This is a genomic window from Bradyrhizobium macuxiense, from assembly GCF_007993935.1.
GTDB classification, from domain to species: domain Bacteria; phylum Pseudomonadota; class Alphaproteobacteria; order Rhizobiales; family Xanthobacteraceae; genus Bradyrhizobium; species Bradyrhizobium macuxiense_A.
Genome location: NZ_VITY01000003.1, coordinates 55,799 through 112,319 on the forward strand (window position 1 = coordinate 55,799; position 56,521 = coordinate 112,319).

General features: G+C 63.9%; 49 protein-coding genes, 2 tRNA genes and 2 pseudogenes (2 of these 53 cut by a window edge). 27 read left to right on the forward strand and 26 right to left on the reverse strand.

Going from position 1 to position 56,521, the window contains the following annotated elements:
• The 3 genes and pseudogenes from FBZ93_RS08145 to ligD all read right to left on the reverse strand — a co-directional run.
• A protein-coding gene (locus FBZ93_RS08145; RefSeq protein ID WP_246667407.1) for a hypothetical protein crosses the window boundary here: on the reverse strand, positions 1–1,347 show its 5' portion. It extends 180 nt beyond the left edge of the window; the window shows 1,347 of its 1,527 coding nt (coding positions 1–1,347); its start codon is at positions 1,345–1,347; its stop codon lies beyond the left edge, outside the window.
• Positions 1,348–1,470: 123 nt separating this feature from the next.
• Positions 1,471–1,626: pseudogene (locus FBZ93_RS41900) on the reverse strand (DUF4236 domain-containing protein); the annotation flags it as partial.
• Between the two features lie 525 nt (positions 1,627–2,151).
• Positions 2,152–3,027 carry a non-homologous end-joining DNA ligase gene (gene ligD / locus FBZ93_RS08155; RefSeq protein WP_246667408.1) on the reverse strand — a complete coding sequence of 292 codons (876 nt, stop codon included), beginning with the start codon at positions 3,025–3,027 and terminating at the stop codon, positions 2,152–2,154.
• A gap of 94 nt (positions 3,028–3,121) precedes the next feature.
• Between ligD and FBZ93_RS08160 the strand changes: the two genes are divergently transcribed.
• From FBZ93_RS08160 to FBZ93_RS41905, 3 genes are all read left to right on the forward strand, one after another.
• Positions 3,122–3,307, forward strand: a complete 186-nt coding sequence (locus tag FBZ93_RS08160; protein WP_146985436.1) for a hypothetical protein — start codon at positions 3,122–3,124, stop codon at positions 3,305–3,307.
• Between the two features lie 132 nt (positions 3,308–3,439).
• Entirely contained in the window at positions 3,440–3,631 is a 192-nt protein-coding gene (locus tag FBZ93_RS08165) for a hypothetical protein (protein WP_246667409.1), read from the forward strand.
• Positions 3,625–3,855 carry a hypothetical protein gene (locus FBZ93_RS41905; RefSeq protein WP_146985438.1) on the forward strand — a complete coding sequence of 77 codons (231 nt, stop codon included), beginning with the start codon at positions 3,625–3,627 and terminating at the stop codon, positions 3,853–3,855. The genes FBZ93_RS08165 and FBZ93_RS41905 overlap by 7 nt, the downstream gene beginning before the upstream one ends.
• 18 nt (positions 3,856–3,873) lie before the next feature.
• Here the strand turns inward: FBZ93_RS41905 and FBZ93_RS08175 are convergent, their stop codons facing one another.
• Together FBZ93_RS08175 and FBZ93_RS08185 are read right to left on the reverse strand one after the other, a co-directional pair.
• Entirely contained in the window at positions 3,874–4,611 is a 738-nt protein-coding gene (locus FBZ93_RS08175) for a hypothetical protein (protein ID WP_146985439.1), read from the reverse strand.
• 970 nt (positions 4,612–5,581) lie between these two features.
• On the reverse strand, positions 5,582–7,012 hold the full coding sequence (locus tag FBZ93_RS08185; RefSeq protein WP_146985441.1) for a hypothetical protein: 1,431 nt from the start codon (positions 7,010–7,012) through the stop codon (positions 5,582–5,584).
• 206 nt (positions 7,013–7,218) lie between these two features.
• Between FBZ93_RS08185 and FBZ93_RS08190 the strand changes: the two genes are divergently transcribed.
• Complete coding sequence (locus FBZ93_RS08190) at positions 7,219–8,436, forward strand: restriction endonuclease (RefSeq protein ID WP_146985442.1); 1,218 nt, start codon at positions 7,219–7,221, stop codon at positions 8,434–8,436.
• A gap of 9 nt (positions 8,437–8,445) precedes the next feature.
• On the opposite strand, the gene FBZ93_RS08195 is transcribed toward FBZ93_RS08190, so the two are convergent.
• The 3 genes from FBZ93_RS08195 to FBZ93_RS08205 form a co-directional block, all read right to left on the reverse strand.
• Positions 8,446–9,684, reverse strand: coding sequence for a tyrosine-type recombinase/integrase (locus FBZ93_RS08195; RefSeq protein WP_146985443.1), 1,239 nt, complete (start codon positions 9,682–9,684; stop codon positions 8,446–8,448).
• A 243-nt stretch (positions 9,685–9,927) separates the two neighbouring features.
• Positions 9,928–10,004, reverse strand: a tRNA-Arg gene (locus FBZ93_RS08200).
• Positions 10,005–10,094: 90 nt separating this feature from the next.
• A complete protein-coding gene (locus tag FBZ93_RS08205; protein WP_146985444.1) occupies positions 10,095–10,370 on the reverse strand; it encodes a hypothetical protein in 276 nt (91 codons plus the stop codon).
• A 222-nt stretch (positions 10,371–10,592) separates the two neighbouring features.
• On the opposite strand from FBZ93_RS08205, the gene FBZ93_RS08210 reads away from it, so the two are divergent.
• Positions 10,593–11,039, forward strand: a complete 447-nt coding sequence (locus tag FBZ93_RS08210; RefSeq protein ID WP_050420490.1) for a hypothetical protein — start codon at positions 10,593–10,595, stop codon at positions 11,037–11,039.
• 31 nt (positions 11,040–11,070) lie between these two features.
• Here FBZ93_RS08210 and FBZ93_RS08215 read toward each other — a convergent pair whose 3' ends face one another.
• The gene (locus FBZ93_RS08215) at positions 11,071–13,347 is read right to left on the reverse strand and encodes a cation:proton antiporter domain-containing protein (RefSeq protein WP_146985445.1); all 2,277 of its coding nucleotides are present in this window, start codon (positions 13,345–13,347) and stop codon (positions 11,071–11,073) included.
• A 234-nt stretch (positions 13,348–13,581) separates the two neighbouring features.
• On the opposite strand from FBZ93_RS08215, the gene FBZ93_RS41715 reads away from it, so the two are divergent.
• Positions 13,582–13,704, forward strand: a complete 123-nt coding sequence (locus FBZ93_RS41715) for a hypothetical protein (protein ID WP_274613371.1) — start codon at positions 13,582–13,584, stop codon at positions 13,702–13,704.
• Positions 13,705–14,040: 336 nt separating this feature from the next.
• On the opposite strand, the gene FBZ93_RS08220 is transcribed toward FBZ93_RS41715, so the two are convergent.
• Positions 14,041–14,256 carry a hypothetical protein gene (locus FBZ93_RS08220; RefSeq protein WP_146985446.1) on the reverse strand — a complete coding sequence of 72 codons (216 nt, stop codon included), beginning with the start codon at positions 14,254–14,256 and terminating at the stop codon, positions 14,041–14,043.
• Between the two features lie 154 nt (positions 14,257–14,410).
• Between FBZ93_RS08220 and FBZ93_RS08225 the strand changes: the two genes are divergently transcribed.
• Complete coding sequence (locus tag FBZ93_RS08225; protein WP_246667410.1) at positions 14,411–14,890, forward strand: hypothetical protein; 480 nt, start codon at positions 14,411–14,413, stop codon at positions 14,888–14,890.
• Positions 14,891–14,931: 41 nt separating this feature from the next.
• Here the strand turns inward: FBZ93_RS08225 and FBZ93_RS08230 are convergent, their stop codons facing one another.
• Positions 14,932–17,070, reverse strand: coding sequence for a GNAT family N-acetyltransferase (locus tag FBZ93_RS08230; RefSeq protein WP_146985447.1), 2,139 nt, complete (start codon positions 17,068–17,070; stop codon positions 14,932–14,934).
• A 102-nt stretch (positions 17,071–17,172) separates the two neighbouring features.
• Here FBZ93_RS08230 and FBZ93_RS08235 point away from each other — a divergent pair, with 102 nt between their 5' ends.
• Together FBZ93_RS08235 and FBZ93_RS08240 are read left to right on the forward strand one after the other, a co-directional pair.
• Positions 17,173–18,738, forward strand: coding sequence for a winged helix-turn-helix domain-containing tetratricopeptide repeat protein (locus FBZ93_RS08235; protein WP_146985448.1), 1,566 nt, complete (start codon positions 17,173–17,175; stop codon positions 18,736–18,738).
• 161 nt (positions 18,739–18,899) lie between these two features.
• A complete protein-coding gene (locus tag FBZ93_RS08240; protein WP_146985449.1) occupies positions 18,900–19,772 on the forward strand; it encodes a DMT family transporter in 873 nt (290 codons plus the stop codon).
• On the opposite strand, the gene FBZ93_RS41260 is transcribed toward FBZ93_RS08240, so the two are convergent.
• Positions 19,769–20,041: a deoxyribodipyrimidine photo-lyase gene (locus tag FBZ93_RS41260; RefSeq protein ID WP_433995390.1), complete on the reverse strand. Its 273-nt coding sequence runs from the start codon at positions 20,039–20,041 to the stop codon at positions 19,769–19,771. The genes FBZ93_RS08240 and FBZ93_RS41260 overlap by 4 nt on opposite strands.
• Positions 20,042–20,062: 21 nt before the next feature.
• Positions 20,063–20,722 (reverse strand): peroxiredoxin, encoded by a 660-nt coding sequence (locus tag FBZ93_RS08250; RefSeq protein ID WP_074128706.1) that lies wholly within the window; start codon positions 20,720–20,722, stop codon positions 20,063–20,065.
• Positions 20,723–21,110: 388 nt separating this feature from the next.
• Between FBZ93_RS08250 and FBZ93_RS08255 the strand changes: the two genes are divergently transcribed.
• Positions 21,111–21,692 carry a hypothetical protein gene (locus FBZ93_RS08255; protein WP_074128707.1) on the forward strand — a complete coding sequence of 194 codons (582 nt, stop codon included), beginning with the start codon at positions 21,111–21,113 and terminating at the stop codon, positions 21,690–21,692.
• A gap of 82 nt (positions 21,693–21,774) precedes the next feature.
• On the opposite strand, the gene FBZ93_RS08260 is transcribed toward FBZ93_RS08255, so the two are convergent.
• The 5 genes and pseudogenes from FBZ93_RS08260 to FBZ93_RS08280 form a co-directional block, all read right to left on the reverse strand.
• Positions 21,775–23,616: an alkaline phosphatase family protein gene (locus FBZ93_RS08260; RefSeq protein ID WP_146985450.1), complete on the reverse strand. Its 1,842-nt coding sequence runs from the start codon at positions 23,614–23,616 to the stop codon at positions 21,775–21,777.
• A 139-nt stretch (positions 23,617–23,755) separates the two neighbouring features.
• The gene (locus FBZ93_RS08265) at positions 23,756–26,980 is read right to left on the reverse strand and encodes an efflux RND transporter permease subunit (RefSeq protein ID WP_146985451.1); all 3,225 of its coding nucleotides are present in this window, start codon (positions 26,978–26,980) and stop codon (positions 23,756–23,758) included.
• A complete protein-coding gene (locus FBZ93_RS08270) occupies positions 26,973–28,196 on the reverse strand; it encodes an efflux RND transporter periplasmic adaptor subunit (protein ID WP_146985452.1) in 1,224 nt (407 codons plus the stop codon). The genes FBZ93_RS08265 and FBZ93_RS08270 overlap by 8 nt, the downstream gene beginning before the upstream one ends.
• A gap of 113 nt (positions 28,197–28,309) precedes the next feature.
• The gene (locus tag FBZ93_RS08275) at positions 28,310–28,660 is read right to left on the reverse strand and encodes a hypothetical protein (protein ID WP_146985453.1); all 351 of its coding nucleotides are present in this window, start codon (positions 28,658–28,660) and stop codon (positions 28,310–28,312) included.
• Between the two features lie 92 nt (positions 28,661–28,752).
• Positions 28,753–28,976: pseudogene (locus FBZ93_RS08280) on the reverse strand (hypothetical protein).
• A gap of 94 nt (positions 28,977–29,070) precedes the next feature.
• Here FBZ93_RS08280 and FBZ93_RS08285 point away from each other — a divergent pair.
• The 4 genes from FBZ93_RS08285 (at position 29,071) to FBZ93_RS08300 (ending at position 33,597) form a co-directional block, all read left to right on the forward strand.
• Positions 29,071–29,565 carry an ArsI/CadI family heavy metal resistance metalloenzyme gene (locus tag FBZ93_RS08285; RefSeq protein WP_146985454.1) on the forward strand — a complete coding sequence of 165 codons (495 nt, stop codon included), beginning with the start codon at positions 29,071–29,073 and terminating at the stop codon, positions 29,563–29,565.
• Between the two features lie 251 nt (positions 29,566–29,816).
• Complete coding sequence (locus tag FBZ93_RS08290; RefSeq protein ID WP_146985455.1) at positions 29,817–30,326, forward strand: hypothetical protein; 510 nt, start codon at positions 29,817–29,819, stop codon at positions 30,324–30,326.
• A gap of 140 nt (positions 30,327–30,466) precedes the next feature.
• Complete coding sequence (locus FBZ93_RS08295) at positions 30,467–33,178, forward strand: bifunctional diguanylate cyclase/phosphodiesterase (protein ID WP_146985456.1); 2,712 nt, start codon at positions 30,467–30,469, stop codon at positions 33,176–33,178.
• 122 nt (positions 33,179–33,300) lie between these two features.
• Complete coding sequence (locus FBZ93_RS08300) at positions 33,301–33,597, forward strand: septal ring lytic transglycosylase RlpA family protein (RefSeq protein WP_246667411.1); 297 nt, start codon at positions 33,301–33,303, stop codon at positions 33,595–33,597.
• An 18-nt stretch (positions 33,598–33,615) separates the two neighbouring features.
• Here FBZ93_RS08300 and FBZ93_RS08305 read toward each other — a convergent pair whose 3' ends face one another.
• Complete coding sequence (locus FBZ93_RS08305; RefSeq protein WP_246667412.1) at positions 33,616–36,084, reverse strand: PAS domain-containing hybrid sensor histidine kinase/response regulator; 2,469 nt, start codon at positions 36,082–36,084, stop codon at positions 33,616–33,618.
• Positions 36,085–36,186: 102 nt separating this feature from the next.
• Positions 36,187–36,966, reverse strand: a complete 780-nt coding sequence (locus tag FBZ93_RS08310) for a thermonuclease family protein (protein WP_146985458.1) — start codon at positions 36,964–36,966, stop codon at positions 36,187–36,189.
• A 158-nt stretch (positions 36,967–37,124) separates the two neighbouring features.
• Between FBZ93_RS08310 and FBZ93_RS41720 the strand changes: the two genes are divergently transcribed.
• The 5 genes from FBZ93_RS41720 to FBZ93_RS08330 all read left to right on the forward strand — a co-directional run bounded on the left by FBZ93_RS41720 (position 37,125) and on the right by FBZ93_RS08330 (position 40,963).
• Positions 37,125–37,253, forward strand: coding sequence for a hypothetical protein (locus tag FBZ93_RS41720; RefSeq protein ID WP_283810815.1), 129 nt, complete (start codon positions 37,125–37,127; stop codon positions 37,251–37,253).
• Between the two features lie 53 nt (positions 37,254–37,306).
• Complete coding sequence (locus tag FBZ93_RS08315) at positions 37,307–37,513, forward strand: hypothetical protein (RefSeq protein WP_016840474.1); 207 nt, start codon at positions 37,307–37,309, stop codon at positions 37,511–37,513.
• A gap of 171 nt (positions 37,514–37,684) precedes the next feature.
• Positions 37,685–39,700, forward strand: coding sequence for an acetyl-CoA carboxylase biotin carboxylase subunit (locus FBZ93_RS08320; protein ID WP_146985459.1), 2,016 nt, complete (start codon positions 37,685–37,687; stop codon positions 39,698–39,700).
• A 100-nt stretch (positions 39,701–39,800) separates the two neighbouring features.
• Positions 39,801–40,667 carry an isocitrate lyase/PEP mutase family protein gene (locus FBZ93_RS08325; protein WP_146985460.1) on the forward strand — a complete coding sequence of 289 codons (867 nt, stop codon included), beginning with the start codon at positions 39,801–39,803 and terminating at the stop codon, positions 40,665–40,667.
• Positions 40,664–40,963 carry an acylphosphatase gene (locus tag FBZ93_RS08330; RefSeq protein ID WP_146985461.1) on the forward strand — a complete coding sequence of 100 codons (300 nt, stop codon included), beginning with the start codon at positions 40,664–40,666 and terminating at the stop codon, positions 40,961–40,963. The genes FBZ93_RS08325 and FBZ93_RS08330 overlap by 4 nt, the downstream gene beginning before the upstream one ends.
• On the opposite strand, the gene FBZ93_RS08335 is transcribed toward FBZ93_RS08330, so the two are convergent.
• Positions 40,960–41,772 carry a class I SAM-dependent methyltransferase gene (locus tag FBZ93_RS08335; RefSeq protein WP_146985462.1) on the reverse strand — a complete coding sequence of 271 codons (813 nt, stop codon included), beginning with the start codon at positions 41,770–41,772 and terminating at the stop codon, positions 40,960–40,962. The two genes, FBZ93_RS08330 and FBZ93_RS08335, sit on opposite strands and share 4 nt — an antisense overlap.
• A gap of 176 nt (positions 41,773–41,948) precedes the next feature.
• Here FBZ93_RS08335 and FBZ93_RS08340 point away from each other — a divergent pair, with 176 nt between their 5' ends.
• The 4 genes from FBZ93_RS08340 (at position 41,949) to FBZ93_RS08355 (ending at position 45,068) form a co-directional block, all read left to right on the forward strand.
• Positions 41,949–42,506: a GbsR/MarR family transcriptional regulator gene (locus FBZ93_RS08340; protein WP_146985463.1), complete on the forward strand. Its 558-nt coding sequence runs from the start codon at positions 41,949–41,951 to the stop codon at positions 42,504–42,506.
• A 26-nt stretch (positions 42,507–42,532) separates the two neighbouring features.
• On the forward strand, positions 42,533–43,198 hold the full coding sequence (locus FBZ93_RS08345; protein WP_146985464.1) for a DUF4166 domain-containing protein: 666 nt from the start codon (positions 42,533–42,535) through the stop codon (positions 43,196–43,198).
• Positions 43,195–44,631 (forward strand): TIGR01777 family oxidoreductase, encoded by a 1,437-nt coding sequence (locus FBZ93_RS08350; protein ID WP_146985465.1) that lies wholly within the window; start codon positions 43,195–43,197, stop codon positions 44,629–44,631. The genes FBZ93_RS08345 and FBZ93_RS08350 overlap by 4 nt, the downstream gene beginning before the upstream one ends.
• Before the next feature lie 104 nt (positions 44,632–44,735).
• Positions 44,736–45,068, forward strand: coding sequence for a hypothetical protein (locus FBZ93_RS08355; protein ID WP_146985466.1), 333 nt, complete (start codon positions 44,736–44,738; stop codon positions 45,066–45,068).
• Here the strand turns inward: FBZ93_RS08355 and FBZ93_RS08360 are convergent.
• Entirely contained in the window at positions 45,065–45,922 is an 858-nt protein-coding gene (locus tag FBZ93_RS08360) for a LysR family transcriptional regulator (protein WP_146985467.1), read from the reverse strand. The genes FBZ93_RS08355 and FBZ93_RS08360 overlap by 4 nt on opposite strands.
• A gap of 109 nt (positions 45,923–46,031) precedes the next feature.
• Between FBZ93_RS08360 and FBZ93_RS08365 the strand changes: the two genes are divergently transcribed.
• Positions 46,032–46,457 carry a tautomerase family protein gene (locus tag FBZ93_RS08365; protein WP_146985468.1) on the forward strand — a complete coding sequence of 142 codons (426 nt, stop codon included), beginning with the start codon at positions 46,032–46,034 and terminating at the stop codon, positions 46,455–46,457.
• 3 nt (positions 46,458–46,460) lie between these two features.
• Here the strand turns inward: FBZ93_RS08365 and lipB are convergent, their stop codons facing one another.
• On the reverse strand, positions 46,461–47,189 hold the full coding sequence (gene lipB, locus FBZ93_RS08370) for a lipoyl(octanoyl) transferase LipB (protein ID WP_146985469.1): 729 nt from the start codon (positions 47,187–47,189) through the stop codon (positions 46,461–46,463).
• A gap of 60 nt (positions 47,190–47,249) precedes the next feature.
• Here lipB and FBZ93_RS08375 point away from each other — a divergent pair, with 60 nt between their 5' ends.
• The 3 genes from FBZ93_RS08375 to FBZ93_RS08385 all read left to right on the forward strand — a co-directional run bounded on the left by FBZ93_RS08375 (position 47,250) and on the right by FBZ93_RS08385 (position 49,879).
• Positions 47,250–47,495 carry a FliM/FliN family flagellar motor switch protein gene (locus FBZ93_RS08375; RefSeq protein WP_021080574.1) on the forward strand — a complete coding sequence of 82 codons (246 nt, stop codon included), beginning with the start codon at positions 47,250–47,252 and terminating at the stop codon, positions 47,493–47,495.
• A 92-nt stretch (positions 47,496–47,587) separates the two neighbouring features.
• Positions 47,588–47,672 (forward strand) — tRNA-Leu (locus FBZ93_RS08380).
• A 770-nt stretch (positions 47,673–48,442) separates the two neighbouring features.
• Positions 48,443–49,879 (forward strand): glycoside hydrolase family 16 protein, encoded by a 1,437-nt coding sequence (locus FBZ93_RS08385; protein ID WP_208763979.1) that lies wholly within the window; start codon positions 48,443–48,445, stop codon positions 49,877–49,879.
• 36 nt (positions 49,880–49,915) lie between these two features.
• Here FBZ93_RS08385 and FBZ93_RS08390 read toward each other — a convergent pair whose 3' ends face one another.
• The 3 genes from FBZ93_RS08390 to FBZ93_RS08400 all read right to left on the reverse strand — a co-directional run.
• Positions 49,916–51,736 (reverse strand): reverse transcriptase family protein, encoded by a 1,821-nt coding sequence (locus tag FBZ93_RS08390; RefSeq protein WP_146985471.1) that lies wholly within the window; start codon positions 51,734–51,736, stop codon positions 49,916–49,918.
• Between the two features lie 352 nt (positions 51,737–52,088).
• Positions 52,089–53,759: an SWIM zinc finger family protein gene (locus tag FBZ93_RS08395; protein WP_146985472.1), complete on the reverse strand. Its 1,671-nt coding sequence runs from the start codon at positions 53,757–53,759 to the stop codon at positions 52,089–52,091.
• Positions 53,756–56,521 carry the 3' portion of a hypothetical protein gene (locus FBZ93_RS08400; protein ID WP_146985473.1) on the reverse strand. The gene runs 393 nt beyond the window's last position, so the window shows 2,766 of its 3,159 coding nt (coding positions 394–3,159); the start codon falls outside the window, past its right edge; its stop codon occupies positions 53,756–53,758. The genes FBZ93_RS08395 and FBZ93_RS08400 overlap by 4 nt, the downstream gene beginning before the upstream one ends.

Genomic DNA, 56,521 nt, shown 5'->3' on the forward strand with positions numbered 1-56,521 from the left:
GCCGCGAAACGAACTCTTCAGTTCGTAGAAGGCCAAAGGCACTTCGGCCGCGCATAGATTTGTTTCGAATTCCAAAAATCGACGACAATTGTGGAACAGCAAGTTCACTACGCTAAGTATCGCCATTGCATTCCCCGGCATTCCAGGCTCACCGAGCGCATTCATCAAGTCCTTGTCGATACATGCTTTGATACCGACCATCGCAGAAGAGAGTTCACTGCACTCGCTGCCAACCCAGCGGAAGAACTCGCGGCCTGTGAAGAGTTTCCTCGGAACAATGTCCGCCAACTTGTCGCACTCGATCTCTAAGGGCTGTAGTTTCGATCTAAGCAACTCGTCCACGAGCAAGAATTCCCACAGCTTTTCCTGGTTCATCGCAAGAGCACGAGCGGCCTCCGTCTCGTGTGAATATGCTTCCCCAACCTCTGCGGTGGTGGCGCTGCGATCTTGCATCGGTGCGAACGTTAGAGGGGGCGTGTAAGAATTATCTGGCGTCACCGAAGCGGCGGGGTTGTCAGCGCGCATCGCGACGATGGCCGATGCAAATCCTTCTGACACATCGGCGCGCGAGCAAAGTATGCGCTCGTTCAATCCGCTGGCCGACTTGAGATCGAATTCGCCAAATAGGCAGACTGGGAGCTTGCGGTTGTTGTTAAACCTGCGATCTGGTCCGCCATTTCGATTTACGAAACGCCAGGTTTCGGCAACCACAAGAGCGTCACTCGGCGCGGCATCATCCTCGACGAAGCGGACCGCCCTCGAGACCAATTCAACGTCATTGTAACGGAATGCAGCCACTCTTACCCCAGCAACGACAAGGATGGCGTCTGGGGTGAAATATAGCGTCTTATTCCCGAGGGGTAGTTGCAGAAACTCGACGTTACATTTGACGAGGGACGGGTTGGCTCTCCCTAGTGAAATCAATGTTCGCTGCACAGCCTTCGAGGTGCCGGCATTTCTCTTCCAATCCGCTTCATGCCTTTCCAGCGGAATTCTCCAAATGCGGCTGCACGCAGACAAGGCGCCGAATGCTTGTCCTAAAGCCTCGAAGCGCTCCGCTGCATCACCAGAAAGATCGTAATCGAGCGAAATGGTGTTTGAGAGCAGGCCGTGGACAGCTATTGCGCCCAGAATGATGACGGCCCCTGCGGCGACGAGGAACACGGCTACTGGCGAGGCTGCTGGCGTTGAGCTGACGATCGAGAATGCGCCGATTGCGAATAGCGCCACCAGCGCGCCGAGGAATGTCTTATATAATTGCCACCTCGATCTGCTTGCGTTCAATGCTTCCGCAATGTCGAGAGTGGAGCTGGCTACCAATTGCTCAATTGGCGAGCTAGTAATCACTGTCGCGCTTGGGACCAGGCTGGTGTCTTCGTTTGTTACCGGGTCACTCGCGTTAGGCAATCCACGATTTGGAAGTGAAGAGCGCTTGCCGGATGAGTAGGCTTGATAGGCCGTCCACGAAATTCCTGATCCGGGCAAGCCGACCGTTGTTCTCGTGCCATGTGGGCCAATGGTGAAATGGGCACCTCTAGGCCCAAGTGAGACGCTGGCTCCGCTGCCGCTCAAGTTTAAGCGAACACCAGGGATGATCTTGAAGCTCTGGCGAAACCGAAATCCCATGTGCCACCAATAAATAGATCAAGCAAAAATGTATGTTGGGTCAGAGCAAGCTATCTAAAAATATCCTTCGACCTCAGCCCCCGGATGAGCTTGGCGCCGCTGAATGATTGCATTGTTTCGCAACCTCTGCGCGTGGGTCAAGGGATAGCCGAAGAGTAAACGGACCGTAGAAGTACGGAAGCTGAGATGGCCGATGGCCGCACCATTTGAGGGAAGCGGCGGGCGGCCTCGCTTCAATCGCTTGCCGCCCCATTCTTGCTTGGGTGCCCTTGGCTCGCCAGTTATGCCCAACGCCAGCGTAGTTTTGCAAATGCATCTCGCCGGAACGCCTTACCTCATTCCGGATGATCGATGACCTTCCTCACATCAGGTTCATCGATCCCGTCCGCCTGATTGCATTCGCAAGGCATACCCGCGCCGCATTGACAGCCACGTGCTTCAGCCGTCCAAGGCAAGTGGGGATGGTTCTCACAGACCCAGCCAAGGCCGAAGCAGATTGGACAGTTGGGCTTTGTCATTCTTCTCCTATCGCTTTGACAGACCCTTAAACGAACTAGCTCGTAGAAGTCCTTCCGACGAGATGTCCCGGTACTCGACATCTGCGTAGAACTTCGGCTCAACCCAGGTTGCCTTCGGCTTCCTGATCGGCTTGGTCAACTTTGACTTCGGACTAACGACCGTATCGAGTTGCTTGCGAATTTGGCTGGAAGCGGTGCGGGACCAGCCGGTGCCGACTTTACCCATATAGATCAGTTCCCGGCCTTCTCGCTTGCCGAGATAAAGCGCGGCGACCCCCGTGGGGTCCTTCACGAACCCAACCACCGGGAATTGCTCTCGCTGAACTGTCTTGATCTTTAGCCAGCCGTCATTGCGATCCGAGCGGTAAGGCGCGTCGGCTTTCTTCGATACGATGCCTTCGTACTTCAGCTTGCTCGCGTGTACGAACAACTCGTGTCCGTCGCCTTCAAGATGCTCGCTGTATAAAAGCGGCGGCGAAAGTTCGTACGCGTCGAACAAACCCCGCAACATCGACTTGCGTTCGATCTGCGGCAGTTTTCGCAGGTCCTGCCCGTCGAGCCAAAGCAGATCGAACGCGTAGTACAGCAGTCGATCCTGACGGCCCCTCGCCAGTTCGGCTTGCAGTTCGCTGAAGTTGGTTCGGCCTTCATGGACGACGACGATTTCACCGTCGATGATAGCCTGACCGGGAATGCCGAAGGCCTTGGCGATTGCCGAAAACCGCTTCGTCCAATCGAGCCCGTTGCGTGTATACGCCTTGGCTCGGCCCTGGTTCAGGTGGATCTGAACCCGATAGCCATCGTACTTGATCTCGTGGAGATAGCCGGTCTCGGGAGCTTTGCTTCTGAGCGTGGCGAGCTGTGGCTTGATGAAGCCTGGCATCTCGATGCCTCGGGGACGCTTAACCATACGTAAACTCAAAATTAACTTGGGACAATGACGCACCAGTATAATGCCGCTTTACTGGTGATCCATGTTGGACGATGAATTCAACAAGCAGCGGGCTATTTTGATCCGCGACATTGCTGGCCGCGCGGATGATCCTTTCATCAAGCAGCGCCTTTTTGCGCTTGCCGCGCGGTACGAGGGGCCTCTCATCGCCAAGACCGTGACGCCCATTCTCATCGGCAAGCACCGCATTTCTGAAAACGAGCGTGGCTGATCAACTGAGCCAATCTACGGTCCCCCATGATCCACTTGACTTGCAGTTCGCGCTTTGTTCTTATGGCGGCTCATCGCCAGTTCAGAGCAAGTTATGCCCACACTCGAATTCGTCCGTTCGGAGATCGAGCGCATGCGCGTGCAAGTCAGCCGCCAACGCAAGGAAATCCTTCAGCTCCGGAGAGCCGGTATCTCGACCAACTCGGCCGACGCGCTGTTGCAGCGGATGCTCGACAAAATCGACGGGCTCTGTGCTGACCGAGATCGGATGAAGGCCGCGCTGCCGAAGCCGAAGGGCAAGGTTCTTGGAGGCCGGAAATGGTGAGGGAGCGTCCGCAGTGGTTCGATGATTGCGAAAATCCGCCAGCATTCATCAGAGCGCTAAACGAAGTACGGCAACTGTCTGCTCGTGAAGGCTGGTGCTATCACCATGTTCAAGCGATCCAGGTTGCTATCGATCAATACGCGGAGGCCGCGCTCGGCAATCGCGAGTTCTTTCTGAACCGGCCTTACAGTATTGGACCGGCTAGGAAGGGAGATGTTCCCTAACCATGAGGACCTCGCGCATCAGACGCCTGCCGGTCCTTGCGCAATATCAATCACGTGCCGGTCAGCGCCAACTGTGATTACAATCGTGTACGTCTTTGCACCGCCAGCCTGATCGGTCGGTGGCGCAAGGTGCAGTTGCCCGCCGTACCATTCACCTGACATGAGCGTATTGTCCTTGATCACGGATTGCTCAAGCGCTGCCATGTTGCGCTGTCCGGTTTCGACCGTAGCAGCGATCATCGCTTCGTTCTGTGCCGTAGCATTGCCTTGCGCAATCGCGGCGGCGGTCGGGCTGTAGAACGTGCCCGTGCGTCCGCTTGGGGTCGTGTAGCTGCCATACCCTGCTTGCGACGCGCTGTAGGCATTGCCTGCTGCGGCGAGACCCGTAAAAATCGCCCTTGCAACCTGGCGGTTCTTTTCTTCCTGCACCAGCATTTCATACGTCACGACCTGCATCGAATGATCAGTTCCGCCGACGTGTTGGATTGCTTCGACTTGCGCTACCCGGAAATCTACGGGGGCTTTGCCAAGATTGTTGATGCCCACGACAAACACCGGGCGGCCATTGGCTTGAAACTGCCGAGAAGCGGGCCGCACCAGGACAAGTGAGTTCTTCTGCCGGGAGACAAGGGCTGGCTGCCCATCCCGCATGAGCGACTGCTGCTGCGGGTTGGACGCCTTGAACTGAACCGTCTCACTGTTCGTTACACAACCGCCCAACGTGGCGCAAAGCACCACAACGCCCAGCTCACGCATTATGATTTCCCCAGACCCGAAAGCGAGATAGAACCGCAACCGGAGCGGGATATCAATATTCAGCTTCAACCCACAGCATAGACCTTAGTTGTGTGTACGCGAATAAGCCGCATCCGGTAATTGCACGAGCTGCTTGATCAAGAGTGACCGTCGCCAAGACGGTCCGTATTTAGGGAGGTTCGCTTTGAAGAAGATGACGATACTTGCGGTGGCGCTGCTTTGCTCAACCACATTTGCCGAAGCGCGCGGCGGCGGACATGGCGGCGGCCGAGTTTCCTACGGGGGAGGTCATCACACGTCCAGTCACGGTGGATCATACACTGGCGGGGTGGGATCGTCTCACAGAGGCGGCACCTATTCGAACCCGAGCACCGGAAATCGGTACGGCACGCACAGGTAGGTCATCCCAGGTCCCGGCATCTATCAGCGATGTCGGGATGTGCATCCTGTTTTTAACCCGCACCTCAAACATCATCGTTCAGACGACTTGTTGGAATTCAACCTTTAGCAAGTTGCCGGTTGGCGGTTCAACGCGTTTCCATTATCGTTAGCGCGCGTTGCGTCGGGGGTTTTGGAGCTGAGGGGGCGGTTGTGCGTTTGACATTGGCATGCCTGATTGCCTTCGCGCTTGGCGCCTGCACATCACAAGCTGAAAAGGACCGACGCGAAACAGCGCGTTCGGCGACTTCCGAATGTATGGCGCGGGAAACCGTTGTCGCCGCTGCGAAGCCAGTTGACTTGGACACTGCTGCTCGCGCCGTTTTGGCAAATTGCGATTTCCCCGGCGTAATTGAGCGACCATTGATCGCAGACCATCCTGGGTACCGTGATTATGTTCATGAACAGGTGCAGCGGAGATATGGTGAAATGCTGGATACAGTACGGGGGCAGATCGCTGTACTTCGGACCCGCTAGAGTAGGATCGCATGCCTGCGCTCAATGATCTTTTGAGTGTCGGATGGAATATCTTTTAGCGCTTGCTGGCTGACGGCCTTTTGGTTGCGTCGACGATCACGATGTCGGCAGCGCGGTGCCCAGCCTTGCGCTGGGCCTTCTGGGTAGCCAAAATCTTGAGCCCTTTCTTGCCGAGCTTTCCGACATTTATAACAAGAAATAGCCCCTCATTGGTTACCGCTGCTGTCTTATAGACGCCGAGCTGGGTCCTGTAACCATGTTCTACGGTGCCAGTGGAAAGCTTTATCTCGACCAGGAGGCGGCCTGCGTAACCAGAGGAGAATTTGAAGTCGACGGGTCCGCCGCCCGCATTTACCTCCGGCGAGATATCTATGTTATTCGCCTTGCAGTAGCTATCCGCCACGCCAAAGAACACGAGCTGTGACGACTTTTCGCTTCGAGGTTTGCTACCGTCCCAGAGCAGCCGCGAGAGATCATTATGCTCCACCAAGTGCTTGAACTGGGCAACGATCATATCGACCACGCGCTTCAACTCGGCGGCATTTTTTGTAGTCGGCGCCTCAATCTTCAGCGGGAATTTGCTCGAAGTCTCAGTAATTGCTTGCCGCAATGCTTCGATTGCGCGCTTGTCCTTCGAAAAGTCGTAACTCTTGAAATGCTCGCCGAGCATATCGTCGAAGAAGCGTTTGAAGCCCTTTGCGGACGATAACGCGGCCTGTTTCAGTGCTCGCTTTTTGTCCGTGACGGTAGCCTTCGTGATGTCGCCGAGCATCTTGTTGACTGCGTCGCGCAATACTGCGTTGTGCGAAACGACCCGATCGATATCGGACCAATCAGCAGCTACAGGCAGTTCACGTAGAATGTCTTTAGGCACCAATGCAAAAGCGTGCTCAGGATCGAGCGGATTTTGGGGGAGGTTGTATGTTGCTCGCTCGATGACAAAGTTTTTGGTGGGAACGCCGTGGGTTTTGCAGAACCCCTGCGTAATCTCTTCCAAGATCGGCATGATAGAGTTCGTCGTGAGGTCGCTTATCGTGTCGGGGCCAACTTTTTCCTCAAGAATGCCCATCAATCCAATAATCTCGGGGTTCTTCATGCCGAGGTTTACAATATCTCTGGCTGTTGTGAGGATTTTCGTCTTGAGGCTCACCGGTCTGCTGCTGCCAGAAGTTCCTTGTCCGCCATAGCCCAGACAGGTCTCCCGTCGCTCGTGAAGATCGAGGAGCCTAAGCGCCGCAGTCCATGCCGGTCCGCTGTTGGTCGGAGTTGCGAGCAACAGATCGATAATGTCCTTCATTCGCTTGCGGAATGTCGCGAGCCCCTTGCCACTGATCAACGGATTGCTGCTATGCCGGAGCAGGAGCGGATCGATGAAGAGCTTGGTGTCTGCGTTGAGAAATGGGTCGAGCAGGCCCGCTTTTTGAAGTGCAGAAGGATCAATGCGGAATTGCTGACTGAATAGTCTTGGCCTAAAAAGCTTTGCCACAACGATACGCCTTCGTGCACCGCTAAAAATGGCGCATGCTATGCAAACAACTAGCAGTTGACAACATACGTGGTGGTGGCGCTGTACTAGACCTTAGTTGTGTGCATGCAAATGAGCTGTGTCGCATATTTTTGACTGACCGAAGCATCCATTGCTCGTGACGCTGTTGAGCAAATCAATGTTGTGTTGTCAGAAGCGGAATTCTCGTGCGGATCATTCCTTCAAACGTGTTGTCATCATCGGACCTGGTCGTCGATGCCATCTATGAGGGCGGAAGACAGGGAAACGCAGCCGACGATCCAATCTCTAAAATCCTTGAGGGGGTTGGAAACCAAGGCGGATTTCGCGCCGCCGGGCGCGGGCCGGATAAGAAGTACGTCGTGCTCTACACCAGCGGGGAAGACAAAGACTGGCCCGATACATTGGACTTGAGCACAGGACAATTCATCTACTTTGGTGACAACAAGACACCTGGACACGAACTGCACGAGACGACACGTGGTGGCAATGAACTCTTGCGGCGTGCATTCGAATTCCTGCACGCGTCGCCGCCGATGCGGACAAAGGTGCCGCCGTTCTTCATTTTCAAGAGATATCCAACTCCCGCCAGCGGCCGGTCTGTGCAGTTCAAAGGGTTGGCGGTCCCTGGGTTTCCTGGGTTGCCGTCGACCGCCGACCTCGTCGCGGTTTGGAAGACGACCGAAGGGCAGCGCTTTCAGAATTATCGCTCGATCTTTACAGTCTTGGACGCTCCTGTAATCACGCGCGCGTGGCTGCAAGAACTAGCCGCCGGACCTGGTGCAAGTACTGCCGTTTCAGCCCCCGCGGCTTGGCTGGATTGGGTACGGTCTGGCCGAGCAAAGGCGCTGGCTTCGGAAAGCACTACGATCATTAGGAGTGTCGAAGAGCAGCGACCCGATACTGCGACTAAGTCCGACATCTTGCGCGTCGTCTTTGAATATTTCGAGCAAGCACCGATTGCATTTGAGGCGTTCGCCGCGCGTATTTTTCAGATGCATGATCCGCGTGTGATTATCGACATCATCACGCGGGGTAGCGTCGATGGTGGCCGCGACGCCATTGGTCGCTATCTCCTCGGCCTTTCCGGCGATCCGGTGTACGCGGAATTCTCTCTCGAAGCGAAATGCTATCAGCCGGGCTTCGACGAGACTTCGGCGAATACTGTCGGAGTTCGTGAAGTGTCGCGTTTGATCTCTCGAATTCGCCATCGGCAGTTCGGAGTTCTGGTGACCACCTCAGTGGTCGCGCGGCAAGCTTATGAAGAGGTTCGCGAAGACCGCCATCCGATCATCTTCTTCAGCGGAGGGGACATAGCCGACATTCTTGTCAACAACGGTTTCAATACGCCAGAATTGGTAACAGCTCTTTTGCGTGCCGAGTTTGCACTGGCAGAAACTGCCTGAACTTATCGCCTAGGCCGCCCGACCCAACGTGATCACCTTCCCAGCCGACTTCAGAGCGTAGTCTGCCCACGCCTGCAAGACTTCACGCCGCTTCCGTAATGCGGCGCCGTGCTTGTATGCCTTCTCTGCGGCGTCACCCGTAATGTGATGCATGCAGTGCTCCACGATCTCGACTTCAAAATTGGTTTCCTCCTGCGCCCAGGTCCGGAACGTGCCGCGCAGACCATGAACCGTCAGTGCCTGGTCACCGGAAAGCTCCTTGAGCCGCTTGAGCATGGTGTTATTGGACATGGGACCAGCGAGGTCGCGGCCAGGGAACACGTAATCGCCGACCCTGCTATCGTGCATTTCACGCAGGATTGCGACGGCCTGGCGTGGGAGCGGCGTAAGCTTGTCAATGTCGTTCTTCGTACCTTCGCCGCCGTCGGTATCCTCGGGAATGTCGCCCGCCTTGATCCCCCATCGCCCGGTATCGAGATCGAGTTGCGACCAACGCATATGCATGATCTCAGCCGTCCGCGCGACGGTCAGGGTGAGGACTTCAATGGCGCGGGCGCTCTGATCTGGGCTTTCGGCGAGCTTTGCCATGAAGCCCGGCAAGCTCTGGTGCGAGATGCCTTTATGATGACCTCGTATACGGCCACGCTTGGGCGCCTTGCCCATCTTGGGGCGCAGCCTGGTGTCGTAGTCCGCTGGATTATCCTTCCGGAGACCGTCTGCGATGGCCGCATCAAAGATCAGCTTGAGGCGCTGTCGAACGTCGCGCGCGTTCTCGACCTGATGCCGGATCGGGTCGAGGACGAGCTTGATCAAGTGATCGGTGACGATTTCATCCATCCGCATCTTGTGCAGCGCAACGCAATGCACATCGACATTGCGCTTGAGTTTGTTGCGCGACGCGAGATGCTTCAGGCTCTGCTCATAGGTGTGGCGCCAGGCCGAGGCGAAACTGCCAAACAGCGGGCACGCCTGCGCCCGGCGCTCCTCGTCTCGGTGCTCCTTGGGATTGATGCCTTTGGCGAGGAGACGCCGGGCGTCAATCGCCTTGTCCTGGGCTTCCGTAAAGGAGACATCCCGCGCGGACCCGAAGCCCATGCTGTCCTTGAGGCCGTTCCGTTGGAAGCGAAACAGCCAACGACGCGCGCCGGACGGCGCCACGACGAGATACAGATTGTTGCCGCAGGGATAATCGCCGCTCGGGATGGCGAGGTAGTTCTTGGCCGAAATCGCGTGTCGAGAAGCGCCCATTCTGGTGGTCCTCAGCGGCCGGTCGGCGCCTATTGCGGCGTTCTCCGAGCCCTCGATTTCTTATAAAGGAGCTTCTAACTCGGCGCGAGTGGTGGCTTGAGGGATAATCCGGATCGCGAATGGCTGCGAATGCAAACGGACGAATGCGGTGGCTTTCGGACATTAAATAATTGTGAATAATACTGTTTTTGGCTCATTAGCTGAATGATCGCGAACGCTGAAGAATGATCGCGAACTTGGAGATGGCGCGCTCGGAGAGATTCGAACTCCCGACCCTCGGAATCGAAATCCGATGCTCTATCCAGCTGAGCTACGAGCGCCGCGGAGGTCGATTATCAGACTTGGGCTGACAGGGCCAGCAGCCTCGCGCGGTGTCCGCGCCGAGCGCTGGCCGTTTGCCCGCCCGGCCTTCAGAAGCAGGGATGCCGGCGGTGATCCTGGCCGACATAGGCCGCCGAGCTCTGGTAGCACTTGTTGGTCGCCGGGCCGTCGTAATAGGCGAAGCTGCCGGCCGCCGGGCCCGGGCCGTAATTGTGCAGATAGCTGATGTGGTAGGGCAGGCCCCAATAGGCATGCCGGTGATGGTGATGCCGGTGGTGCGGGGTGGCCGTCAGATCGGCCGCAGCGGCCGGGACAGCCAACGAAATCGTCAGGGCGAGGGCGGCGAAAAGCTTGGTCTTGGTCATTGGCGGCCTCCGGGCATTCACGCTGGAATCGGCTTCACCGGCCGCTCCACGGTCCTCTAACGACTCATTTAACCCGGAATCCGGCCAAAAGCTGCGGGAAATCAGTCACAGCGCGCCAAATTTTGCCTTTTTGCGGATGCTTAACGGATTGCCAACACAGTCCGGCCAGAGTCTTGCGGTCAGGTCCGCCCGGGCCGCCTTTCCCTCGGTTTAGAACATTTCATGCGCATCACGCCCCTTGTCGCCTTGCTGCTCTCGGTCCTGGCGGTCACGCCAGCACGGGCCGTGCTGCACATCACGCGCGACCATGGCGGCTATGTCGAGGAGTACAAGGCCAAGTACAAGCTGATCCGCGAGCGCCGCGAGCGCGTCGTGATCGACGGCATCTGCAACTCGGCCTGCACGCTGGTGTTCGGCATCGTGCCGCTGAACAAGATCTGCGTGACGCCGAAGGCCAGCATCGGCTTCCACCAGGCGTACTACGACAAGGCCTTCACCTTCGGCATCAAGGTCACCAGTCTCGAGGGTACCTCCGACCTGATGTCCTATTACCCCGATACGGTGAAGGACTGGATCCGCCGCAACGGCGGGCTCACCACCGAGATGAAGAAGATCAAGAACGGGGTCGACCTCTGGAAGATCGTCGATCCCTGTCCGGAAGAGTGGTAGGCGCGGGCCGTTCCCGCCTGAGGTCCTGCCGTCAGGTTTTCGGCCTGACGTCGCCATCCGACACCAGCAATACCGACGCTTTCGACTTGCCGAGCACGGCGGCCGCGACGCTGCCGAAATTCAGGCTGTCGCCCTGGATGCGGTCGACGCCGACGACGACGAGATCGGCCCGGCTTGCCGTGATCTCCTGCAGGATCGCGACCTCCGGTGCGGTGCTGGCGCGCAGCCGCGTCGCGACATTGATGTCGTAGCGCGCAGCGGTTGCCGCGATGTCCTTCAGGATCGCTTCCTCCGGGGCCAGCGACATGCTCGGGCTGGAGCGGCGGGCGCCCTTGTCGCGCGTGGTCGAGACGTAGACCACCTGCAGCGGCTCGGCACTGAGGCGGGCCAGGGCGATCGCGACCTCGGCGCCGCGCCGCGAGACGTTGCTGCCCGAGACCGGCACCAGGATCTTCCGCGCATTCGCCGTCGGCTCCCTCTCGTGCACACCCTTGGCGGCCGCGATCGCCAGCGGGCCGTCGAAGCCGGAGGTCAGCTCGTCGATCCGCCGGTCGAAGCCGCCGTCGGGGCCTGCGACCGCGTCGATGCCGACCACGAGCAGGTCGAAGCCCTTTCTGGCTTCCTCCGCGATCGCCTCCGCCGCCGTCTCCTCGCGGGCGCGGCTGATGACGTCGACATTGTCGTCGCGGCCGCCGTCGGCCTCGGCGCTGGCCCTTGCACTCGCCTCGGCGGCGTTGATGACCGCGGCCTCGGGGCTCTCCTCGTCGGCGCGGTTCTTCTCCTGCAGCTTGGCATTGGCGCCGACATGCAGCACAGTGATGGGCAGGCCGCGCCCGCCGGCGAGCAGGCCAACGACATGGGCGGCGAATTTCGCGTTGTTGCTCTCGTCGACCGCGAGCAGCAATCGCTCGAGATTGGCGACGAAGCCGCGCTGCTCGACTTCCTCGCGCTCCAGCCGTTCCTTTTCGTCCTTGCCGAGCGGCAGCCGCGCCAGCGCGCTGCGCAGCATCGGCGGCATCGCCATCGTGGTCAGGATCGCCATGGTCACGATCATCGAGAACATGGTCTGGCTCAGCACGCCCATCGACAGGCCGATGGTGGCGATGATCACCTCGGTCGAGCCGCGCGCGTTCATGCCGCTCGCCAGCGCATAGGATTCCGGCCGCGTCAGCCCGCCGAGCGCGCCGCCGACGAAGGCGCCGCCGAACTTGCCGATGCTCGCGATCAGGATCAGCGCCGCGGTCAGCAGCAGGAGCTGCGGATCCCTGAGCACGGTGAGGTCGGCGGCGAGGCCAGCGAGCCCGAAGAACACCGGCATGAACAGGCTGGAGATCAGCCCGCGCAGCCGCTCGTCGATCTGTCGGGTCAGGATCGGGGATTCCCCGACCAGCACGCCGGCGATGAAGGCGCCGAGCACGGTGTGCACGCCGATCAGGTGTGTGATCATCGCCATCACGCTCATCAGCAGCAGAATCACGGTGATCACAGCAGCCGACGAGACCAGATTGTCGTTGGCCCAGCGGATCAGCCGGAACACCAGCCGGCGGCCGATCGTGAAGCTGACGGCGAGGAAGACCAGCGTGCCGAACAGCGCCTGGGCGACCGAGACGACATCCAGGGTGCCGCGTGAGGCGAGGCTGAAGATGACGGCGATGATGATCCAGCCGATGGTGTCGTCGATGATCGCGGAGGCGACGATGATCTGGCCGACATTGCGGCGCATGAAGTTCATTTCGCGCACCACGACCGCGACGATCTTCACCGAGGAGATCGACAGCGCGGTGCCGAGGAACAGCGATGCGATCAGCCGCGCTTCGGGATGCGGTAACAGGCTGTCGGGCAAGAATTCGCCGAGCGTAAAGCCGCAGACGAACGGCACCGCGATGCCCGCGACCGAGATCGTCGCCGCGGCGCGGCCGACCTTGCGCACCAGCTTGAGGTCGGTGTCCATGCCGGTCAACAACAACAGCAGCAGGATGCCGAACTGCGCGATGCCGTCGATCAGTGCCTTCTGCTCGCCGGACGGCGGAAAGACGACGCTGTGCGCCGACGGCCACAGCCAGCCGAACAGCGACGGGCCGAGCAGCAGGCCAGCGAGCAGTTCGCCGATCACGGAGGGCTGGCCGATCCGCTGCATCAGCTCGCCGAGGCCGCGTCCGACCGCGATCAGCAGCGCGATCTGGGCGAGCAGGATGAACTCGGAAGGTTTCGCTGCCGCGTCGCCGGCGGCGTCGGCCGCGGTGACGGTCGCAAGCAGCGTGATGACCGCCCAGATCGTCGGTTGAAGCCGCCCCCAGCGGATCAGCATTGCGTCTCCGATTGCCAAATTCCAGCGCGGCTCGGCCCGTTTGCCGCAAGCGGTCAACGCCCTGGTTCCGAAAGCGATCCACACGGGTCAGATTCTGGAACCCGGGCGACGTCCGTTCGTTTCACTCATGATGCGTTCATCCTCGTGATGCGATTGTGGTCCCAAGAGTGAGCCCGAGCGCGAGTCTCACCGCCGAGGCGGTCGGGCCTCGGCTCGCACGCACAGGAGGTTCTGATGGCAACCAGATCCAATCTTTCGAAGGCTGAACTTGCGCGCAGCGTCGCCGGCGCTACGTCAGCGCTGGTGCTGAGCGCGCTCGCTTTGTTCGTCGCCGCCCATCATCTGAGCGGCGGGTAGGGCTGGCGGCGTGTCCGCCGGACCAACTATCAAAGCAGGAAGGTCCCGATCAGGAGGCCGGCCGCGAATGCCCAAAGACCGAGGGTGCAGGCCGATATGACGCGGACGAGGTTACGCAGATCCACGTCCTGCCAGCTGCTGTGGGATCGATAGGTCAATTGCAGGCACCCCCTGCGGCGGCCGCCTTTGCTTCTCGCCCGGCAAGCCTGTTCCCGATCGGTGCCCAAATGAAGGCAACCGGGGGTGGCGCCCGATCACGCGTTCGCGAGGCGCCGCCTCAGACGCCCGGTCGTGCCTTCCGGCTGATGTGACGATGCCCGGCACCGACCCCCCAGGCTATCTCGACCCGGACTTCCCGCGGACATCGGCAGCGTTCGGCGCCTCCACGACCTCGAATCTGGACCGGCTGAAGCGCCCCAGTCCACTGAGCTCGTAATAGCCGTCACGTTCGTTATCCTGCGTTACGTCATAGACATGGCCGAGCGAGAGCGTGTCCCGCTGCAAGGTATTGTCGACGCAGCGAACACGAAAGATCTTGCCGGTTTCGACCATGCGCTCATCCTGAATTGTTGGTCTGGTTCGGTGACGTGCCAGCTCGCTGTGTGACGTCGCGATGACCCCGCATTGGGCTCGCATGCGGTGCGCCTCCGATCATTTGGAAACGCCTGTGCCGGGCAGGCGTTCCTTTCATGGGAGGCTCGCCGGCATGCATCACGCCGTGAAAGCCGCTTGGCGGATGCGCGTCGGTTGTATGCGACGAAGACGCGCGCTACAGAGACGCCTCGCGAGCAAGAACCTGGGACAAACGTCGTTGAGGATATCCGCCAATACCGGCATTGTGATCGGATCGACGCTTTTTGCCTTGGCGTCGAGTGCGTTCCTTTATCTGCTTCCTCCAAGTCCGATCGACAGGAACCTGCTCCGCGGCACCTTCTATTTCTTGAAGGGGCACGCGTACCAAATTCCCGTCAAATTTCTGGACGGCGAGCTCGGTGCCGCCCGGCTTTATGAAAATGACAAGCTGCTCGGCCCGGCAAACAGCGACCTGGAGGAGATCGCCGCCAAGGGCGGCGGCCGATTCCAGCTCTTCCGGGACAACAAGAGCTTTTTCGGTCCCGTCCTGCTGCTCTCGACAAGCGACAATACCGACCCGAACACGAACGGCAGGAAGTATCACCTCAGATGACGATCGGCGCTACGTGGCGGTCGGACAGAGGCCCGCGCCGGTTACATGAAGCCCGGGTTACGCGGCAGATACTGGGCCCAATCGCCGAACTCCCGTGACGACATCAGCAGCATCGGACACTTGATCCGCATTCCCAGCGTCATCGCGGTATCGAGCGCCGCCTTGCCTGTGCCGGGCAGGAATGCCGATATCCGTGACGCGCCGCTCTCGGCCGCCAGGTACAGCGCTGTTCTCAGGGCGGGAGCCATGGTGTGTGGCTCCGTGACTGCGAGCGGTCCGATATGACCACCGGCATCCACGTAGGCGTAGCCGATCCAATCGTTTCCATCGTGGAGGCTGAATCCGGTCGCCGCGCCGCCGCTGATCAGGTAGCGATGATGCTTTTCGCGCGAGACGCCGAGGATCCGCTCGTCCGCTTGCGCGAGGCGGCGCAGCGTCGCGGCCTCCAGCGCGAGCGGTGCGATGGCATATCGCGGACCGTGCAAGTGCGCGAGCAACTGTTCGCGCGATGCACCGACACTGTAGATCGGAAATCGCGGAAGCAGTCCGTGACGGATGTAGAGCCCTTGCGATACCGTGTTGAAGCTGAAGGTGATGAGCACGCGGTTGGACGCACCCGATTTTTCGGCGTGCGCGATGGTTCGCTTGATCAGTTCGTTGCCGATGTTTCGCCCCTGCTGATCGGGCGACACGAACAGCTGCGCCAGAAACCACATGTCGCCGCACACCCAGCTCCATGCAAAGCCGAGGATCCGCCCGTTCTCCTCCGCCACCCAGAGACCGTCGGGATCGTCCTTCATGGAGAACAGCTGGAATTTGGGCGGAGAGGAAGCCGCCATCGGTCCGAAGCCGTGCCGTTCCGTGAGATCGTTGATGCTGGCGACGACGAGGGCGTCGGCAAATTCCAGATCCGCTGGGCGGGCCGGCCGGCAAATCACTGACATCGGCAGCTCCGTGGCTGGTCGGCTCATCTTCAAAACCTCGCGGTGCCGGGATCGAGCCCGAGCGCCAGCCGGCCGGCGGTGATGTAATTGTTCGGACTCATCGCGATATGCTTCGCCGCTGCGCGTACATCGCTGACCGCGCGCTCGAGGGCGCAGGTCTCGAAGATGGCGACGGCGCCGGCGCTGGCAGCCAGCATCGGTGACGGACGTCGCAGTCTCCGCGGCGTGTGCGTTGGCAAGCCGAATGTCCGCGCGCGCCTGCACCAGCCGTTGGCCGCCGATGGAGGTCGCGGCCATCAATTCGGTCATGGCATCGATCAGAAAGGTGCGGGCGGCGCGAAGCATCGCGCGCGTCCGCCCGACCGTCGCCTGAACGATTTCGCGCTCGCGGAGCGCGGCTCGGCTTCCGGCGCGGCCTTTGGCGAGCTCCGCGAACGAAGTGATGGCACCGGACGCGATGCCGAGCGGCACCCCGCAGATGCTCCATGCGAACACCGATGATGGCGGCATCCGATAGAGCAGGCCGGGCTGGGTCGGTTGCAACCCGAGAAAGGGATGGACGTGCGCGGCCAGCACGAAAATATCCCGTACCTCGAAATCGCAACTGCCGGTGCCGCGCAGTCCGGACACGTGCCAATTGTCGAGGATGGTCACATCCTCCCGCCCGGGATAGCAGCAGAGAAGCGGCGAAGCCGGATCGTCGGGCTTGACGCTTGCCAGCGCCATGAAGCGCGTCGCGTGATGCGCGCCGCTGCCGAACGGCCAGCGCCCGGACAGGCGATAGCCGCCTGCAACCGCGGTCGCCGTGCCCACAGCTCCGGTCGCGCTTGCGACAAATGCACGCGGGTCGGCATACCACTCGCGGACGACGGACTGATCGAGGTAACCTCCGATCCGGCTCATGCCGGCGCCATTGCCGACCAGCCAGCCGACCGAGCCATCGACCGCCGAGGCGGCTTCGACGACGCGCGCGAATGCGAAGGGACACAGCTCGGGTCCACCGAGCGCTTGCGGCAGCCACAGCCGGAACAGGCCGGCATCGGCCAGCGCAGCGAAAACCGCGTCGGGCAGCCGCCGTTCGCGGTCGAACGCCTTGCGGTGCGCAGCGATCAGCGGGGCCAGCGCCTGGACGGCTTCGAGCTCGCGGCGCCCCCGGTCCGGGGCACCGGCCATCACGTTCGAACCGGGACGAGACGTCAGCTCGTCCGTCTCCACCGCATGGGATGAATCGCGCATCGTGCAGTCCTCGATGTTGCTCGGCCCGCAGCATGATCGTCCGCTTTCCGGAGGTCCTGAATCCGTTCCGAAAAAGTTGCAAAAAATGTAGTCTCCAGAGCCATGGCGACGATCCACCAGTTCGGTCCCTTCCGCCTCGACGCAGGGGCCGAGACGCTGTTCCGGGAGTCCGAACCGGTCGCGCTCGGACGGCGCGCGGTGGTGCTGCTTCGGCTGCTTGTCGAGCGGGCCGGATCGCCGGTTTCCAAGGACGCGTTGATGCAGGCGGCGTGGCCGGGGCTTGCCGTTGAGGAAAGCAATCTGACGGTGCAGATCGCCGCGCTGCGGCGGGCCTTTGCCGACATTGACGGCGGCGCGAGCTGGATCGAGACGCTGCCGCGCCGCGGCTATCGTTATGTCGGGCCGGCGGTTGCGAGCGTGTCCGAACCGAGCTCGCCCGTATCGTCGGCGCCGGCGCCGTCCGACAAGCCGTCGCTCGCGGTGCTGCCGCTGTCGAATCTGAGCGGCGATCCCGCGCAGGACTACTTTTCCGACGGGATCACGGGAGACATCATCGCCGAACTGTCGCGGTTCAGGTCACTGCTCGTCGTCGCCCGTCACTCCAGCTTCGCCTACAAGGGGCAGACACCCGAGATCAAACGGGTCGGCCGCGAGCTCGGCGTCCGCTACGTCGCCGAAGGGAGCGTGCGCACGATCGGCAGCCGTATGCGGGTGATCATCCAGCTGCTCGATGCCGCGAGTGGCTACAGTCTCTGGACCGAACGCTACGACCGCGATCTCGAGGACATCTTCGCCCTGCAGGACGAGATCGTCCGGGCGATCGTCGCGGCCCTGCCGGGCCGGATGGAGGACGCCGGTCGCGAGATCGCAAGGCGCAAGCCGACCTCCAGCATTACCGCCTACGATCTGGTCCTGCTCGGCAACGAGCGCTGGCGTCAGCTGACCGTGACGGCGATGGCGCAGGCCAGGGACTATTTTCGAAGCGCCGTCGCGCTCGACCCGCAATATGCCCGCGCCCACGTCAACATCGCCTGGACCATCGTCTGTGACGTGTTTCTCGAATCGCCCACCACTGCGTCGCTGGAAGAGGCGCGGAGCGAGATCGAGACCGCGCTCGATATCGAGGATGGCGACGCCTGGTCGCATGGCGTGTTCGCTCAGCTGCTGTTCCTGAGCAGGGATGATGCCAAGGCCGAAATCCATTTTGGCCGCGCGCTCGCGCTCAACCCGAACGATGCCGATGTCGCTGCGGTCTTCGCCAACATCCTGGTCTACTGGGGACGCTGGCGCGAGGCGCTGACGTGGATCGGGACAGCCAAGCGGCTCAATCCCTTTCCGCCCAATTTGTACCATTGGTATCACGCGCTCGCCCTCTATTCGGGGCGCGAGTACGAGCAGGCGGTCAAGGCGGTGATGGAGGCGCGGTCGTTCGACAGGTGGTCGCACGGGCTCCTTGCCGCCTGCTATGCGCAGATCGGACGGATCGACGAGGCGCAGGCCGAGGCCGACGCGTTCGTCAGCCAGCGACGTCGCGAATTGAATGCGAATGGCCGCGCCGTGCCGGCGAGAACCCTCGACCTCGCGCAGGCCAGGGCCGACCGATATCGCAATCCCTCCGATCGCGAACATTTCCTCGACGGATTGCGCAAGGCGGGTCTCACCGGTTGACGGATCACGGCCGCTTGCTTCCCGAACCCGCGAGTTGACGTGGGCCAAGTCCGGCCGCAGCGCGGCCATCGGTTGTTTGGCAGTGGATGCAGCACCGGCGCAGCAACCCGCCAAAATTCGCGATTGCCGGCTGCCGCATCTTCAGGCAATGACGGCCTGCAATGAACAAGGGCTTCGAGGAAACTGCCGCTCGTCTGGCGCCGGCAATCTTTGTCGTGCTGTGGAGCACGGGATTCATCGGCACCAAATACGTCATCAACAACGCGGAGCCGCTGACCTATCTGGCGATCCGGATGGCGTTCGTGGTGGTGGTGATGGCGGTGATCGCCGCGCTGGCACGGCCGAAATGGCCAGACCGGACCGGCGTCTTGCACAGCGCGGTGGCCGGCATCCTGGTGCACGGTTTCTATCTCGGCGGCACCGCGATTGCGATCGCACATTCGATTCCCGCAGGCCTGTCGGCGTTGATCCCGGGGCTGCAACCGATCCTGACATCGACCATCGCCAACCGCTGGTTAGGGGAGCGCGTCACGCCGCTGCAATGGGGCGGGCTGGTGCTCGGTCTAGCCGGCGTCGTCTTGATCCTGCACGAGCGGCCGATGACCGGCGACGCCGGGTGGGGCTGGCTTGCCTCCGGCGTCTCGCTGATCAGCATCACGCTCGGTACGCTCTATCAGCGCCGCTACTGTAACCGGATCGACTGGCGCGCCGGCAATTTGGTGCAGTACGTCGCGGTGACGATCTTCTTCGGCATCGGCGCATATCTGTTCGAGACCAATGTCGTGCACTGGACCACCGAGTTCGTGCTGGCGATCGCCTGGCTGGTGTTCGCACTGTCGATCGGCTCGATCGGGCTGTTGTACTGGTTGATCCGTCACCATGCCGCGACCTCGGTCGCGAGCCTGTTCTATCTGGTGCCGGCAACGACCGCGCTGATGGCCTATGTCCTGTTCGGCGAGAAGCTAGACATTGTCGCGATTGCCGGCATGGCCGCCTGCGCGGCGGCGGTGCTGCTGGTCAACCGCCGCGCTTAATTGCTGCGGCGGATTTCTGGCGTAAGCCGCAAGTGCGCGTTCGCGGCTCCTCGGACTCTTGCCGAGCGCGCGCAGGGATTGCGCCCGCCACCAGCGCGTCGCGCCCCCGAGGGGGCGCGCGGCTGGAGTTTACGGCCAAGGCCTTGTTCGTCGCGGACGTAGAGGCCAACCACGGGCACGCCGCGGCTGGCCGCTCCGTGCAGGGCCGGGTGATCCGACAGCCGCAGATCGTCGCGGAACCAGACGATGACAGGCCGTGCGCTTGCCACCCGGCAGCTGCGTACCTGCCGTTACTTCGGCTGCGGCACGATGCGGATATAGGGCTTCGGTGCCTTCCAGCCCTGCGGGTAGATCGTCTTGGCCTCGTCGTCGCTGACCGAGCCCGCGATGATCACGTCTTCGCCCTGCTTCCAGTCGGCGGGGGTGGCGACGCGATGCTTGGCGGTCATCTGCAGCGAGTCGATCGAGCGCAGGATCTCCTGGAAGTTCCGGCCAGTGGTCATCGGATAGACCATCACGAGCTTGATCTTCTTGTCCGGTCCGATCACGAACACGTTGCGGACGGTCTGGTTGTCGGCAGCGGTGCGGGTGAGGGGATCGCCCGAGGTCGAGGCCGGCAGCATGTCGTACAGCTTCGACACGTTGAAGTCGGTGTCACCGATCATCGGATAGTTCGGCGCGGCGCCCTGGGTTTCCTTGATGTCTTCCGACCATTTGGCATGGCGGTCGACCGGATCGACCGACAGGCCCATCAGCTTGACGCCGCGCTTGTCGAATTCGGGCTTCAGGCGCGCGAGTGCGCCGAGCTCGGTGGTGCAGACCGGGGTGAAGTCCTTGGGGTGGGAGAACAAAAGCACCCAGCTGCTGCCGATCCAGTCGTGGAACTTGATCTTTCCTTCGGTGGTCTCGGCTTCGAAGTCGGGAGCGACGGCGCCAATCTGAAGTGCCATGATTTTACCTCATCTCTTTGAAGTTGCAGAAGAATTTGTATTTGAGGCGGTCTGTTCCAGTATAGGACTGGAAAAGGCTTAAGTGAACGGGTTCTGAAAAAAGGTGAAACATTTCTCCTTGAGCGTGGAATTCCAAGCAACTTGTTTTGATCCAAAGCTCTGCGACGAAATATCAGATGCGGCACAAAAGCTTGGAAATGCCCAGATAATGCCGCTTATCGCGGTCATCACGCCGGCCCTGACTGCTATAGGACTGAACCGTGACAGCGTTTAAAGCGACCAAATAGCAACCATCTAAAAATCTCGGAACCCAAGTTCCGAATCATTAACCACTCGTTTACGCCCGCATGGAAAAGCTGGCCTGAGATAGGAATTGAAAGCTCCCACAATGTCTACCCCAAGTACCAAGACCGCTGAGGCTCTCAGCGGTGCGTTGTCCCCATCCTGCCGCAAGACCGCCGCCCATGCGCTGACCATCGTGCGCGACGGCGTCATCACCGGCGAAGGCCCGACCACCAAGGGTCGTATCCATTTCTCCCGGTCACTCGATGCCGATGACGCTGCCTGGTGCGCGCGCATCCTGACGGCGGCTGCGGTCGAGCATCAGCCGGTCAGCCGGGCCGAGATCGAGGCGCTGTTTTCGATCAACGAGGCCGCTGCCGAGCGCAGCGATGGCGGCCGGTTCGACGATCTGCTCGCCAAGGCGATCGCCCATCACGCCGCGTCCGAGTCCGGCCTGCCGGTGCCGCCGCGCACGGTGGCGTTGTCGGCGGACACCGAAATCGATCGCTGGGCACCGACCCAGGGAACGAAGATCGACACCAAGGTTCTGGAGTGGATCGCCGGCCGGATGCGCGGTCAGCGCCGCACCGGGCGTGCGCTGGCGGCAATGGTGGCGACGCTGGTCGGCGCGGCCGCGCTGCCGCTCGCGACCCAGCTGCCCAATGTGTTCGACATCGGGATGATGTGACCTTCATCCCAGGTGATGTGATCACCGGGGATGATGCGTCCATCATCCCGGACGAAAAGACTTCAGGCGAGAGCGGCGGGGATCACTTCCCCGCCGTTTTCTGTTTGCCGTCGGTCTCCTCGAGCCCGAGCGTGCGGCCCGGGAACCCGGCGACGTCGAAATAGCGGGTCGAGAGCACGCGCTGGAATTTCAGCACGGTGCGGAGGCCGTTGGCCGACGGCTTCTTCGACACGAGGGTGCCCTCGGCCATCTTCGGCACGATGCCGTTCGGCAGCGCTTCCGACATCACCCGGCCGATCAAGCCGCCATTGTTCGGGGTGCGCAGGCCGAGCAGCTGCGCCGCGGTCATCCCGACATCGGCGTTGCTGACCGGCAGCGGATCGACATAGCCGGCCTTGAAGTCGGGGCCGATCGCCGCGGTGAAGTTGTAGGTGTCGCCGCGGCTGAAGCTGCCATGCATGCCCTGGCCCTGACGCAGCACGGTGTCGGCAATCTGCACCGAGCAGTTGGTCGGGATCTCGCAGCCGCTCGACCAGGAGCGGAAGTTGACCACGATCGACGGGTTCGGCGTCACCGCCTTGCCCTTCAGGTTGAGATTCGACATCGGCAGCGTGCCGGGGAAATTTCCGAGCTTGTCGTCGACGAAAAGGCCGCTGACATAGTCCTGCTCGAGCAATGCCTTGATGACGCGGTCGGCAAGCTTCTTGTCGCGGTTCGGCAGATAGATCAGGTCCGAGCCGCCATTGGTCGCGACCACGACGTCAGGCTTGGCCGGATCCTGGCCGAGCACGCCGTTGCCGGCCTTCGGATGAGCGTTGTCGGCGACCTTGGCGTTCTTGTCGTTGGGGTCGAACAGCGGCAGGTTCAGCGCCTTGGCGAGATCGATCGCCAGGAAGCCCATCGGCAGGAAATCCTTCGGCGTGTCGTCATAGGCGATCTTGGCCGAGGGGCTGGTCTTGCTCTCCTTCGAGATCGTCGAGAAGCCGTGATCGGAGGAGACCATAATGTTGGTGGTGGCGGACAGCCCGAGCTCGTCCAGCGCCTTGCGGAGCTGGGCGAGGTTGTTGTCGGCGTTCTTGATGCCGGCCATCGAGGTCGGGCCGTTGATGCCGGGGGTGATGGTGTTGAGGCTGTCGCCGGTGTTGTGCTGGCTGCCGTCGGGATCGCGCGACCAGAACACCAGCACGAACGGCTTGTTGCGCGCCTTGAACATCGGCAGCACGACCTTGGTCGCGACGTCGGCCATGTAGGCCTGCTGCGCGACGTTGGCGACGGTGGTGCCCGGCGTCTTGGCGTCGCCTGCCTTGGCGTTGTCGCCGCGGCTCGGGGTCGCGAGCGGCAGGCCGGCCTTGGTCAGTGCGTCCTTCATCTCGTCGGAGAGCGGCACGCCGGTCTTGCCGCCGGTGGAATCGTCGACCACGATCGTGTTCTTGCCGCGATCGGTGTGGTCGAACAGCAGGGTGGGGCCGACCTTGCCGATGGCGGCGGTGCTGAAACCCTGGCCGCGGGCCATCTTCAAGAGCGTCTCCTCGTTGAGGTAGTCGCCGTTGAAGTGATCGTCGATGTCGGCGAGCACGGCGTCGTTCTCGATGAACGGCACCACGGTGTCGCCGGCGGGCACCGAGGTGTAACCGGTAAAGATCGTGTTCGAGAACGTGCCGGTGTCGCCGAGATAGTGGCCGGTCGACAGCGCCGAGCTGTTCGCCATCGTGAAAGTCGGGAACAGAGAGTGCGAATTCTTGAAATGAACGCCCTTGTCGCGGATCTCGGCCATCGCAGGCGCCGTCTGCGGCGTCACGATGCCGCCGCGCAAGCCGTCGGGGACGAACAGGATCAGGTTGCGGGGTTTTGCGTTTTGCGCGGAAGCGGCACCGGCTGAAAGCGCGATCATGCTCGCGGACAACAATGTAATGGCACGGCGCATTTTGTTATTCCCCCTGATGAAGCCCTGCGGCAGCCCGCCGCATGACTTCGTTTAGTTTTGCCATATGACAGAAATGTTACAGCGCCGGTTCGGCGCTGTAACTGCCGTTTTTTTCTGCGGGCTGCCGGTCAGCGCGCGGTCATTCCGCAGGCTGAATCGCGGTCGTCTCATTGCGCGCAGCGCTGCCGGCATGCCCGTACCGTGCATAGAGCGCGGGCAGCACGGCAAGCGTCAGCAGGGTCGCGCTGATCAGGCCGCCGATCACGACGGTGGCGAGCGGCTTCTGCACCTCGGCGCCGGTGCCGGTGGCGAATGCCATCGGCACGAAGCCGAGCGAGGCCACCAGTGCCGTCATCACAACGGGCCGGAAGCGGGTGAGGGCGCCTTGCTCGATGGCCTCCCGCATCGGTACCCCTTGCTCACGAAGCTGTCTGACGAAGCTCAGCATCACGAGCCCGTTCAGCACCGCAACGCCCGACAGCGCGATGAAGCCGACTGCCGCCGAGATCGAGAACGGCATGCCGCGCAGCCACAGCGCCGCGATGCCGCCGGTCAGCGCCAGCGGCACCGCGCTGAACACGAGCAGCGCATCGCGCACTGAGCCCATCGCCGCCAGCAGCAACAGGAAGATCATGGCAAAACAGGCCGGCACCACGACGCCAAGTCGCTGACGCGCCGCGGCGAGATTCTCGGACTGGCCGCCCCAGCTCATCCAGTAGCCGGGCGGCAGCGCCACGGATTGCGCGACCTTGGCCTGCGCTTCCTCGACCACCGAGCCGAGATCGCGGCCGCGGACATTGGCGGTCACCACGATACGGCGCTTGCCGTTCTCGCGGCTGATCTGGTTCGGCCCTTCGGTGAAGGAGAACTGCGCGACGCGGTTGAGCGGCAGGCTCTGCACCGGCGAACTCGGCGTTGCCTTGGGCAAGGCGACCGGCAGATTGCTCAACGCCTCGAGATCGGAACGCACGCTCTCCGGCAGCCGCACCACGATATCGAAGCTGCGATCGCCCTCGTACACGACCCCGGCGTCCTGGCCGCCGACCGCGGCACCGATCACGTCCTGGACCTCGGCGACGCTGAGGCCTCGCCGGGCAATGGCCGCCTTGTCGACCTTGATCTCGAGCACGGGCAGGCCGCCCGCCTGCTCGACCTTGACGTCGGTCGCACCGCGCACGCCGCGCAGCGCCGCAGCGATCTGATTGGCAGCTTTCTGCATCGGTTCGAACTCGTCGCCGAACACCTTGACCGCGATGTCGCCGCGAACGCCAGCAAGCAGTTCGTTGAAGCGCATCTGGATCGGCTGGGTGAATTCGTAGACATTGCCGGGCAGCCGGCCGACCGCCTTTGAGATCTCCTCGATCAGCTGCTCCTTGGTCAGTGACGGATCCGGCCACTGCGCGCGGGGCTTGAGGATGATGAAGGTGTCGGACGCGTTCGGCGGCATCGGGTCGCTCGCGACCTCCGCGGTGCCGGTCTTGGAGAACACGAACGACACCTGCGGAAAGCGGCTGACGGCCTTCTCGACGGAGAGTTGCATCGCCTGCGACTGCGACAGTGCCGTGCTCGGAATTCTGAGCGCGTGCATGGCGATGTTCTTCTCGTCGAGCGAGGGGATGAACTCCTGGCCGAGGCGGAAGAACCCAAACAGGGCGGTTGCGAACAGCACGACCGCCGCCGCGATGACGGGAATGGGCGTTGCAACCGCGCGCCGCAGCAGCGGGCTGTACCAGCGCTTCAACGCGGCGACGAGCCAGTTCTCCTTTTCCCGGACCCGACCGGTGATGCCGATCGCGATCAGCGCGGGCACCAGCGTCAGCGACAGCACGAAGGCGGCGGCGAGCGCGAGGATCACGGTGAGCGCCATCGGCTCGAACATCTTGCCTTCGACGCCGGTGAAGGTGAGCAGCGGGACATAGACCAGCAGGATGATGGCCTGACCGTAAAGGCTCGGCTGCACCATCTCGACAGCGGAGGCCCGCACCGTCGCCAGCCGTTCGTCGCGCGTCAGCGCGCGGCCGAGCGCGTGTTGCTTCTCGGCGAGGTGACGCAGGCTGTTCTCGGTGATGATGACCGCGCCGTCGACGATCAGGCCGAAATCCAGCGCGCCGAGGCTCATCAGGTTGGCGCCGATACGGCCCTGCCACATGCCGATAGCGGTCATCAGCATCGCGATCGGGATGACCAGCGCCGTGATCAATGCTGCCCGGAAATTGCCGAGCAGCACGAACAGCACCGCGATCACGAGCAGCGCGCCTTCGCCGAGGTTGCGCGCTACGGTGCCGATCGTCGCATCGACCAGCTGGGTGCGATCCAGCACCGTCTCGACCTTGACGCCGGCCGGCAGCGACGGCGTGATCGCGCGTAGCTTGGCATCGACCGCCGCCGACACGGTGCGGCTGTTGGCGCCGATCAGCATCAGCGCGGTGCCGACCACGACCTCGCGGCCGTTCTCGCTGGCGCTGCCGGTGCGTGTCTCGCCGCCGATCGAAAGCGTCGCGAGATCGCGGATCCGGACCGGGACGCCGCCGCGGGTGGTGACGACGACGGCGCCCAATTCCTCGATGTTCTCCAGGCGACCGCCGGAGCGGACCACGAAGCCTTCGCCGTTGCGCTCGATGTAGCGCGCACCGCGGCTGACATTGTTGGTTTCGATCGCCTTGGCGACGTCGGCAAAGGTGAGGCCGAGCGCGATCAGCTTCGCTGCATCGGGATGCACCTGGTACTGCTTGAGGTAGCCGCCGATCGAATCGACGCCGGCGACACCCGGCACCATCTTGATCTGAGGCTTGATGATCCAGTCCTGCACCGTGCGCAGATAGGCGTCCTTCTCGACCTCGCTTTGCAGCATTTGGCCGTCCGCCGTGACGAAGCGGCCGTCGCTTTGCAGGCCCGGCGATCCGTCAGTCTGTACCTTTTCGCCGGAGTAATGCACGGTCCACATGTAGATTTCGCCAAGACCGGTCGAGGTCGGGCCGATCCGCGGCTCGATACCCTGCGGCAGGCGCGCGCGCACTTCGGTCAAGCGCTCGCCGACCTGCTGGCGGGCGAAATAGATGTCAGTGGCTTCGCTGAACACCGCCGTGATCTGCGAGAAGCCGTTGCGGGAGAGCGAGCGTGTGCTCTCCAGTCCCGGCGCGCCGGCGAGTGCTGTTTCGATCGGGAAGGTGATCTGCTTCTCGATCTCAGCCGGCGACAGCGCAGGCGCCACGGTGTTGATCTGCACCTGCTTGTTGGTGATGTCGGGCACTGCGTCGATCGGGAGCTTCGTCAATGCGAGGCCGCCGAGGAACATCAGGATCGCCGCCAGGGTGACGACGACCCAGCGCCGCTGGATCGCAAGACCGATGATGCGCTCAATCATGGCCGTGCTCCGCCTCGTCCTTTTCGACCTCCGCCTTCAGCGTGAAGGTGTTCTGTACCGCGATGGTCTCGCCGGCAGCGAGACCCGAAACGATCTCGATATCGTCGTCGTCCTCGCGGCCGGTCCGCACCGACCTCGCCTCGAAGCCGTCGGCATCGCGCACGAACACGGTCGGCGTCCCCTTGATGGTTTGAAGCGCCTTCTTCGACACGATCACGGTCGACGGCGCGCCGGACAGCGGCACCTCCGCGGTGACGAAGGTGCCCGGCTTCCAGCGGTGATCCCTGTTGGGCATGGTCGCGATCACGCGGGCGTTGCGGGTCTCGCGGTCGAGCAGGGGGCTGACGAAGATCACGCCGGCGCTGGCTTCGTCCTCGGTGCCGATGGCGCGGATCTTCACCGAAACGCCTTCGCGGACCGCGTTGATGTCCTCCGGTGAAACCGCGAGATCAACCCAGATGTCGTCGAGATTGACGATGACGTAGAGCTCGCTTTCCTGGCCCTCGCGCCCGATCAATCCGCCGAGATCGACACGGCGTTCGGAGACCCGGCCGCTGATCGGCGCACGCAGGAACTGGGTCCGCAGGCTCTCGGGGGGCTGGTTGGGCAGATCGGCGATCTCGCTTTCCGACAGGCCGAGCGCGAACAGTTTCTGCCGTGCGCCGTCGAGCTTGATCTGCGCGTCGTTCGCGGTCAGCCGCGTGCGCAGGAACTCGTTTTCCGACACGATGCGGGTCTCGACCAGCGTCTTTTGCCGCGCGTAGAGGGTCTGTTGTAGATCGTTGGTGAGCCGAGCGGCGAGGTATTCGCTCTTGGCGTCGGCGACCTCGCGGCTTTCGATCGCCGCGACGATCTCGCCCTTCTCGACGACGTCGCCGAGGCGCTTGCGCAGTTCCGTGACGGTTGCGAGCACGCGCACCGAGACGCGGCCGATATGGTCGGCATCGGGGATCAGCGATCCCGGCGCGAGGAAGTGCCGCTTCAGCATGCCGCCGCCGGCCTGTGCGATCGTGATGCCGGCCTCGCGAATCTGATCTTCGCTCAGCTCGACATGTCCGGGGGCCTCATGCTTGGCCTCGACTTTCTCTGGACTCGCGGTTGCAGTTTCCTGCGTCGTGCCCGGGAACTTGACCGGCCAGCCGATCCACCCGGCCACCAGAAAGACCAGCGTGATGCCGGCGGCCACGCCGGCGAAAAATAGAACAATCCGTTTCATATGCGCCTCTCCGCAGCGCATGCCGATGGCCCTGCGCTGTCGCGACATCGATCTGTGCGGAAGCCTGCGCGCGGCCTGATGGCAGCGGCGCATGGCCGGTCATGCCGACCGGATCAGGCGCGGGGTGGTTTGAATGGAGAGAGGCGCTCGGCCGATGCCGGCAGCTCGATGCGGCTGTCGCCATAGCTATGCGGCGCATAGGCGATCGGGAACGCCGTCTCCTGCGGAGCCACCGAGGCGACGTGCGTCAGGCAGTGATCGCCATGCAGTGAGGCCGGATGCGCGGGAGCCTTGCCGCCGGTGTCGTTGATCGACTGCGCGATCGAGAAGGCGGGGGCCGCATCGTCATCGCCGTCGAAGGCCCAGCCGTGGAAGAACGACAGCACCAGCGCAAGCGAAATCAGTCCCGCAAGCAGGCTGCGCCAGCGGCGCGGCCTCGTTGCGTGAGCGGAAGACTGAATCATGGTGCGCGATGCCGCCATGCGGCCTACTTAGCGCCGCAAGCGTGCGCATTCAAGTTCGGCGCCGCGACACATTGGCCGTGGATACTATAACGTTACACGCGCTCAGCGGTTCGGCGCAGCAGCCAGCGGCGCGCTGCGACGACGGCCCAGATCGCCTCAACGAGGCCGAACGGCCACGCGCCCTGCAGGAAGCCGTAGGCTGAGCCGAGCGCGCAGGAGACGGCGAAGGCCAGGATGAACCAGGGACTGCGATCCTCGCGTAGCAGACGAGCATCATGGTCACGGCGAACAATCCGAACAGCGTCAGCGCATCCATTCCGCAAGTAGAACTCCTGTTGCAACAATGTTGATATCTGAGCGCGCTTGGGATGGAATGTCCATCCAGCGTCGCCGCCCGAAAGGACTGCCCCATGAAGCGCATGCATGTTCACGTCGCCGTCAAGGACATACCGCAATCGGTCGGCTTCTACTCGGCGCTGTTCGGGGCCGAGCCTTCGGTCGTGAAATCCGATTATGCCAAATGGATGCTCGACGATCCCCGCGTCAACTTCGCGATCTCGACCCGCGGCCGCGAGTCGGGTCTCGATCATCTCGGCATTCAGGTCGAGAGCGCCGAAGAGCTCGGCGAGGTCTATGGACGGCTGCGCAAGGCGGGCGGCGAGGTCATCGAGCAGGGCCAGACGGTGTGCTGCTATGCCAAGTCCGAGAAGTCGTGGATCGACGATCCCGCGGGGATCGCGTGGGAGACCTTCCACACGACGGGCGAGAGCATCGTCTATGGCGACGGCACCGGCGAGCGGACCGCGCGTGTCGCGCACGAGAAGCAGGACGGCAAGCAGAGCGCGTGTTGCGCCCCGCAACCGCAGGCCGCGCCGCCCGCCGCTTCGGCTTGCTGCAAATCGTGAGTTCGCGGCGGTCGCGCGGACCAGGGGTCGAAGTCCTCGTAGCCCGGATGAAGCGCAGCGAAATCCGGGAGCGCGCCAACCGCTGATACAGCTCCCCGGATTACGCTGCGCTTCATCCGGGCTACGCAACGCTAAGGGGCGGCCACGCAGTCGCGACGTCGGCGCAACGGGCTACCGCTGTAAGCAAAGGCTTAATGCCTGCGACATATTATCCCACGACGACTCCCCTCCGTGCTAACAGCCCCTTAACCATGCGGCTTTTGCCACTCAAGGACCCTGAGCGGTCCTGGCGTCAGATCAAGGCACAATGGAAGAAGGACGCTGAAGGCGTCGGAGAGGACTTTGCCACTTTCGGCGGCATCAGCGCCTTTGAGGCGCTGACGGCGAGGGAGGGCGACAGTCAAGGGCTGTATCATCTGACCGACGGCGAGCGGGTTCATTCGGTCTGCCAGGTCCGGCGTCTTCTGATGAGCCGATACTCGGCGCCGGCGCTCAGCGCGCGTTTCGTCAATGTGTCTCCGATCTACGATCTCGGCGTCGCCGATCTCGGCGATTATGCACAGATGCTGGTGGCGCTGTTCTCCGGCGTCGTCTGGCTCTCGCGCGATGCGCTGTCGGCGAACCACATCCGGTTTCTCCTGAAGAGCCCGGGTGACTCGCAATTCTTCGCGGCGCTCAAGGCCGTGACGCCGTTCTCGCCATTCTCGAAATTCACCATCGAAGGCGCGTTGATCGAGTGCAGCATGAAGGAGGCGGCATAGTCGCCCGCGGCGGCCGCCTCCTGAGGATCCTGGTGCGCACCGCGTTCAGCTCCGCATCCACCTTAACGTTCCGATAACTGATTTTCCTAACGACCCCTTGGGTTGTGTTCCCGTAGAAGGGCACGCGCAGGGGCAGGAAAATGTCGGTTGTCTCAACGAGCAGCATGATGCCGGAACACCGGCGGCTGTCGATCAAGGATGTGTTGCGTGCCGCCAGGTTCGGCGCCATTCAGTGGCTCGTCCTGAGTGCCGCGCTGCTGGTGCTCGCGATCGCGCTTGGCACCGGCTATCTCGCGCTGCAGTTTCGCGAGCGCACGCTGGAGACGTCCGAACGCGAGCTCAACAACACCGCGCTGCTGCTGTCGCGGCATTTCGACCAGCAGCTTAGCGATCTCCAGCATGTCCACGACGACATCGTGAATTATCTGCGGTCGGAGCAGGTCGATACCGCCGACCAGTTCGAAAAGAACATGTCGCTCTTGAGCGCGCACGAGATGCTGCGCACGCGGCTGGCGGCGCTGCCGCATGTCGGCGGGCTCAATCTGTTCAACGCCAAGGGCTGGCTGATCAACTCGTCCGAGATGTGGCCGGTGCCCGATATCAGCATTGCGGACCGGCGTTATTTCCAGGAGTTCACCTCGGGGCGGCCGACGTCGCCCGTGATCGTCGAACCCGCGATGAGCAAGGTGACCGGCAACTGGACCACGATCTTTGCGCGCAAGATCACCGGGCGCAACGGTGAGATCATCGGCTTTGCGAGCCGCGGCGTCGAGCCAAGCCATTTCGAGGATTTCGTGGCCTCGCTGGCACTGAACGGCGACACCGTGATCTCGATGATCCACCGCGACGGCACGATCATCGCGCGCTATCCGCAGGATGCCGGCGTGGTCGGCCGCAACATCAGCGACCAATCGCTGTTCCGGAAGGTCATCGGTCTTGGCGGCAATACGTCGGGCCGGTTCGTCGGCACTTCAGGAGAGGAGAATGTCGGCGCGGTGAGATCGCTGTCGCACTTTCCGATCATGATCCTTGCCACCACCAGGACCTCCAGCGCACTGGAGGACTGGCGCGCCCAGACCAAGCTGCAGTTCTGCGCCGCGGTGCTTGCGGTGCTGATTGTCGTCATGACGATCTTCCTGATCGTCCGTCAGTTGCAGCGGCAGCACGACGCGGCGCAGCGGCGGCTGTCCGAGAAGAGCCAGCACCTCGACACCGCGATCAACACCATGACGCAGGGGCTGCTGCTGTTCGATGCCTCGGCGCGGCTCGTGATCTGCAACCAGCAATACATCGACATGTTCGACCTATCGCCCGATATCGTGAGGCCCGGCTGCCATCTGCGCGACCTGATCGTGCATCGCCAGGCGATCGGTTCATTCGTGGGCGACGTCGATGAATACTGCGCCCGCTTCACCAATCCCAGGGGTGACGAGATCCGGGACTCCGTGATCATGACGCCTGACGGCCGCAGCATCCGCCTGATCTACAAGCGGGCGCCGGACGGCGGCTGGGCCACCACGCTCGAGGATGTCACCGACGGGCGCCGCGCTCAGGCGCGGATCGAGTATCTCGCGCATTACGATGCCCTGACCAATCTGCCGAACCGGACGCTGCTCCAGCGCCACGCCGAAGAGTTGTTGCGCGAGACCACCGTGCACGAATTCGCGATCCACTACATCGACATCGACGAGTTCAAGCGGATCAACGACACGTTGGGCCATCTGATCGGCGATGAATTCCTCAGGCGCGTGGCCGAGAAGCTGCGCCAGTCGGTCGGATTGAACGACTTCATCGCACGCCTCGGCGGCGATGAGTTCGCGATCGTCCAGCATGATATCGCCTCGGACGACGACGTCAGCGATCTGGTCGCGCGCGTCTATCAATCGCTGCGCGCGCCGTTCGACTGCCTCGGCCATTGGCTGTCGAGCGATGCCAGCATCGGGATTGCGATCGCCCCGCGCCACGGCTCCGACCTGTTCGGCCTGCTGAAATGCGCTGACCTTGCCATGTACGCGGCCAAGGCCGCCGGCCGCAGGACCTATCGCTTCTTCGACCCGGCGATGGAGAAGCAGGCCAATCTGCGCCGCGCGCTGGAGGGCGATCTGCGCACCGCGCTGGCCGAGGGCGGCTTCGAACTGCACTACCAGCCGCTGGTCGACCTGCGCAGCGACGAGGTGACCGGCTGCGAGGCGCTGCTGCGCTGGCGTCATCCGGTGCGCGGCATGGTCTCGCCGGCGGAGTTCATTCCGCTTGCCGAGGAGACCGGGTTGATCGAGGAGATCGGGCAGTGGGTGTTGCGCACCGCCTGCATCGAGGCGGCAGCCTGGCCGGCGCATGTGCGCCTCGCGGTCAACGTGTCGCCGATCCAGTTCAAGTCGGAGACGCTGGCGCTCAAGGTTGCAAGCGCGCTTGCCGAGAGCGGGCTCGATCCGCGCCGGCTCGAGCTCGAGATTACCGAGGCGGTGCTGATCGCCGATGACGATGCGGCGCTGGTTACGCTCGGCCAGCTCCGCGCGCTCGGCGTCCACATCGCGCTCGACGATTTCGGCACCGGCTACTCGTCGCTGCAATATCTGCAGCGCTTCCCGTTCGACAAGATCAAGATCGACCGCAGCTTCGTCAAGGAAGTCACCCGCAACTCAGGCTCGGCCTCGATCATCCGGGCGGTGGTCTCGATCGCCGCCGACCGCAACATGATCACGACAGCCGAGGGCGTCGAGACCGATCAGCAGCGCGACACCGTGCAGATGCTCGGCTGCACGCAGATGCAGGGCTATTTGTTCAGCAAACCGGTTCCCGCGCAGGACGTCCGGACGCTGCTCGCGGCCGATAGCGTCGAGGACGCCGCCTGAGCGCGCTGCCCGGCGCGGGTTTCCGCAGAAAAATTCCCTGAAATCGACCTGCCGACGCGGCCGACCCGGAACCGAAACGATGGAACCGCGTTCCCTTGCGGGGCTCGACCGGCAGGCGATCAATGAGAACCGCAATAACGTCCGCGGCCATGCTGCTGTTTACCTCGTGCGTGGCGAACGCGGAAAGCGGCCTTGCGTCCTATTATCATGGCATCGGCAGAAGCGGCGAGATGACCTGCGCGCATCGCAGGCGGCCGTTCGGCAGCATGATCACTGTGTCCTATCAGGGGAAATCGATCCGCTGCCGCGTCAACGACCGCGGCCCGTTCATTCGCGGGCGGATCATCGATGTCTCGACCACCGCGGCCCGGGCGCTCGGCATCATGCAGCTTGGCGTCGCGCATGTGGTGATCGAGTAGCGCGCGCCCGGCGTTAGGTCAGGGCTTGGAGGCGGTCGCACGCTGCTCGGCGATCGCCTTGCGGAGCGTGCGCGACAGCGCCTCGACCGAATAGGGCTTCTGGATCAGTTCGAAGCCGCTATGCGCGTTCTCGGCGAGCACGTTGCTGTAGCCGCTGGTCAACACCACCGGCAGGCCGGGAAAGCGATCGCGGATGACGCCGGCGAGCTCGACGCCGTTCATGCCGGGCATGATCACGTCGGAGAACACGAGGTCGGCCGCGAACTCGTTCTCGGTGAGGATCGACAGCGCTGCATTGGCATTCGCCGCGCGCTTGACCGAATAGCCGAGATCCTCGAGCAGCTCGGTGGAAAACTGGCCGACATCGTCGTTGTCCTCGACCACGAGGACGCGATAGCCGCGGCCGATCGAGGCCTGCTCGGCGCCCGCGCTGGTCGCGATCTTGGCGTCGACCGGGCGCATCGCCTGCGGCAGATAGATCGTGAAGGTCGCGCCTTGCCCCGGCGTAGAGGTGACCTCGATGTCGCCATCGGATTGCTTGACGAAGCCGAAGGCCTGGCTCAGCCCGAGGCCCGTTCCCTTGCCGACCTCCTTGGTCGTGAAGAACGGTTCGAAGATCGCATCGAGATTTTCCGGCGAGATGCCGGTGCCCGTATCCTGGATCGAGACCGTGACGAAATCGCCGCTGCGCGAGGCCTGCGCGCGCAGGGCAGGGATGTGCTTGACCTTCCTGACGCCGATCGTCAGCTGGCCTTCGCCGTTCATCGCATCGCGGCCGTTGACCGCGAGATTGATCATCGCGGTCTCGAACTGGCCGATATCGGCGATCGCAAAACAGTCGGGATCCTCGATCCTGACTTCGATGTGGATCCGTGCGCCGACCAGTGGGCGGATCAGCTGCGTCACGCTATCGACCTGGGTCCCGACATTGAACACTTCGGGATTGAGCGGTTGCCTGCGCGCGAACGCCAACAGCTGCGCGGTGAGCTTGGAGGCGCGCTCGACGGTCTCGGCGATCGCGTCGATGTAGCGGCGGCGCCGCTCGTCCGGCAGGTCGCGGCGGCGCAGGAAGTCGGTCGCGGAGCGGATGATGGTGAGCAGATTGTTGAAGTCGTGCGCGACGCCGCCGGTGAGCTGGCCGACCGCTTCCATCTTCTGCGATTGCCGCAGGGCTTCCTCGCCGCGGCGCCGCTCGGTGATGTCGACCGCCTCGGGCACGGCGCCGACGATCGTGCCGTGCTGGTCCTGCAGCGGCCGCATCGCGAAATCGAAATAGCGCTCGCCGATCGGCAGTTGCAATTGCAGCTCGATCTTGACCTCTTCGCCGCGCATCGCGGTCGCGAAAGCATTCTGGATCACGCGCGGCACGCCGTCGGTCGCAGTGAACCACGGCGTGTCCCAGAACGGCTTGCCGACGACGTCAGTGGCCTCGGCGCGGATGCCGGCGAGCGCAGTCTGGTTGGTGTAGAGCAGGCCGCCGTCGCGGTTGAGCAGCATCTGATATTGATGGCTGGTTTCCAGGATCGCGCGCGTCTGCGCCTCGCGGGACTCGAGCTGGGCGGTGCGCTCCAGGATGCGCCGCTCCAGCGATTCGTTGAGCTTGCGCAGCTCGATCTCGGCTTCCTTGGCCGCGGTGATGTCATGGGCGACGCCGATGAAGCCGATATGCTTGCCGTTCGGGTCCCAGCGCGGCTGCGATTCCGAGCGCAGCCAGCGCCAGTCGCCCTTGGCGTTCCGGTAGCGCGCCTCGAGCACGAACGGCTTGAGCGAGAGCTCGCCGGTGATCTGCTCCTGCAGAATTTTCGGCAGGTCGTCAGGATGCAGCGCCTTGCGCCAGTCGAACACGATCGCTTCCTCGAACGGCAGTCCGAGGAAGTCGAGATAGGCCTGGTTGGCGAAGGAGCGGGTACGGTCGAGCTTGGTCACCCAGATCGGGACCGGCGCGCTGTCGGCGATCAGGCGGAAGCGTTCCTCGCTCTCGCGCAGGGTTTCCTGCGCCAGCATCTGATCGGTGACGTCGAGATCGGCGCCGACCAGCCGCAACGCGCGGCCGCTACGGTCGCGCTCGATCTTGGCGACGACGCGGATCCAGCGACTCTCACCGTCGTTCGGGCGGATGATGCGGTATTCGGCGGTGTAATCCTCGCCGCCGGCCTTGAGCACTTCGAACAGGTGCTTGATCGTGCGTTCGCGATCGTCGGGGTGAATGCGCGCGACCCAGTTCTCATAGGTCTCGTTGACCTCCTCGGGCGGCAGGCCGTGCACCAGCAGATATTCGGGGGAGCGGCGGTTGCGCACGCCGTCGCGGAAATCGATCTCGAGCCCGCCGACCCGCGCAATGCGCTGGATCCGCGCCAGCTCGGCCTCGCGCTCCTGCAGCTCGCGATGCGCGCGATCGCGTTCGCGCGCGATTTCCTCGAGGTGCTGCCGCAGCCGTTCGGCTGCCGCAGCTTCGGGAAGCACATCAGAGGGATCGGGTGGGGTCATTCGCGCCGGCAACCTCTAGGCGCAGTCTCACACAGGACGAGGCAGCTTTGCCAGCGTGATTTACGGCGCTCACTTACCCCTCACTCGCACTTCACTTGCGCATTACTTGTTCTTGGGTGGACGGCAATTATAGGCCCTGCGGAACCCGGCGGCCTGCGCATCCTCTTCGGTGCAGAACCAGCGATCCGGATTGCCGAGGCCCGGGTAACTGCGGCACGCCTGCAGATGATAGATGCCGATATTGCCGGTGACGCGGGCGCGCACCGCGTACTTGCCCTTGATGTTGCAGCTCGCCGGCATCGGCAGGTCGGCGGGGAAGAGCGCGTCGCGGATCTGGGTGTCGCGATCGGCCGGGCAGGCATTGCCGAACAGGGCGCCGTCCTTCCTGGCGGTACGAAAATCGCGTGGCGCCACGAAGCAGCCTTTCCACAGCCCCGCGCGGTTGTCCTTGGCCGTGGCTTCATCCGGCTTGAATCGGCCAGTGGCCGACCCCTCGAGATTGAGAGCGTAGCCCTTCTGTACCAGCACCTGGCTGAGGCTGGTCGGATCGCCCTCGATCTTGCAGACGCCGAGGCGGCGCTTCTTGAAGCTCGGATCGACGCCGATATCGTCGCAATGAACAGGCTTGCCGTCGATCAGCTTGGTCAGCTGGTCGCGCGCTTCCATTCCGCAGGACCAGACGTCGGCATGCTCGTCGATGCAGAGCTGGTCGACCGCCGGCGCGTCGATGCCGTCGAGCCGATAGGTCGTGTTGCCGAGCTGAACGGTGCCGGCGTCCTTGATGACCGCAGTGACCGCGGGGCCGGCCGTCGCAGACGGGACGGGGCTTGCGGACAGGCATGTCAGGAGAAGCGTCGTGATGACCGGATTTCGAAACCGCATTTTCTCACTTCAGATCTTTGGCGGGCAACCGGACTTCTAGCACAGGCCGGTACGATCCAACCAAGGACTGTTCGCGAACGGTGCGTGCGCGCCGTCACATCCCGACCGGCTTTCCGCGACGTAGAACGGAGGTCCGTTGTCATTGAAGGGATGCTGACATGGCCGAGTTCATCATCAACGCCATCGTCGACGTCGTGACCGACATCTGGATCCTGCAATGTCTCGCGCGCTGGCGGCGGAAGAAGCAGGCCGCCGAAGTGGCGGCATCCGATCAAAGATCCGATTGACTTGATGAGAACAAAATAGGAACATGATGCGTCACCTCAATCCCGGATACCTCATGATGTCTGCGCGGCCCGAATCTGACGACGATGACGGGCTGGAAGCGGCTGTCGATCAGGCGATTTCCGCCTGCGGCGGGAATCTGCGCGCGACGATCCGGGCGCTGATCGTGGCCAATGAATTCCTGGAGAATGAGGTCAGCGAGCTGATGAAAGCCGTCGCCAAGGCCCATTCCCGCGGCCGCTTCAAGACCTATTCGGGCTGAAGTCCCCCTCGGGCTACCGCGAAGGACCGGCCCAGCGCCGGCAGGGATCGCATTAGACCGTTGCCTCCGGGGCAATTTGCTGTACCAACGGAGTGGTTACGCCCGTGCCGGATTGCGCGGGGAGGAAATCCTGCCAAAGCCCAATTCCTAAGAAGCCCAAGCAAGAAGAGCATGTTCAAACGAATCCTGATCGCCAACCGCGGCGAGATCGCCTGCCGGGTCATCAAGACTGCGCGCCGTATGGGGATTGAGACGGTTGCCGTCTACTCCGAGGCCGACCGCGACGCGCTGCATGTCGAGATGGCAGACGAAGCCGTGCTGATCGGCCCGCCCGCCGCGGCCGAGAGCTATCTGTTGATCGACAAGATCGTCGAGGCCTGCCGCAAGACCGGCGCGCAGGCGGTGCATCCCGGCTACGGCTTCCTGTCCGAGCGCGAGGCATTTCCGCGCGCGCTGGAAGCCGCCGGCATCGTCTTCATCGGCCCGAACCCCGGCGCCATCGCCGCGATGGGCGACAAGATCGAATCCAAGAAGGCGGCCGCGAAGGCCAAGGTCTCGACCGTGCCGGGCCATCTCGGTGTCATCGAGGATGACAAGCACGCCGTCCAGATCGCCGACGAGATCGGCTATCCGGTGATGATCAAGGCCTCCGCCGGCGGCGGCGGCAAGGGCATGCGCATCGCGCATTCGAAGGCGGAGGTCGCCGAAGGCTTCAACCTCGCCAAGGCCGAGGCGAAGTCGTCGTTCGGCGACGACCGCGTCTTCATCGAGAAATTCATCGTCGATCCCCGGCACATCGAGATCCAGGTGCTCGGCGACAAGCATGGCAACGTGATCTATCTCGGCGAGCGCGAATGCTCGATCCAGCGCCGCAACCAGAAGGTCATCGAGGAGGCGCCGTCGCCGCTGCTCGACGAGCAAACCCGCCGCAAGATGGGCGAGCAGGCGGTCGCGCTGGCCAAGGCGGTGAACTACGATTCGGCGGGCACCGTGGAATTCGTCGCCGGCCAGGACAAGAGCTTCTACTTCCTGGAGATGAACACCCGCCTGCAGGTCGAGCATCCCGTCACCGAGCTGATCACCGGCGTCGACCTCGTCGAGCAGATGATCCGCGTCGCCGCCGGCGAGAAGCTCGCGATCGCGCAGAAGGACGTCACGCTGACCGGCTGGGCGGTGGAATCCCGCGTTTACGCCGAGGATCCGTTCCGCAACTTCCTGCCCTCGATCGGCCGCCTGGTGAAATACCGTCCGCCGGCCGAGGCCAGCCATGACGGCATCACCATCCGCAACGACACCGGCGTGCAGGAAGGCGGCGAGATCTCGATCCATTACGATCCGATGATCGCCAAGCTCGTCACCCACGCCCCCTCGCGCGCCGCGGCGATCGAGGCGCAGGCGACCGCGCTCGACGCCTTCTATGTCGACGGCATCAGGCACAATATTCCGTTCCTGTCGGCGTTGATGAACCATCCGCGCTGGCGCGAGGGCCGACTCTCGACCGGCTTCATCGCGGAAGAATTCCCGAAAGGGTTTTCCGCGCGTGCGCCCGAGGGCGAGATCGCGCGGCGGCTGGCCGCGGTCGGTGCCACCATCGACCACGTGCTGGGCGAGCGCAAGCGGCAGATCTCGGGCCAGATGGGCGGCCGCGTCGTGATGCGCGAGCGCCGCCGCGCGGTGTGGCTCGACCGTGCCGAGATCGCGCTCGATGTCGCCCGCGAGGCCGACGCCATCGCGGTGCGCTTCATCGGCGACGACGGATTGCCCGGCAATCCGCACAATCTGGTGTCGGGCTGGGTGCCGGGCGAGCCGGTCTGGCAGGGCACCATCGACGGCAATTTTGTCGCCGTGCAGGTGCGGGCGATCAACAACGGCTTCCGCCTCGCGCATCAGGGCTTTGAGGTGCCGGTCTATGTCTTCACCGAGACCGAGGCGACTTCGGCGCAGCTGATGCCGGTGGTCTCGGCCGCCGATACCGGCAAGAAGTTGCTGTGCCCGATGCCTGGGCTTGTGGTGTCGATCGCGGTGACCGAGGGCCAGGAGGTCAAGGCCGGCGAGACGCTCGCGGTGGTGGAAGCCATGAAGATGCAGAACGTGCTGCGCGCCGAGCGTGACGGCACGGTGAAGAAGATCCACGCCGCCGCCGGCGCCACGCTTGCGGTCGATGCGCTGATCCTGGAGTTCGCATAGACTCGTCATTGCGAGCGTCAGCGAAGCAATCCATCGCTCCTCAAGACGTGGATTGCTTCGTCGCTTCGCTCCTCGCAATGACGTGGATGGAGATAACACCATGGCCTTCCGCAAACGCCGCGAAGCACTGCGATCCATCCTCAACGGATCGACCTGCATTCGTCCGGGCTCGGTCTATGACGCGACCTCGATCCGGATTGCGGAGGACCTCGGCTTCGAGCTCGGCATGTTCGGCGGCTCGGTGGCCTCGCTCGCCGTGCTCGGCGATCCCGACGTTGCGCTGATCACGCTGACTGAATTCGCCGAGCAGATCCGCCGCATGTCGCGGGCTTCGCCTCTGCCGATACTCGTCGATGCCGACCACGGCTACGGCAACGCGCTCAATGTCCGCCGCACCGTCCAGGAAGTGGAAGCCGCAGGTGCCGCCGGCCTCACCATCGAGGATACGCTGCTGCCACAGGCGTTCGGCCAGGCCAAGACGCAGCTGATCTCGCTGGAAGAAGGCGTCGGCAAGATGAAGGCCGCGCTCGACGGCCGCAGCGATCCGTCGCTCGTCATTCTGGGCCGGACCGGCGCCGTCTCGATCACTGATCTCGACGATGCGATCGCACGCGCCAGGGCCTATCAGGCGGTCGGTGTCGATGGCCTGTTCTTCACCGGCATCAAATCGCGTGACGAGCTCGAGGCGATTTCGGCGGCGACGACGCTGCCTATCGTGCTCGGCGGCGCGCCGGAGGAGATGACTGCGCTGGACTATCTGGCAAGCCAACGCGTCAGGATCGCGTTGCAGGGCCACGCGCCGTTCGCGGCCGCGACCCACGCAGTCTATGAGACGCTGAAGGCGCTGCGCGAAGGAACCTCGCCAAAGAACCTCAAGGGTATTGCGACATCCGAACTGACCAGCCGCGTGATGCGCGAGGCGGAGACCAGGGCGCGCAGCGGCGAATTCCTCGGCTTGAAGAAGTGAGCGGCGTAATCCGCCATGTCACGATCACCGGACGCGTCCAGGGCGTCGGCTATCGCGCTTGGGTTCACGAAAACGCCAATGCGCGCGGCCTCGAAGGCTGGGTCCGCAACCGCCGTGATGGCAGCGTTGAAGCCGTGTTCGCCGGCCCCGAAAATATCGTTGCCGACATGATCAAGGCGTGCGGCCGCGGACCGAGCTCGGCGCGCGTCGACAATGTGCAGGCCGATGCCGGCACATCAGACCTTTTGAACCTGCGCGGGGCAGGCGAGCGGTTCGCGTTCCTGCCGACGGTCTAGGCGGCCGAGACCACCAGCGCCTGAATCTTGCCGTCGAGAGGACCGGTGCCGAAGCGCTGCGCCAGCGCCTCAGCCACGCGCTCTGTTGCAGCCTCGAGCGTCGGGTGACCCTGCGCCTCGATTTCGCCGCGCATCGGCGTGCCCTGGCAGTAGGCGATGGCGACATCCTCTGGCGAAGCGGCAGGACTGCGGAGGGTGATCAACTCGACGGCAATGTCGCGAAAGCCTGCAGCGGTCAGGTCGGCGCGAATGCGCGCCGGATCATGGTAACCGTGCGGCGTCCGCGCCATGAATTGCGGCGTGTTGCTCGGATATACCTGGAACATCGTCTGCTGCATCACGTCGGCGAAGTCGTTCTCCTCGATCTTGTCCCAGACGTTGAAGAAGTACCGTCCGCCGGACCTGATCACGCGCCGCGCTTCGGCGTAACCCTTGACGCGGTCGGGGAAGAACATGGCGCCGAACTGGCAGGCGACGATGTCGAAGCTCGCGTCGGCAAACGGCAGTGACAGCGCGTCGGCCTGCTGCCAGCGGATGTTTGGCTTGCCTGCGAGGCGCGTCTTCGCTTGCGCCAGCATCGGCTCGTTGAGATCGGTCGCGGTGATGTTTGTATCGGGCAATTCCGCAGCGAGGACGGTGGTGACGGCCCCGGTGCCGGCTGCGATTTCCAGCAGGTCACGCGGCCGATGGCCCTTGATGCGCTGCGCGAGGTGACGGGCGTACGGCGCAAAGATCATTGGCACCATCAGCCGGTCGTAGAGCTGCGGGACCGATCCCGCGAAGACCTTGTCGGAAAGGGGAGCCGTCATCACGCGTTCCTTTGCAAAAAGCGGATGGCCGTCGTGGGCCATCACGGGCAGAAGCCGCGTCCGAAGTATGGACCAGTGATCCGCTCCGGCCAACGCCGCGAATTGGGCCTGGCGCCAATTCCGCGGTCCCGGTCGCGGCCCTTGACTTCTGCTCGGAACAGTCTGATATTTCTGTTATGACAGAAATAACCGCCAAGAGAAAACTTCCCGCCGTCGTCGAGCGCTTTATCCTGCATTGGGGCGACATGGGCGACGAGTGGGGCGTCAACCGCTCGGTCAGCCAGATCCACGGGCTGCTCTACCTCGCCGAGGCGCCGATGACCGCGGAAGACATCGCCGACACGCTCGGCATGGCGCGCTCCAACGTCTCCAACTCGATCAAGGAACTGTTGTCCTGGGGATTGATCCGGCGGGTGCCGATCCTCGGCGACCGCCGCGACCACTTTGAAGCGGAGGCCGACATCTGGGAGGTCGCCGCCAAGATCGCGGCCGGGCGCAAGGAGCGCGAGATCGATCCTGCGCTCGCGGCGCTGCGCGCCTGCGTCTCCGACGCGGCTGACGATCCCGCCATCTCTCCGCTCGCCAGCAAGCGGCTGAAGGAGATGCTGACTTTCACCGAGCTGGTCGACCGTTGGTACACGCAGATGCTGAACGTGCCGCGGCCGCGCCTGGTCGCGCTGATCAAGCTCGGCGAGAAGATCGTGAGTTTCCTGCCCACGGGCAGAGCCAAATAGGGGCTACGGCGTAACGGGAGTGTGCGATGGCGTCAGCAAGGATATCCACCTTAAAGACAGCGCCGGCTTCCGATACCAAACTGCTCGACGATCATCGCTTCCGCGCATTGCTGTCCGACGAGGATTGGGGCCGCCTGCCGGTCGCGATCTGGCGGCGCTTCTCGAAGCGGTTCGAGGACGGCAACACCGTCGTCTATGTCGGGGAGGTCGAGGAGGCCACGAGCAGCCGCGCCGGCTGGTGGCTGGCACAGGCCGCACGGCTGATCGGCGGGCCGCTTCCGACCGGCACCGAGACCCGCGTGCCGATGATCGTCACGGTCACCGAGGACGCCGCCAGCGGCGGCCAGGTCTGGACTCGGATCTGCGCGCGGCGCGACGGCTTTCCGCAGGTGATCCACTCCGCCAAGCGCTTTGCCGGGCCGACCGGACTTGAGGAGTATGTCGGCTTCGGCGTCAGCATGGCGCTCAAGATCGCGGTCGAGCACGAGACGCTGGTGTTTCGCAGCGTTGGCTATTCGCTGCGGCTCGGCCGGTTTCGCCTTCCGCTGCCCGACTGGCTCACGCCGGGCGATCTCACCGTGACCCATTCCGATCTCGGCTGCGGCGACTTCCGCTTCACGCTGGAGATCATCCACCCGCGTTTAGGCCGGCTGATCCGTCAGTCCGCCTTGTTCAGGGAGGCCTCGTCATGACGCCGCTGCTGTGGACCCTGGTCGCCATCCAGATCGCGATGGGCGCGTTCGACACGTTTTATCACCACGAATTCACCGAGCGGCTGGCCTGGCGTCCGTCGCAACGCCATGAACTTCAGCTGCACAGCGTGCGGAACATGCTCTATGCGCTGCTGTTCCTCGTGCTCGGCTGGTTGGAGGTGCACGGCATTCTTGCGATCGCCATCTTGGCCGTGCTGGTGGTCGAGGTCGTCATCACGCTGATGGATTTCGTCGAGGAGGATCTGAGCCGCAAGCTGCCGCCGAGCGAGCGGATCAACCATACGCTGCTGGCGATCAATTACGGCGCCATTCTTGTGCTGCTAGTGCCGGTCCTGATCGGCTGGGCGATGCTGCCGACCGCTATCGTGCCGGCTTATGCGGGCCTTCTCAGCCTGTTCGCAACGGCTGCGGCGTTCGGCGCCGCACTGTTCGGCGCGCGAGACTTTGCCGCCGCCAGACGCCTCGGACGGATGGCAAGCCGGCCGGCCGCAACGCTGGTCGAGAAATTGCCGCCGCGGCAGACCGTGCTGGTCACCGGCGCGACCGGCTTCATCGGCAGCCGTTTGGTCGCAAGCCTCACAGCATCAGGCCACCAGGTGATTGCGCTGATCCGCAATCCAGCGAAAGCGGAGATGCTGTCGCCGCCGGTGACGCTGATCACGAGCCTCGACCAGTTGCCCGCCGAGACCAGGATCGACGCTATCGTCAATCTCGCCGGCGAGCCGATCGGCAACGGTCTGTGGACCGAGGCCAAGCGCCGCAGGATCATCGCCTCGCGGATCGACATGACGGCCGAGGTCGTCAAGCTGATCGCGCGCCTCGAGCGCAAGCCGCAGGTCTTGGTGAGCGGCTCCGCGATCGGCTGGTATGGGCTCTGGCAGGACCAGGTGCTGACGGAGTCGGCGAAGTCCCATGCCTGCTTCAGTCACCAACTGTGCGAGACCTGGGAGAATGCGGCCAAGCCCGCTGCCGAGCACGGCGTGCGCGTCGCGTATTTGCGGATCGGTCTCGTGGTCGGCACCGATGGTGGCTTCATCACGCGGATGCTGACGCCGTTCGAGTTCGGTCTCGGCGGGCCGCTCGGCTCCGGCAAGCAGTGGATGTCGTGGATCGAGCGCGACGACCTGGTGCGGCTGATCGCGCATGTGATCGCAAAGCCCGAACTGTCCGGTCCTGTCAACGCGACCGCGCCGATTCCGGTCACCAATACGAAATTCACCGAGGAACTGGGGCGCCGCTTACACCGGCCCGCGATCTTCCGCGTGCCGGCCCCGCTGCTCCGTGCCGTCGGCGGCGATTTCGCCGAGGAGCTGCTGCTTGGCGGCCAGCGCGTATTGCCGAACAAGGCGCTGAGCAACGGTTTTGTCTTTCGGCACGAAACCCTGCGCAGCGCGTTCGAGGCGATCCTGTAGAGGAGGCGTATATGTCCAGCTCTTGTTGTCGTGCATTCGGTGGCTGGCTCGCGGGCTGCGGCGCCGCGACTGCGGTTCTTGCGAGCGTTGTCCAGACCGTCCTGATGATTGGGTCCGGCGGCGATATCGCACGGCTCGCAGGAACGACCATTGCCCTTGTGCCGCTCTCGTTCCTGACTTTCATCACCATGTGTTTCCTGACGGCAATTCCGGCCCTGATAGTCATTTGGCTCGCCGAACAGCTTCATGCACAATCCGTCGTGTTCTTCGGCTGCGCTGGCGCCGCGGTCGGCGCGTTGTGCATCAGCCTGCTGGCGCCGTCTGGCGCGATCTGGATGGCCGGCTTGGGGGAGCTGTTCGTCGTCGCCGGGTTCGTCGCGGGCGCGACCTACTGGGCTGTTACGAGAGAGGATCTCGGTTACTCACACGGACGCTAAGCCGCCGCGGCCACGCTCCGAAACGTCGCCGCCAGCGTCCGCAACGCCGCCAGCTTTGCAGGATCGCTGACCTTGGAATGCAGCATCACCTTCGACGCGCCGAGCCGCGGCAGCTTGTGCGCCGGTCCGATATCGATCAGGCTAGGTGGCGCGATGCGGCGGACGAGGGGAGCAACCGCGAGCCCTGCGAGCGCAGCGGCGACCACCGCGGTGACGCCACCGCCGACGAAGCTTTCGGTCCAATCGATGCCGGCCTTGTCGAGTGCGCGGACGGCCAATGCGCGCACCCCGCACGGCGGCGCGAGCGTTGCCAGCGGCAAGGCATCGCCGCGCGGCCAGACGAAACGCTTGGCGGCGAACCAGCCGAATTCGTCTTCGGTCAGTTTCTCGCCGCCGCGCCGGCTGCCTTCCTGGCGCACGATGACCGCGTCGAGTTCGCCGGCATCGTAGGCATCGAGCATCTCGCGTGAGAAGCCGATGGTCACGGAGAGCGCAAGCTGCGAGGCCATCGCGTGCAGCCGCTCCAGCAGCGGCACCAGCTCGGGGCCGGCGGCGTGATCGCTGATCCCGAGCGTGAGCTGCTGCCGCGCCGGCTTCTCGCCCGACAGCGCACGGTCATGCACCTCGATCAGCGCGCGGGCGTGGTGCAGGAAAGCGGCGCCATCGGCGGTCAGCCGCACCGCGCGCGGCGAGCGCTCGACCAGCCGCTTGCCGAGCACGGTTTCGAGCCGCTGCAATTTCATGCTGATCGCCGCCTGCGTGGTGCCGAGCGCCTCGGCGGCGCGGGTGAAGCCCTGCAGCTCGGCGACGAGGAGGAAGGCCTGCACAGTGTCGATGTCGAGCGTCATGATCAACGATCGTTATCATTGATATCCATATAGATAAGATAGCAAGATGATGCGCGAAGGTCTAGCTAGAGGAGGCGCGATTGACCCGCGCCAACCGAATTCAAGGAGACCGATCATGCCGCTCATCACCGTCACCTATGCAACCTCGCGCGAGAGGCCGTCGCTGAAGTCCGAGATCGCCGCCGCGGTGTCGGAGCTGACCGCCGGGATTCTGCACAAGGATCCCAAGGTCACTGCCGTTATCGTGAAGTCCGCCGACGCCGCCGATTGGTTCGCCGGCGGCAAGTCGCTCGCCGAGCAGGGGCTCGCAAGCTATTGGCTGGACGTCCATGTCAGCGAAGGCACCAACACCAAGGACGAGAAGGCGGCCTATCTCGCCGAGCTGTTCAACCGGATGGGCGAATTGCTTGGGCCGCTCCACACCGAGAGCTACGCCCATGTCGACGAGGTGAAGGGCGATGCCTACGGCTTCGGCGGCCTGACCCAGGAGCGCCGCTACATCGCCGGCAAGCTCGAGGTCGCGCCGCAGAAGGCGGCGTGACCGTCACAGCGTCGCTTCCGGCAGGCGCGCTGCGGTGTCGCCGAACACCTCGGAAAAGGCCTGCCGGAGCGCGATGTCGACATCGGCCATCGTGACCGGCAGTCCGAGATCGACCAGCGAGGTCACGCCGTAGCGCGGATCGATCACGCCGCAGGGCACGATCGCCTGGAAGTGCGAGAGGTCGGGCTCGACATTGATCGCGATGCCGTGGAACGAGACCCAGCGGCGCAGCCGCACGCCGATCGCGGCGATCTTGTCCTCAAAGCCCGGGCCCTTGTCGGGGCGTTTCACCCAGACCCCGACGCGGTCCTCGCGGCGCTCGCCGCGGACGTTGAAGGCGGCCAGCGTGCGGATGATCCATTCTTCCAGCGAGGCGACATAGGCGCGCACATCCGGCCGGCGCCGCTTGAGGTCCAGCATCACATAGGCCACCCGCTGGCCGGGGCCGTGATAGGTGACCTGGCCGCCGCGGCCGCTCTGGAAGGTCGGAAAGCGCGGATCGAGCAGGTCGCCGGCCTTGCCGCTGGTGCCGGAGGTATAGAGCGGCGGGTGCTCCAGCAGCCACACCAGTTCGGGCGCCGCGCCATCGGCGATCGCCGCCACCCGGGCGTCCATGGCGGCGAGAGAATCGGGGTAGGGGACCGGACGGTCCGCAATCCGCCATTCGACCGCTTTGTCGCCCGAAGGGCGCGCAAAGGTCGTCAAATCGAGGCTTTGGCGGTCGTTAACCATTGGCTAACCCTAACGTGGTCAGGTGAACCCACAATTTAGTTCCCGTTCGGCGGTTCAGAAGTGCCCACGCTCGATAAAGTCAGCGTCGATCTCATGGTGGTTCTCGGTACCACCACCATGCCGATTCACCAGGTCATGCGGCTCTCCCGCGGCGCCATCATCGAACTGGATGCCACCGAGGCCGACGAGGTCAAGATCCTCGCCAACAACCTGCCGGTCGCCAGCGGCGTCGTCCTGGTCGACCGCAACCGAATTGCTGTCGAGGTCAAGCAGATGCTGCCGAAATCTCCCGGGGTTCGCAGTTAATTCGCGCATTAATCGCCTTGTCCCTGCATCCGTGATTTGTTACATGGCCCCGTCGATGCGGCGGCGCCTTAGGGTTCCATCCGACATCCTTAGCGCTCGTGGCGGAATTGGTAGACGCGCTGCCTTGAGGTGGCAGTGGGTAACACCGTGGGGGTTCGAGTCCCTCCGAGCGCACCATAGACTCACATTTCCTATTGAAATAATTGAGTTTTTTCCCGGGAATGGTACCACTCCGTTCCGGCGCAATGTTCGCGTGCCGCACCGCCAGCCAGTGACTGGCGGTGATCGAACGCGACGCTTTCTCCATTCGACTGATGCCAAGCCACTCTCGATTCGCCTGCGCGATATAGCGGGAGGGCATTTTCGGATCGGTCCAGCCGAACATCGCCATCATCCGGCTCTCGGTGCAGTCGGCGCAGGCAGCCACTTCGGCACAAGCCATGCGCACGTCATGGCAACTCTTCGTTGGCTCGTTGACGCCGGTCAGGACCGCGTACTTCTTGAACTTGGCCGCCCATGTCTTCTTGCTTGTCGGCTCGACTCGCCCGCGCACGCCTTTGCCGGCGAACACTCGGACTTGGATTTTCGCCTTGCGCGATCAGCGTAGCGGCACTGCCGGCAGGCGCGGTCGGATTGGCGGCGGCGTCGCGACTGAGCTTGCACACGCGGCCCCTGATCAGGCCGTAGCGCGTAAGCGCGGTCGCCGCTTCAAAGACATCGTCGCGAGCGCCGTCGCGAATTGAATCTCAGCCGATCGGAAGCCCACGTGCGAAAAGTCTCGAATGATTAAGGCGGGCCGCCGCGCAACCGCCCATGTGAAGATCATTTTGAAGCCATTTTTCGCCGTACTTGATCTTTAGCCAACCGATGAGCAGTCGAGGGAGCGTACCTCGAAATCTCCACTGCGTTGGAATGTGCCCGCGCCACGCGTGCGTCGGGCATGCGGTATGTCGCGCGATTCGCGGCAGTGGAATGGTCGCGCAGTTCGCGACGGGTGGAATTCTTCGTTCAATCATCGGAAGGGACATGGAATGGCACTTGCCGCGCCAGCAGGTTTCACGTCGAGCGATCTCGTCTACGAGGAGAACTTCTCCGGGACGACGCTGGACAATAATTGGCACAACTACATCACCAGCCGCGCCGCCAATGGCTGGGCGTGGAATAGCAATGGATCGGGTGGTAGCGGGCCGGGCGGCGCATACGATGCCGACTACGAGATGCCGAGCCAGGTGGCCGTAAGCAACGGCATCCTCGATCTCACTGCGGTCACGCAGCCCGTCAGCGGCATCAATCAGGGTAGCGCACAAACATTTCCGGTCACGTCCGGTGCCGTCAGCAGCTATGGCAATTTCGAATTCGACGGCGGTTACCTTCAGATCAGCATGAAGGCGCCGAGCGGCGACGGTGCTTGGCCGTCGCTGTGGCTGATGCCCGGCGCCGGCTCGAACAGCGGCGACAATTTCGAGATCGATATCCAGGAGGGGGGATATACCGGCAACGGGCCGGCAAACCAGGCCTTCACCTGGCATCTTCACACGCCCTCAGGGACGGTCGGCGGCACGGTCGACACCGGCGTCGACCTCACGGCCGGCTTCCATACCTACGGCATCAATTGGGTGCCCGGCCAATCGATGACCTGGTATCTCGACGGCAAGCAGATTGCGACCGTGACCAGCGCGCAGGTCCAGATTCCGAACGAGCCGATGCAGCTGATCATGAGCAATCAGGTCGCGAACTCTAACGCGGCCGGCTGGCATACTGCGCTCGATAGTTCGACGCCCTCGTCGATGCCGATGCAGATCGCCGAAGTCCAGCTCTATCAAGCCGCCGGCGGCGGCGACACGGTCACCGGCGCGAACGTCACTGCCTCGACGAACCCGACCACACCGCCGACCCAGCCGGACACGACGACGACCCCAGTTGCGACCACCCCGACCGCGACCAGTTCCACAACCAGCATTGTCGCGCCGGCTGTCATCCCGGACACCACTTCGCCGGTGGCCGCGGCAGTCGACTCACTGTCGACCGTTGCAACGACGACCGACCCCAGCGTCTCTAGCGCCATGGGAGCGATGCTAGGCGCCATGGGACTGGCGCCGACATCATCGTACGGCTGGTCGGCGAGCACGACCGGCGCAAGCACTGGAAGCTGGGCAAACCAGGATTTTGCGCAGCCGAGCTCGTTGGCAACCGCGGCGCCGCAGGGAACTTTTGGGTGGGGAGATCAAGGCACGACCGCCGCATCTCAAGCTGGCAGCAGCTTTGCGCTTCTGAACCAGTATCTGGCAAGTAGCTCTGGTCGAGCCGGTGGCGGTTCGATCGCGGTAGCGATGGGTGGCGCTGCCTCGACACAGGACTCGTTCCTGACCAAACCTCAGAGCTAGTGCGTTAGCTGGCTCTCACGCGAGAGCTCCGGTGCTTCACCGCTTCCACCATCGGCTGAAGTAAAGAAACAGCAATGCGCCTGCCATCGCGGGGCCGCCGGGGAGCGGCAGCAGGGCAAGGGCCAGCAGGATCACCAGTGCCGTGACGAACCACGGCCGTTTCCTGCTCGGTGCCGTCGCCGGTCGCGCCGCGGGTGCGGGCTGCGGGCCATCCGGGCGCGTGACGCCTGCCGGCGGTGGCGGAACATTGGGCGGGCGCGACGGGCTTGGTGCTGCTGCGCGCGCTTGCGCAGCCCGCTTCTTTTCGTCTTGTCGCGCCAGTGCAACCAACACCGGGTCCGGCGCTGGCGGCGGCCGCTCCGCGGGAGTCCATTGCCGGCCGGGCGGCGTCTGGCCGGCGGCCGCGGCCTGGCGGAATGCAGCGCGGGTCCGACGCCGCGCCGAGCGGGTGGGCGCGTACTGCGCGGCGAGGCGCAGTGCTCGCTGCAGCAGGGGCGTGCCGCTTTCCGGATCGACCATGACCGCGAAATGGCCGAAGCCGAGCAGCGACCGGATCACATCCTTGCCGGGGCCGAAGTGCTTGCCTGCCGGTCCGTGCCGCTCGACCTGCTGCAGCACGGCGCGGTAGCGGCGCAGCAGGTCGCGCGGCACGGCCACCGCCTCGTTGACGGTGAGGCCGGTGACCTCCTGCCGCGTCGAGCGGCGCATGACGCGCGTCTTGTCAGGATGGACCGTGAACCCTTCGGCGGCGACGATGCCGTGCACGGCCTTGAGCAAGGTGCCGATCTTTCTCACCGCTTCGCCCGAGGCGGAGAAGGTCAGATCGTCGGCGTAGCGGCTGTAGACGAAACCAAGTGTGCGCGCGAGCCCCACAAGGCGTCGGTCGAGCCTGCGGCAAATCAGGTTGGTGATTGCGGGGCTGGTCGGCGCGCCCTGCGGCAGCAGCCGCGGGCCGTCGGCGACGAAGTGGCGCTCACCGTCGAGTGCCACTTCGTCGACCATCGGCTCGGTGCACAGCAGCGCGAGCGGGATCGCGACCGCTTCGGCATAACCGAGCGCCTCGAACAGCCCCTTGACGCGGGTGTAGGTCAGGGTCGGGAAGAAATCCTTGAGGTCGAGATTGATCACCACGTCGCGGCCGACATGGTTGCGCGCATTGGTCAGGATGGAGCGCTGAGGCGCAAAGCCGTGCGCGGCATCATGCAGCGGCACCCGCCCCAGAATGTTGTCCAGCACCCAATATTGCGCGCGCTTGAGGCGCGGCATCGGCGCCGAGATCAACCGCTCGCCGCCGCTTTTCTTGGGGATCGTGAAGCGCTGATAGTGATTGACCGATGATACCTTCCTGTTGAAGGCGAGGAAGCGCAGCTCGCCGAGCGGCACGCCCATCGCGTCAGCCAGCGCCTTGGCATCGGCGAGCGGGGGCAGGCCGTCGCGCAAGGGCGTCGTGGTCGTGCGGGTATGAAGGCCCCGCGAGACGTCCTCGCCGAGATAGAGCACGTCGCGCTTTCGTCGGTCGTACCAGGCGAAGGCCCGGCTTTGGCGCGCCTCCGCGTTGCGGCGCTTGGTCTCCTGCCGCCGCGCCATCGCCTCGGCCTTGCGGCGCTTGTGCATTTCCTTCAACGCGCGTTCGGGATCGGCGAGCGTGGCGTTCTGGCGCTGCAGCTCGGTGAGCTCGCGCATTGCCTCTGCGCGGCCGCGGATCGCGTCCGCGGCCGGCGTCGGCGCGTCTTCGCCATCGGGCCAGAAACCGAGGCGGATCATCTCCTCGAGGATGACCTCGTCCTTCGACGACTGGCGGATGCGGTCGTAGAGTTCCTGGCGCGTCAGCGTGCCGGGAGCAACGGTCTCGTTCACGCGGCCAGCCCTCCGGTCAGGAGTACGGCAGCGGCCTTATGCAGGGAATTCGGAAAGGGCGCAGGCCGGATTGCCTTCGTCTCTTCTAAGAACTGGATCGATCCACTCGACGCCGGGGCGTCCACCCCTACGCAATTGGGTTCAAGGAACCCATTCTGCGATTGCGTAGGGGTGGACTGCCCCGGCCCAGTGAAGATCGGGCCAGTGACGCATGCGCGGTCATGGTGCAAGGACGGCGATACGCCGCCCGGGTTGCAAGGTCCTGACCGGCCTGCGCCCTTCCGAATGCAGTGATACGCGAATTGCCGTCGCCGGTTCAAGCCGGCTCTGCGGATCAAGGGTTTCATGTCACTCATGCGATGGTGGGTCCGTCCTGAGCGACGCCCTCGACTTGCGAATGGAAAATCCGGCGCAGCGCCAGCATGTGCTCGCAGGGGCCGCGCATCATCTTGTTGTGGCCGTAGAAATGACAGCTGCACCGCGCCTCGACGAGACGGTCGTCATCGTCGATGACGAGGTTCACCTGCTCGGTGCGGGCGTTGTCGAGCACGCTGCCGCTGATCGCGCGAACGCCCTGGTTGCGATCAATGTTGCCGATCGTCACGAGATTGGCGCCGATCAGGCGATCGGCCTTTTCCTCCTGCGGGCTGGCGAAGCGCAGCTGGGCTGCCGACAGCGGCTCGCGCGTCAGCTCGCGCAGTCGGTAGAGCGACTTGTCGAGGTCGAACATCACGCGTCCGGCCTGGGTGTAGGATGTGAGCGCCGCATGCACCAGCGCCTGGTCGACGCCGGTCTGCCGCGCCAGCTCGGCGGCGCTCGCCGCATGGGACTTGCCGAGTGCTGCGAAAATGCGCTGCGCGCTGTCGTTGTCGACCTTGTGGCGCGGCGCGAGCAGGTCGAATTGTCCGGCGGACGACCAGTCGTTCGCGGTCCAGCCCGAAAGGCCGAGCGTGAAGCGCAGACCGCCGAAATCGACGACGAAGAACGACGGCAGGCCGGTCCCGGTCAAATGCACCCGCACCGACCGCGCCAGCGGCAGCGCCCGCCCGAGGATCGCAAGCCTCCGCCGGCCCCAGATGCGGATCTCGGCGGGGGCCGTGCCGCGATAGATCGAGCGGCGGAAGGTCAGCCGTTCGTGCCACGGCTCGATCACCACCTCCACCGGCGCGTCCGGCTTCAACACGAACCGCAGCGAGCGCGGGCCGGCCTTTTCCTTCTTCTGCGCGAGGCGGGTGAGGATGTTGGCCATGTCCACGGGATGCAGGTCGAACACATGCGCCGGCAGGGTCATGGCGCTCGACACCTGCAGGAAGCCGCGCACCCAGCTGTCCGGCAGGTCGATCTTCTCCTCGCGGAAGTCGAGATCGTCGCCGGTCTGCACCTCGAACCCGGAGGGATCGATGGTGAGGGTGGTGTCGCGATAGGAGCGGATCTTCTGGAATTCGTCGTAGAGGGCGTGGCTGTAGTCGATATTGGTGGTGCCGAACGCCATCTCGCCGAGGCCCTCGAACACGTCGTGGTCGCAGGACAGCCGTCCGTAGCTCGATTCGTCGAGACTGAAGCACTCGAAGAAGATCTCGTCCGGGTGCACCGTGATCACCGGATCGAGCACGATCCAGGCATCGCGGTTCTGCTTGTAGAGGTAGTTGAAATAGGCCTGCCGCGCCGCCCAGAACGGCTTCATCTGCCGATCGCGCTCGCGGTCGAAGCCACGGATGCGGTCCTGCAAGTCCGCGATGCGCGGCTTGAGCGCCGTCGACTGCGCCGTTGCCTCGGCGAGGAAATTGGCCTCGTTCTGCTTCAGCCACTCGAAATAGGCGGTGCGGTCACGCGGCTTGAAGCGCAGGTCCGACACCACGACATGATGCAGCGCGGAGATCGCCTCGCGGAAGGCGAGATGGCGCGCCACCTTGCCGGTGAAGAAGGTCGGCTGGCGCAGCGTGTCCGGCGCGAAGGCGAACGACGACGAGGCGGCGTCGGACGAGGCGCTGGTGCTGCCGAGAAATCGATATGCGAAATTCATGCGGCGGTCCCGCTGGTTTGCGAGCCGCCGCCCGGCGGCGTGCGGCCGGCGCGGGCCACGGTGACGGGCAGCGGCAGATCCGGCCAGGCGTGCGCGATGTCACGCAGGATGATCAGCGCGGGCGCCTTGTCACGCAGGGTCACGCTGAGCGTGAAGTCGTGCAGCAGCTGCGCGATCGCCGCTGCGCGGTCCCGGTGCGCCAGCGCCTCGTTGCGCAGCGCCGTGAAGATCCGGTCCTTGGCGATACGCCCGCGGTTGATCTGCATCAGGATGATGCGGGCCTGGGAGAGGAACTTGGCGAAGATTGCCGCATCCGCCAGCGACTCGCCTGATATCAGCTCGGTGACGAAGAGATGGAAGCTGCCGGAGGGGTGCTCCAGCATGCGCCCGAGCACCTCGGCGATATCGCCGTCGGCGAGGCTGCGCCGCAGCAGCAGGCGAGCGCCGTCCTGCACCGCCGGCACGGTCGAGTCCGCCATCACAGCCAGCGCCGCGGCCGGCAGCGCATCGCTGGGCCATGCCGTGAGGCGATTCACCGCGGTGGTCCGGACATCGTCCCACTCGCTCTCGACCAGCAGCACGGCATTTTGTGGGTCGGCGCGGAAGCGGGGCTCGTCGGCCGTGAACGCATCAAGTGCGAAGCGGCGGACGGCGGCGAACGGATGGTTGCCGAGGCGGGCGAGCTGGCGGACCGAGAAGCGCGCCGGTGCGCGGCTCTCCAGCAGCTTGGCGCCGAGCATCCTGGCGCCGGCCGCGCGCGCCTGCAGCAGGCGCCACAGTGTGCCGTCGTCGATGGCGGCCGCTGCCTGCGGCAACGCTTCGACGAACAGTGTGACCATGTCGGCCGCATGGCCCTCGCTAGGTTCGGTGCGGAAGAAGCCGGCCATCAGCATGTCGCGCAGCCGGATGGCGAAGGCCTCGTCGCTCGCCGCAAGGCGTGCGACGAGCGGCCGCGCAGCCGCGCGCAGCCCGGCATGGTCGCCGGTGGCGGCCAGCACGATGCCATCGCGATGTTGCGCGAGCGCGGCGTCGTCAAGCCGCGCCAAGAGGCTCATCGAGGCCATGCGGATTTCCGGCGCATCGGCCCGCAGGATCGCCTGCCAGAACGCTTCCGGCAGGTCGCCGGGCCGCGTCGGGGTCACCGCGATGAGCTGGATGCTGGCCGCCTGGACGTCGGGGCTGGCGTGGCCGGTCAGGCTTTCGATCACCTCCGGCTGCAGCGGGCAGTCGCGATCCGGCCATAGCTGCGGCAGCAGCGCGAGAGCCGACGTGAGGCCGGCGCGCGGCAGATCGTCGAGGACCGGCGGCAACTGCGCGAGCCATGCCGCGAACGCTTCCGTCGCGCGGGCGCGTTGCTCCCGCGAGGGCGCGCGGTCGCGCAGCCAGCCGCGTGTGCGGCCCTGCACGTGATCGTGCGGGCTGGTCAGCGCGGCGCGTGCAAGGGCGGGGTCGGCCCACGGCCAATCGGCGCGGTCGTCGATGGCGCGGATCGCCAGATCGCGCATCTCAGGCGCAGCCGCCTCGAGCAGCGCGGCGATCAATGCCGCATCGGCCTTGCCGGCATCGATCAAACGCCGCGCGATCGTGGCCGCGAGCGTGGTGACCTCGGGATAGGGCGAGGCCAAGAGGCCGCCGATCGCGGCCACGTCCATCGCTTCAGGCCGCGGCGGACCTTGCCGCAGCGCCTCGGCCGCGAAGCGCGCGGCCGCATGATTGCGCGCCAGTGTCGCGATCCGCAGCAGCCGCTCGGGCTGTGCATCCCATAGCGCGGGGAAGGCTTCCTCGCGCTGTGCCGGCGCACGCGCGCCGACATGGCGGTGCGTGAGAGCCCTGGCATTGAAGTGGCTGGTCGGGGCCGCCGCATGCAGCAGGTGGCTGACGCTCCAAACCCGGCTGAGCGCCTCGGCGGCATGGAGGACAGGACGATAGCTGCGTTCGATCCGGATATGCTCGGTCCACGTCGCCGGCTTGATGCCGTCGGCGTCGGTGAAGGCGAGGAGCAGCTCGCTCGCCATCGCCGTGAACGCGTCCTGTCCGAGCTCGGCGCGCTTGCGCAGCATGCGCCAGGCGCGCCGCTTGAAGTAGAGCAGGGTCTGGTCGGACAGCGCGATGCGCGGAGCGGTGCTCTGCAGTTCCTCGCTGAGCTTCAGCGCCTGGCGCGAACCGGCCAGCCAGACGCGGTCGTTGTAGACCCGGCTGCGATAATACATCGGCGCCGCCAGCTCGAACTGCCGCGCGGTTGCAGCGAACAGCGGGCCGTCGTCGGTGAGATCGGCATATTTGAACAGCCGCCGCAGCACCTGCACGTAGGGCGGGCGCGGGTTCATCGCGTGCACGGCCGCGAGCAGCGTCTGGCGCGCGGCGCTGTCTGCGAGCGCATGGTGGGCGAGCGCAATGAGGAACTGATTGGCGAAACCCGGCTGAGCCGAGTTCGCCGCCAGCAGGGCCTGGATCAGGCCCGCGCCGTTGCCGTTCGCCAGCGCCATCTCGATGTCGCGGGTCGCCGCGGCATCCGTCGTTCGCGGCAGCGACAGCCGCGGCGCCGATCGCCGCGCGCCCATCAGTTCACTTGCGAGGGCATAAGCCGCGTAGTCCCGCGTCACCAGGCTGACATTGATGTCGGCGCAGCGGCGTAGCAGATCGGCGGCGTCGGCGCCGCCGCAGCGCGCCAGCGCATAGACGAGGCTGTAACTCGCATCCGTCGCGCCGGTCTTCTCGGCGAAGGCGGCGAGTTGGGGATAGGCGGCTGTGAGCCGGATCAC

Coding starts and splice junctions, on each gene's coding strand:
- ligD (WP_246667408.1), bottom strand. CDS start 3,027: ATGCCAGGCTTCATCAAGCCACAGCTCGCCACGCTCAGAAGCAAAGCT.
- FBZ93_RS08165 (WP_246667409.1), top strand. CDS start 3,440: ATGCGCGTGCAAGTCAGCCGCCAACGCAAGGAAATCCTTCAGCTCCGG.
- FBZ93_RS41905 (WP_146985438.1), top strand. CDS start 3,625: ATGGTGAGGGAGCGTCCGCAGTGGTTCGATGATTGCGAAAATCCGCCA.
- FBZ93_RS08175 (WP_146985439.1), bottom strand. CDS start 4,611: ATGCGTGAGCTGGGCGTTGTGGTGCTTTGCGCCACGTTGGGCGGTTGT.
- FBZ93_RS08195 (WP_146985443.1), bottom strand. CDS start 9,684: ATGGGCGCTTCTCGACACGCGATTTCGGCCAAGAACTACCTCGCCATC.
- FBZ93_RS08205 (WP_146985444.1), bottom strand. CDS start 10,370: ATGACCAAGACCAAGCTTTTCGCCGCCCTCGCCCTGACGATTTCGTTG.
- FBZ93_RS08210 (WP_050420490.1), top strand. CDS start 10,593: ATGCGCATCACGCCCCTTGTCGCCTTGCTGCTCTCGGTCCTGGCGGTC.
- FBZ93_RS08215 (WP_146985445.1), bottom strand. CDS start 13,347: ATGCTGATCCGCTGGGGGCGGCTTCAACCGACGATCTGGGCGGTCATC.
- FBZ93_RS41715 (WP_274613371.1), top strand. CDS start 13,582: ATGGCAACCAGATCCAATCTTTCGAAGGCTGAACTTGCGCGCAGCGTC.
- FBZ93_RS08220 (WP_146985446.1), bottom strand. CDS start 14,256: ATGGTCGAAACCGGCAAGATCTTTCGTGTTCGCTGCGTCGACAATACC.
- FBZ93_RS08225 (WP_246667410.1), top strand. CDS start 14,411: ATGCATCACGCCGTGAAAGCCGCTTGGCGGATGCGCGTCGGTTGTATG.
- FBZ93_RS08230 (WP_146985447.1), bottom strand. CDS start 17,070: ATGCGCGATTCATCCCATGCGGTGGAGACGGACGAGCTGACGTCTCGT.
- FBZ93_RS08235 (WP_146985448.1), top strand. CDS start 17,173: ATGGCGACGATCCACCAGTTCGGTCCCTTCCGCCTCGACGCAGGGGCC.
- FBZ93_RS08240 (WP_146985449.1), top strand. CDS start 18,900: ATGAACAAGGGCTTCGAGGAAACTGCCGCTCGTCTGGCGCCGGCAATC.
- FBZ93_RS08250 (WP_074128706.1), bottom strand. CDS start 20,722: ATGGCACTTCAGATTGGCGCCGTCGCTCCCGACTTCGAAGCCGAGACC.
- FBZ93_RS08255 (WP_074128707.1), top strand. CDS start 21,111: ATGTCTACCCCAAGTACCAAGACCGCTGAGGCTCTCAGCGGTGCGTTG.
- FBZ93_RS08260 (WP_146985450.1), bottom strand. CDS start 23,616: ATGCGCCGTGCCATTACATTGTTGTCCGCGAGCATGATCGCGCTTTCA.
- FBZ93_RS08265 (WP_146985451.1), bottom strand. CDS start 26,980: ATGATTGAGCGCATCATCGGTCTTGCGATCCAGCGGCGCTGGGTCGTC.
- FBZ93_RS08270 (WP_146985452.1), bottom strand. CDS start 28,196: ATGAAACGGATTGTTCTATTTTTCGCCGGCGTGGCCGCCGGCATCACG.
- FBZ93_RS08275 (WP_146985453.1), bottom strand. CDS start 28,660: ATGATTCAGTCTTCCGCTCACGCAACGAGGCCGCGCCGCTGGCGCAGC.
- FBZ93_RS08285 (WP_146985454.1), top strand. CDS start 29,071: ATGAAGCGCATGCATGTTCACGTCGCCGTCAAGGACATACCGCAATCG.
- FBZ93_RS08290 (WP_146985455.1), top strand. CDS start 29,817: ATGCGGCTTTTGCCACTCAAGGACCCTGAGCGGTCCTGGCGTCAGATC.
- FBZ93_RS08295 (WP_146985456.1), top strand. CDS start 30,467: ATGTCGGTTGTCTCAACGAGCAGCATGATGCCGGAACACCGGCGGCTG.
- FBZ93_RS08300 (WP_246667411.1), top strand. CDS start 33,301: ATGAGAACCGCAATAACGTCCGCGGCCATGCTGCTGTTTACCTCGTGC.
- FBZ93_RS08305 (WP_246667412.1), bottom strand. CDS start 36,084: ATGACCCCACCCGATCCCTCTGATGTGCTTCCCGAAGCTGCGGCAGCC.
- FBZ93_RS08310 (WP_146985458.1), bottom strand. CDS start 36,966: ATGCGGTTTCGAAATCCGGTCATCACGACGCTTCTCCTGACATGCCTG.
- FBZ93_RS41720 (WP_283810815.1), top strand. CDS start 37,125: ATGGCCGAGTTCATCATCAACGCCATCGTCGACGTCGTGACCGACATC.
- FBZ93_RS08315 (WP_016840474.1), top strand. CDS start 37,307: ATGATGTCTGCGCGGCCCGAATCTGACGACGATGACGGGCTGGAAGCG.
- FBZ93_RS08320 (WP_146985459.1), top strand. CDS start 37,685: ATGTTCAAACGAATCCTGATCGCCAACCGCGGCGAGATCGCCTGCCGG.
- FBZ93_RS08325 (WP_146985460.1), top strand. CDS start 39,801: ATGGCCTTCCGCAAACGCCGCGAAGCACTGCGATCCATCCTCAACGGA.
- FBZ93_RS08335 (WP_146985462.1), bottom strand. CDS start 41,772: ATGACGGCTCCCCTTTCCGACAAGGTCTTCGCGGGATCGGTCCCGCAG.
- FBZ93_RS08340 (WP_146985463.1), top strand. CDS start 41,949: ATGACAGAAATAACCGCCAAGAGAAAACTTCCCGCCGTCGTCGAGCGC.
- FBZ93_RS08345 (WP_146985464.1), top strand. CDS start 42,533: ATGGCGTCAGCAAGGATATCCACCTTAAAGACAGCGCCGGCTTCCGAT.
- FBZ93_RS08350 (WP_146985465.1), top strand. CDS start 43,195: ATGACGCCGCTGCTGTGGACCCTGGTCGCCATCCAGATCGCGATGGGC.
- FBZ93_RS08355 (WP_146985466.1), top strand. CDS start 44,736: ATGATTGGGTCCGGCGGCGATATCGCACGGCTCGCAGGAACGACCATT.
- FBZ93_RS08365 (WP_146985468.1), top strand. CDS start 46,032: ATGCCGCTCATCACCGTCACCTATGCAACCTCGCGCGAGAGGCCGTCG.
- lipB (WP_146985469.1), bottom strand. CDS start 47,189: ATGGTTAACGACCGCCAAAGCCTCGATTTGACGACCTTTGCGCGCCCT.
- FBZ93_RS08385 (WP_208763979.1), top strand. CDS start 48,443: ATGTCGCGCGATTCGCGGCAGTGGAATGGTCGCGCAGTTCGCGACGGG.
- FBZ93_RS08395 (WP_146985472.1), bottom strand. CDS start 53,759: ATGAATTTCGCATATCGATTTCTCGGCAGCACCAGCGCCTCGTCCGAC.